Below are 57,671 nucleotides of genomic sequence, written 5' to 3'. Positions count from 1 at the left end.
CTCAATGTCCCAGGATCAGGTCCGCGATGATGCCGGTGGTGATAGCCACCAGCAGGAAATCGCCAGCGTCGCTACGCCGCCAGTAGTATCCGCGCGGCGGCGCGCGCAGGCCGTAATCGTAGTAGTCGCGCACTACATAGGTGGGGCCGTAGCCACGGTCGTAGTAGCGCCCGCCCCTGGCCCAGCGCGGGGGGCCATAGCCGGGGTGGTACGAAGGCCGGTAGGCAGGGCGATAGACCACGCGCGGCGCCGGGCGGTAATACGGACGGTAATAGCGGTCGCCGCGGCGGTCGTCGCGGTAATAACCGTAGTCGCGGTCACGGCGGTGCTTGCGGTCGTCGTAACGGTCGTCGTAACGGTTATGGTCGCGGTCGCCGCGATCCTGGTAGCCGTAGCGATCATCGTCGCGATCATGGCCACGGCCGTGATCCCGTGCCATCGCGGGAGCGGCGGCCAAGGCCGTCATGACGAACAAAAGCGACAGGCCTGTCTTGATAGCGTGACGCATGGTGCATACCTCTGGTGCGTGGGAACTTAAGGCGAATATCGTCCTACCGCACTGAATGGAATCTTGCCAAACCGGCGCCGTAGAAAACCGTTAAGACGCCAGCCAGCCGGTATAATTCGCCCATTCCCTATTTTCCCCCACCGTGCAGCCCTGTGCGGGCACGGCAGCGTCACTCGGAGATTCCATGTCGCAATACATCTACACCATGAACGGCGTCAGCAAGACCGTGCCGCCGAAACGCCAAATCATCAAGGACATCTCCCTGTCCTTCTTCCCTGGCGCCAAAATCGGCCTGCTGGGCCTGAACGGCGCCGGTAAGTCCACCGTGCTGAAGATCATGGCCGGCGTGGACAAGGACTTCGTCGGCGAGGCGCGGCCCCAGCCGGGCATCAAGGTCGGCTATCTGGCCCAGGAGCCGCAACTCAACCCAGAACACACGGTGCGCGAGGCCGTGGAGGAAGGCGTGGGCGAAGTGCTGAAGGCCCAGGCCGCGCTGGACAAGATTTATGAAGCCTATGCCGAAGAAGACGCCGACTTCGACAAGCTGGCCGCCGAACAACAGCGCCTGGAAGCCATCCTGGCCAACAACGATGCCCATACCCTGGAACATCAGCTGGACGTGGCCGCCGACGCGCTGCGCCTGCCGCCGTGGGACGCGGTCATCGGCAAGCTCTCCGGTGGCGAGAAGCGCCGCGTAGCCTTGTGCCAGCTGCTGCTGCAGAAGCCGGACATGCTGCTGCTGGACGAACCGACCAATCACCTGGACGCTGAGTCGGTGGAATGGCTGGAGCAGTTCCTGACCCGTTACACCGGCACCGTGGTGGCGGTGACCCATGACCGCTATTTCCTTGAGAACGCGGCCGAATGGATCCTGGAACTGGATCGCGGCAAGGGCATTCCGTGGAAAGGCAACTACACGGCCTGGCTGGAACAGAAGAGCGAGCGCCTGAAACAGGAAGAAAACCAGGAGAAGTCGCGCCAGAAGGCGCTGGCCAAGGAACTGGAATGGGTGCGCAGCAACGCCAAGGGCGGCCGCAGCAAGGGCAAGGCGCGCCTGGCGCGCTTCGAGGAACTGAACTCGGTCGAATACCAGAAGCGCAACGAGACCAACGAGATCTTCATCCCGCCGGGCGAGCGCCTGGGCCAGTCGGTGATCGAGTTCAAGAACGTGTCCAAGAGCTTCGGTGACCGTCTGCTGATCGACGACCTGAGCTTCATCATTCCGCCCGGCGCCATTGTCGGCATCATCGGCCCCAACGGCGCGGGCAAGTCCACGCTGTTCAAGATGATCACCGGGCAGGAAGTGCCGGACAAGGGCGAGATCATCAAGGGTCCCAGCACCAAGATCGCCTATGTCGACCAGAGCCGCGACGCGCTCACCGGCAACCACAACGTGTTCCAGGAAGTCAGCGGCGGCGCCGACATCCTCAACATCAACGGCATCGAGATCCAGTCGCGCGCCTATATCGGCCGCTTCAACTTCAAGGGCCAGGACCAGCAGAAGATGGTGGGCACGCTGTCCGGCGGCGAGCGCGGCCGTCTGCACTTGGCCAAGACCCTGCTGCAGGGTGGCAATGTGCTGCTGCTGGACGAACCGTCCAACGACCTGGATGTGGAAACCCTGCGCGCGCTTGAAGACGCGTTGCTGGAATATCCGGGCTGCGCGGTGGTCATTTCCCATGACCGCTGGTTCCTGGACCGCATCGCCACCCACATCCTCGCCTTCGAAGGCGACTCACATGTGGAATATTTCCAAGGCAACTACCGCGAGTACGAAGACGACAAGAAACGTCGCATGGGCGCAGAAGGCGCGCAGCCGAAGCGGTTGAGGTTCAAGGCTCTGAAGTGACGCATTGGCCCGCGCGCCAGCGCGGCTTTGCCAATGCGTCATCCCCGCGAAGGCGGGGATCCAGCGACTTTCGCTTCAGCAGTTAGCTCGCGCGTTAACGCGGCTTTGCCAATGCGTCATCCCGGCGAAGGCGGAGATCCAGCGATGCGGCTTGGCTGCCGAGATTCCCGCGAAGATCAAAATGGATCCCAGCTTCCGCTGGGATGACGATCCTTTGTTGAGGTTATCTGACTTCCCTCACGCCACCACGTCAATGAAGGTATTGATCGACAACCGACCCGTCAGCGGATCGGCGGGCGGGATGCTGGTGTTGTCGATGCGACCCGAATGCAGCGAGTTGCGACGGTAGACCACCATGCGGTTGAACACACCCTCCACATGGGCGACCCGTTCGAATAGCGCCGTGTCGTCGTCGATATAGCCTTCACCGGTCGCTTCGCTGTCGCGGCTCTCCTGTTCAAGACAACGGAAATACGAATCTTTGCGCCGTTCGTCGATGTATTCGAAACCGCTGCGCCGGTGCCGGTAGAAAGCGGTTCCTCTCCAATCGCCCTGGAACAGGTAATGCACGGTGGCCAAGCCATCGCTGCGCACCGAGTCGATGTGCGGCACGCGCTGCAGGAACGACAGCTTCTGCGGCGGCAGCGTTACCAAGGAAAAGTGGCACATCGGGAACACGAACCTGCCCGGCTCCATGGCGAAGCAATCGGACAGCAACGGATTCAGGGTTTCTTGCAGGAAATGTTCGTAAGACAGCGGCGCGCGCGCGCGGATGCCGGGAAACATCGACGTCTGCCCGACGAAGTGGCTGCGCGCGGCTTTGCGCACCAGCCGGCCGGGATCGGAGACCAGGTTATCGATGACCAGCAACGGCGCTCCCTCCGCGCCGATCGACAGCTTGCTGATGCGTAGGCCGGGATGTCGGTGCAGGAGCATCGATCTTCCTAGGTCGTCGTCGCCGGCCTCGTTCCCCACACCTCGGGCGACGCTTTGCAATAACTGTTTATGAATTCCTGTTGCGAAGGCATCTGCGCGACCGCGCGGTCGATAGGCTGCCGGATCGAATCCAACAGCTTGCGCATGTCCTGATCCGGCAACCCCCTCGTCAGCGGGTGGTGCTGCTCGGGCTGGACGCCCTGCCCCAGCAGGACATGCGTCCAAGAATCCACGCGGAACAATTCGTCCGCGCCCTGCCATGCGTGCGCGCGCTCGCGCCAGGCGCGCAGGCGCATCGCCAGCGATTCGGGCAATTCCATCTCGCGGCATTCTTTCCACATCGGTTCGTCGCGCTGGGTGGCGTGGTAATGCAGGATGATGAAATCGCGCACGTGTTCCATTTCCGCGCGGCTGACGTCGTTGTAGAGATCGACCAGCGATGGAGCCATGCCGTCGAAAGGAAACAATTGGATCAGGCGCACCACGGCGCTGATGGTCAGGTGGATGCTAGTCGATTCCAGCGGCTCGATGAAACCGCTGGCCAGACCCAGCGACACTACGTTCTTGTTCCAAGCTTTCAGCCTGCGGCCGGTGCGGAACGGCACCAGCCACGGATCCTTGATCGGCTTCGCGCCCACTTCGCGCAGCAGCTTGGCTCGCGCCTCGTCGTCGGACATGTGGCGACTGGAGAAAACCAGCCCGCAACCGACGCGGTGCTGCAGCGCGATGTGCCAGCGCCAGCCGGCTTCGTGCGCGATAGCGCGCGTATACGGCACCGGCGGGCCGATCGATTCGGTCTGCACCGCCACGGCGCGGTCGCTGGGCAACCAGTGGTTCCAATCTTCGTAACCGGTCTTCAAGGTCTGCTCGATCAGCAGCCCGCGGAAGCCCGTGCAGTCGATAAACAAGTCGCCTTCGATGACCTGCCCGTCTTCCAGCACCAGCGCTTCGACGAACCCGTTTTCCGCGTGCTGCCTGACCTCGTGGATCTTGCCCTCGACGCGTTTAACCCCGTAGCCCTCCGAAATGCGGCGCAGGAAGCGCGCATACAGGCTCGCATCGAAATGGTAGGCGTAGTTGACCTGTGGCTGTGTTTGAAGCGAGAGCTGATCGCCGCGCGAAGCGACGGTTTCCAGACAAAAATCGCCCAGTTCCGACTGCATGCCGCGGCGCAAACTATCGAGCCAGAAGTGATGGAAGCCGCAGGCCAGCGTGCTCTGCCCGGTGGTTCCGAAAGGATGGATATAACGTTCGCCCGGCCGGCGCCAGTTCTCGAAGGAGATGGAAAGCTTGAAGGTGCCGGCGACGGCGCGCAGGAACTCCTGCTCGTCGATCTGCAGGAAACGATGGAAGGTGCGGATCGGCGGCACAGTCGATTCGCCGACGCCGACAGTGCCGATCTGTTCCGACTCGATCAAGGTGATTTCCAGCCGGTCCCGGAACTGGTGCGACAGCGCGCAAGCGGCGATCCAACCCGCGGTGCCGCCGCCGGCGATCACTACCTTGCGTATTTGTCCTTTCTCGAACTTGTCCAAATCACCTTCCCCTTTTTGATTAGGATGCCGGCACGACGCATTCATCCGCGTCCTCAGCGATTGAGCTTTCCAATCAGCATCGCGCGGATCTGCCGCGCGAGCGTTTCGTCGATCGGTCCCAGCACGTTACGCGCGGCTTCCGGCAAATGCTCGCCCGCACGCTCGGCCGGGCCGAACACGTAGTACTCGAAGATTTCGCGCCAGGCTTGCTTCTCCCTTTCCGGCCGGTCGCGAATCGTCCATAGCGCGTGGTAAACCGCGTGCATCGGCGTGGGGAGGTAAGCAGGCGAACTGCTCCACCAGTAATTGACCAGTACGTTGAACGCATCCAGCGCCTGCACATGGTGCCACCACATGCTGGGAATGAAGATGGCATCACCCGGCTCCAAGAGTGCGCTTTGCCCGCATGCCAGCGCTTCGCGGAAGCGCGGATAACGTTCGAAGTCGGGAGCGGAGAAATTCACTATGCTGACCGCTTGCCCGCCGGGTGTCGGTTCCAGCGGCCCCGGATAAAGATTGGCGATCTGCTCCGGCGGAAATACCGTGAAGCGCCGCCGCCCGACCGTGCAGCAGGCGATGTTGTTCGGCGCGTCGTAATGGCAAGACGCGGTAACGCGGTTGCCGATCCAGATGCTCGGCGGCGCCTGCACGCCGTGCGCGGCGAAATCGAGATCGTTGGCGGCCCGAAAGCCCGGCAGGCAACCCTCAATCGGCAGAGATGCCATGTAGTAGGTGGGCGGATGCACGTCGTCAGCGTGCGCAGCGATTTCATCCAGTACCTGATTGAGCCCACCGCGCCTTACTTCGCAATTCAAGTCGGTGAAGTCGTCGTTGTAGAACGGACGCCCGGCCACTTCCGGACCACCGTAGGAATACTGCACCGGCCTGCCGTTATAGAAACCGCGCAAGTAGGCCATCGCCACCTGCGTGGATTCCTGCCCGCTCCGTACCAGCCCCCAGCCACGCGCGATGCCTTTCAGCACTGCCGGCTGCCCCGCCGCCAGCAATTCGTCTAACGGCAGCGCATCGGGCAGGCAACCTTCGATCACGCGGATGTCGCCTGCCGCCTCTACCATGGCTGTCACGCTGCGTGTTCGGGCGTCGCAGCGTCCTGCTCTCGCAAGCGGCGCTGTTTTTCCGCCATCAATCGGCGCATGTTGTGCAGCGAAGCCAGCACCAGATAAGCGCCTTCGAGGAAGCCGGCCTGGTTCAGGCGCAGCAGCGATTCGGCGTCGAGCGCGGCCAGTTTTTCGCGGTCGATGCCGTACAGGCCGTTCACATTGACGCGGTGTTTGTCGTCGAGTTGCACGTCCAGATTAACCGGCTGAATCAGCGCCATCGAATCGAACGCGGCGAACATGGCGGTGCCGAACTCAACCCCGTCGCGAATGCCGCGCAGCACGTCGGCGATATGCTGCAGGTAGGGGCTGTTGCCGCCGTGCGGCAGGAATACCGGCTCGCCTTCGCTGGAACTGACGCGCGGATGTTCCAGATCGACATGCATGACGGGCTCTTTGCGCAATTCGCCATTGATGCGCTGCTCCTGGAAACCGATCAGGAACGGTCCCTTGGCGACGGCGCCCGGCAGATAGGCGGCATTCCAGCGGCCGTCTTGTAAAAACAAGTTCTCATGCTGTTCGAACCCAAGCAGCGCCACCGATTGCCATTGGCCGGTGTCGCCGTCCTTGCGGAAGAAAATCGGATATTCCCTTTGCAGCTCGGCGTATTCGCTCGGAAACGCCAGCACCATGCCGATGTCGTCGCCGAATTGACGGCCGAAGCCGGTGATCACGCGCAGGTCCTTGTGCGTCACGTTGTTGAGCAGTTCGTAGCGTGCCATCTCGGTTCCAGCGATTGAACGTATGCGACTTGTGAACGTATGCGACTTGAGCCACGGCGACGATTGCAGAAAAACCTCACGCCGGCAAGCGGAAACCTTTTGCGCCGCGGCCCTCAATAAAAGGGACCGCTGCTTTCGCAGCGGTCCCGCTTTTGGCGACGTCCGGAGGGGGATGTCGCTGAACTCAGAACTTGTAGCGCACCCCGAGCATGTACCGCGGGCTCTGGTCGGCCAGTTTGACGATCTGCTTGTCGGTGCGGGCGTGCCAGCGCACGTCTTCGCCGGTCAGGTTGATCCCTTCCAAGCCGAACGACCAGTGATCGTTGAGCGCGTAGTTCACGCTCAGGTCCCACTGCTCATACTCTTCGACGTAGTAAGGGTTGCGGCTACCGCCCTGGTTGGACAGGATCAGGTACTCGTCGCGCCAGTTCCAGGCCAGGCGCACGGACCAGCCGTATTTCTCGTACATGAATATGGCGTTGGCGGTATCGCTCAGTCCTGTCAGTGAGAACTGGTCGATGGCAGGGTCACCCCCGTTGTCGAAGCCCACGTCACCCATGACGCTGGTGTAGTTGGCGAGGACGCCAAAACCGCTGTCGCCGAAGAAGTACTGGCCGCCCAGTTCCAAGCCGTGCAGCTTGGCCTGATTCTGGTTGACCGGACGGTTGACGTTGAACATGTACAGCGGATCGTCGGCTTCGCCGACTAGGTTGTACGCGTTTTCCGTCGCCAGTTGCTGCGCACCGGTACCGTTGAAGGCCGCCAACCCGGCGGGATCGTTGCGCAATAGCGCCAGCGCGGTGAACAACGAAGTGTCGTTGGCTGAACAGGCCGCGGCGTTGGCCGCACCGACCTGGGTGACGCAGGCCGCGCTTGTCAGGAAGGCCAAAGCGGTCTGCGCATCCGGGCCACTGGTCGGATCGGTTAGTCCGTACAACGGTTCCTGGACCACGGTATTGCCGATGAAGTTGGCCACCGACTTGTTCCAATAAGTCAGCGAGACATAACTGGCATCGGCGAAGTACCACTCCAAAGCCAAGTCGAGGTTGTCCGATTCCAGCGGTTTCAAGCCCGGGTTCTGCGCGTTGCCGCTGGCGCGGGTGGACGGGTCGATAAGAATCGAACCGCTCGGTTGCTGCGCGCCAGGACCGGCGTATAGATTGCCGAAAGGTGCGCGGGCGATGGTCTTGCCGAACGAAGCGCGGCCTTTCAGTTGGTCGGTGAAGTCGATGCTGAAGTCCAGGTTGGGCAGAATGTAGCTGTAGCTGGACTTTTCGCTGAACGGCTGCTGCTCATCGGACAGGACGATACGGAAATCGTTGTTGGCCTGCCACTCGATGGCTTCGGGGATGGCAATGACCGAGGTCGAAACCACCTTGGTCGTTTCATAGCGCACGCCTATGCGGGTATTGGTCCGCATGCCGCCCAGCTCGCCCTCCAACTGCACCTGCATGTAGGCCGATTTGGTGTTTTCCTCGACGCGGTTGTCGGCCGCGTTCTGCGCACTCACGCCGATGCCGGCACCGTAGTTGTCGGCGGCCCATTGCGCCAACTCGCCGGCATCACCGCGCCACGCGCCATTGCTGCTGCTGACGTTGTAATCATTGAACAGACCCGCGATGTTGTACGGCTTGATCAGATCCATCAGGCCATTGGCAACGTCGCTATCCACGTTGGCAACGCTCCAGTCGCCCAGAGTCGAATAGTTCTCCGCAGCCTGCAGCCGGTGGGTCGAAGACTTCGAGCTGTCAACGCCGAACTGGAAACGGCCACTGTCGAAAGTCCATTCGCCGTCGATACGGCCCTGCTTGATCTCGCTGACCTGGGTCTGTGCGTTGATTCGCAGCACCTGCGAGCCGATTTCGCCCTCGACAAAGCCAGGGTTCACGACACCGTTGGTACCGGCCACCGCGTCCGCGGTGCTCGGATACCAGGTCTGCGAGCCCCGTGGCAGTCCGTCGTTGAAGAACAGCTCCTGTACCCATGACCCACCGCAGTGCGGGCCGGTGGTGCAATTGTTGGTGCCCGCGATACTCGCGAAGATCGAGCCACCGCCGGTCAGCGGATCATTCGGCCGGCTCTCGTTCTTGGAGTTATGCGCATCGAAGCTCAAGCGGAAGTCGTCGCTGACATCCCACACCGCATTGAAGCCCAGCGAGCCCAGCTTGTACTTCTGCATGCTGCGTTGCTGTTCCAGGCCGAAGTCCTTGGTGCCGGCGACTTCGCGGATGTAGACCGGGGTGGCCACCGCGCCGCCGGTGTCGAACTCGATGTTGGTGTATTGGCTGTTCTGCAACCACATACTTTGCTCGCCACGATTCTCGGTGATTTCGTTGGTCGAGTAGGTGTAGTCCAGGGTCAGGGTCAGGCTGTCGGTCGGCGCGAACTGCACCACCGCCTGTCCGTTGACCCGCTCGCGCTCGAACTCGGAGAAGGCGTAGCGCAAGTCGTTGGGACGGGCGTAGAGAGCGCCGATGGCGGGCGCGTTCACTACGGTCGGGTTGCCGGGCATGGTTCCGGTCCACGGCTGGACGTTCCAGTAGTTCTCGGTCGCCTGCACCGAGCCGCCCTTGCGCTTCTGCGAACTGGCGCTGACGCCGATGCCGAAGGTCTTGTCGGCATTGGTGAAGCTGAAGATACCGGACACTTCCGGGGTGATGTCGTTCTCGAACGGCTGCGACCGGTCGGAGACCGCCTTGACGCCGGCACTGGCGACAATGCCCTCATGGTTGAAGGGCTTGTCGGTCAGGATGTTGATGGTCGCGCCGATGCCGCCGCTTGGAACCTGCGCCTGGCCGGTCTTGTAGACCTCGATGCCGCTGATCGCTTCGGCTGCAAGCTGGGCGAAGTTGAACGCGCGGGTACCGCCATCCACGCCGCCGATCGCTACCTGACCGGCCGCACCAAAGGCGTCTGCGCCCGGCATCTGGCGGCCATTGAGGGTGACCATGTTGAACTGCGGGCCGAAACCACGCGCGGTGACCTGCGCGCCTTCGCCATCGCGGCGCTCGATCGAGATACCGGTGATGCGCTGCAAAGACTCGGCCAGGTTGGTGTCAGGGAACTTGCCGATGTCCTCGGCGCTGATCGCATCGACCACGCCGGCGGAATCGCGCTTGACTCCCATCGCCTGATTGAGGCTGCTGCGGATGCCGGTGACGACAATCGTATCGAGCGTGGTCGCCTCGTCCGGCGCTTGCTGCTGCGTTTCCTGCGCCGGCGTGCTTTGCGCCGTTGCGTCTTGCGCAGGTTTGTCCTGGGCGAAAGCTGGGTTGATGATCAGCACGCCGCCAACGAAGGTGAACATGGCCTTCGACTTGAATCGCTTCGACTTCATGAATTATGTCCTCAGCACTGTAGTGGAGCGGCCAAATGGCAAGTCTTTCACGGCATGTGATGCGGCTTTGGCCTTTACCGCGGTTGTCGTCAGCGCGAGGCACCGACATTGCAATTTCCGATCTGAGTACCCCTCCCTATTGCTTCAGTCGATGAATGTCATCGCTCCCCCTGAGCACATACCAGCCACAACCTGTTTCTTCCGAATCGGTATATGCAACGCCCGTTTAAGTCGACTACGAATCTATCCCCGGCGAATCAATGAGCCCATGCGACTGCGGCGCTGCTAGCGACCTTCCACACTATCGACGCAGTGGATGGCTCGTGTCGTTGCGACGCAAAGTGATAGCGCTAACATATCGCGGAGCCAGAGATAACATGGCCGTTCTGAAGTGTCACCGTGCAGTGCAGCACGAAAATTTAACCTTCGCCGTTTCGGTCGTACGCGGTGATTTGTGAAAGCGTTTTCAGGCGCATGGCCACTGCGATTCTCGACAGCGCTGACGTCGACCAATGATTACTTGCAACCGTAACGGTTTCGGCTCACGACGCTAGGCGGTCGCCAAACTGCGCTTTGCGAGGAGCTTCAGCCCGAGGCGATCAGTTTTTTGTAAAGCGCGATCGGAAAATGCGCCCAGATCGCGCACCACACGCCTAGGCGTGTCAGCGCGTTTCGTCGCGGCGATTCGAACTTGCGGAAGTAGCGCCACAAACCGCGATGTTTGTGCCACTCGACGAATGCCGGACGCGAGCGGCTGGAGACGCCGCGCACGTGCACCACACGGATATCGTTGGCCACCGCCACGACTGCGCCGGCCGCGCGCGCGCGTCGACAGAGATCGAGATCTTCGGCATGCAGGCGATAACCCTCATCGAAACCGCCGAGCAGATCGAACAAGGCGCGCGGCATCAGCATCAACGCTCCCGATACGGCATCCACTGGTTGCAGGCTTACCGCTCCGTCGCATGGCAACCCGAGTTTTGCCGCTTGTCCGGGCGAGGACAGCATCGCCCCGAAATCAGGATCGCGCCGTCGCGCCGCTTCGTCGTGGACTCCCGCTTCGTCCACTAGGTCCACGCCGAGCAGCGAATCGCCGCTTACCGCTTCGGCGTGTGTGCGCAGGCGCAACAGCGTGTCCGGTTCGACCAGCAGATCGGGATTGACGAAGGCCAGCCACGGCGCGGTCGATTCCTTCGCGCCTTGATTGCAGCCGACCGCGAACCCAGGATTGTCGGGATTGCCGACAAAGCGCACGCGCGCGTCCTTCGTCGCATGGCGCTGGATGATGTCCAGCGTGCCGTCGAGCGAGGCATTGTCGATCACCCGGATTTCCACCACGTCTCGCGCGGCGCGCAAGCGCAGCAGACAGTCTTCCAGCGTGCTCGCGCTTTCGTGGCTGACCACGATGGCCGCGATGCCGTCGCGGTCAGGAGAAGAGTTCACGTTGCGGCTCCGGCGATCCGGTTTCTGCGTACAGCGCGGCCAATCTTTCGCGTGGTTCGCGCAACGGATCCTGCATCAGGAAGTTCGCCAGCCGTGCGTGCCAGGCCGGCCAGCGCGCGTTGAGCGCCTCCATGTCGCCATCGGCGGGCAAGCCTTCGCCGCCACGTGCGACGAAGGCGGTTTCGCACAATGCATTTCGCCAGCCGAGGCCGGACATGCGCAACGACAGGTCGATCAACGCCGCGTACCAAGAGGCGTAGCTGCTCATGTCGAGACCGCCCGCGCGCTGACGCGCGCTTCCGCGCAGCGCGACCGCGTGATTGACCGCAGAAGGCAGCTCAGGATGCAGCGGCGGCATGGCCGCGCAGGCGGCGGCGGTGCGTTCGAGATCGCGCGGTGCCTCGGCGATCTCGCCCAGGCGCGGCCACGATGCGGCTTCGCCCGCGTTGCACCAGGGAGTGGCGCTGGCGATGGAGGCGTCGCGGGAAAAACAGGCCGACAGTTGCTGCAGCCAACCGGGTAACGGTTGCGCATCGGGCGCTAGCACCACTACGTCGGCGCCGGCGCAGACGTTGAGCATTTCGTCCAGATGCGCGACTTCGCCGATCATGCTCTGACGGCGCGTGTAATCGGCTTGCAATGGCGTGCGTTTCAACCATCTTTCGATAATGGCGGTGCCGCGAGGGCCCGCCTGCGCGTCATCGGCCAGCCAGATGCACGTTCCTTTTGGCGTGCCGGCATCCAGTGCGCCGAGGCAAGCGTCAAGGGCATCATCGTCAACGCCGACTGGCAACAAAATAATCAATCTTATAAGGCTCTCTACAACATTTGGAGGTGCCGCCATCAGAACAGGTGGCGGCACCCATGCACTCACTCAAACCTTAGATTGTCTATCCATGCAGGCGTTGGCTCGATAGTCATCTGTCCGAACTGGTTATTCGCTCCACTTGTCGCCCCCCTTACCGTGAGCTTGATGTTTTTGCCGCCATACTGACTCACACCTACGGAGCGAGACACAAATACCGGGCAACTGGAGTTAACAACACAGCGACTCGTTTTCCCGGTCTCTGAGTAAATTGTGATTTCAGAGCCTGTGCTCGCATCAAAAGCAATTATGGAAACCGTCATGTCGTTAAAAGACCATGGCACTGTATAAGTAAGCTCTGCACCAATTCTAATGTCGAACTTTAGATTCTTGTTCGGTGGAACAAAGACTGTTTGCTCAATCTTGCGACAAACATACCAACTACCTGCTCCGTAAGGCATGGAGTCATTCAATCTAGCAATCCGCCCTGATGCAGGCGAAGATCCAGAATTGGGAGTATCGCTTGAAGTGCTTGGACTAAAGCTTGCATAGGTAGCCGTGGAGCAATCCGGGCCAAAAAGTGCTCCCGCAAACACAGCTTTATTCCAGCTCCATGATGCAGGCCCGCTAGCAAAGTCACCGTTCGCAACCTGCGCAAAAGATGTCAGAGGTGCAACGAGAATCGCGAGAAAAAAAATAGAGCGCCTAACAATGTTCATGTTCGATCATCCTTATTCGAAATGTGTAAAAGTAATTTTAGAGAGACTCCAGGAAGGTTAGTCCATAACACTTCTCCTATTTCTTATTCAGCGGCTCCAAGGCACGAAACTTCTGTCCGTATTCGTCGGTGAGGTCGCGTGCTTCCTGCGGGTTGCGCACGATAGTGGGCGTCAGCAGGATAATCACTTCGCTGCGGCCAGTATTCTGTGTTTTCCGGCCAAACAACGAACCAATGAGGGGAATGCGGCTAAGCCCTGGTACGCCGGAAGAGCCATGCGATGTCGAATCGCTGATCAATCCCGCCAACATTACCGTATCACCGGCCTGTACGGCGGCTTCGGTCTTGAGGCGACGCGTGTTGATGCGGACGTTGCCGTTATCGTCGGGAATGTCGCCCGGCGTGCTCACTTCCTGCACGATATCCAGGAAGACCATGCCGTCCTTTGTGACGCGCGGCCGCACCTTCAAGATGATGCCGGTATCCAGGTATTGCACCTGGCTATAGGTACTGTCGCCGCCGACGCCGGGGTTGACCGTAACCGAGGAAATCGGAATCCGGCTGCCTACATTGAGCGTGGCTTCGGCATTGTTGCGGACGAAGACAGAAGGCGTCTGCAACAACCGCAAATCGGTGATTTCGTCGAGTGCGGTGATGATCGCCGCCGCGTTCTTGCCCAAGAAGGTCCAACCCAGGCCGGCGCTGCCGGTGATGCTGCCGGAAATGTCGCCCCAGATGCCCCGACCCAAAGCACTTGGCAAACCCGCGCCGCCGGGCGCAGCCGCATTGACCGCATTCTCGAAATACCAGTTAACGCCGTAACTGAGGTCGCCAGTCAGGTTGACCTCTGCTATCTGCGCTTCGATATGCACCTGCATGGGCATCACATCGAGCTTCTCTATTACGTCGCGGATCGATTTCCAGGCCGAGCTGCTGGAACGAACCAATAGCGTATTGGTTTCCTCGACGGCGGAAACGCCGACGCGGTCGCCTTCGACCTCCAGGGTGACGCTGCCATTGCCGCCGCTGCGCTGGTTGAGCGACAGCGAGCCGCTTCCCAGACCGCCACCCGATGAGGAGGAAGAGGCATCGCCAGTGGAATTGTTGCCTCCAAAATCGACACTGCCGCCATTGTCACCATCCTTGATGGAGACCGGGTCGGTGCCAGGCATCAGCGAGGCCGGCGAGTTGCCGCCGGTTTCCTGACCATTGCCGCTGCGGCCGGCGCCGAAGACTTCGGCCAGGCGATCGGCCAGATCCTTGGCTTTGATGTATTTCAGCTCATACGAGAACAGACGCGAGCTTTCTCCGGCACCATCGATGCGTTCCAGCCAGTCCTGGATTTGATCCAGATAAGAGGCCTGCGGAGTGATGACCAGCACCGCGTTGGCGCCTTCCAGCGGCATGAAGCGGAACATGCCGGCGCTGGGCGTCTTGCTGCTTTCGCCGAACACCTTCTCAAGATCGGCTACCACCTTGCTGGCGCGCCCGGATTCGAGCGGGAACACGCCCACTGACATGCCCGATAGCCAGTCGACGTCGAAGATCTCGACCGTGCGTAGATAGTTTTCAAGTTCGCTACGCGTGCCCGACAGGGTGATGACGTTGCGGGTGGAATCGATGCCGACGATGGCGTTGGGACGCGCGTAGGGCTCCAGCACCTTCTTCATTTCGCCTGCGGAAATGAAACGCAGTGGCACGACGCGCACTTCGAAACCGCGCGCGTTGGAAGCAGGGCCGGTGCGCGGCGCGAGCGTTCCGGCCAAAGCCTGATCGGCCGGCATGATGTTGTAGCGGCCGTCGCTGTAGACCATGCGCGCGTTGTTCTGCGCCAGCACCTGCTCCAGCAAGGTCATCGCCTGCGCGGGGGAAACCGGCTTGGGCGTGCCGAGGGTGACGGTGCCCTGTACGCCGGGCGCGATCACGTAGTTCTGGCCCAGCATGTCGCCCAGGATGGCCTTGACCACCGCGTGCACGGACTCCCCTTCGAAATTGAAGCTGGCCCCGCCGCCGCTCATCCCCGCCAACGAAGGCGGCGGCGCGGACGCGGCGCTGCGGTTGATCATCTGGCCATTGCCGCGGCGGATTACGGCCTGCGGGCCGGTCTCGGGTTCTTCGACCGAGTTCAAGGGCGAGGTCTGCGCCTCTCCTACGCCAGCGGCGCGGTTGAGATCGGCCTGACGCCGCACCTCGGGGGTGGGCACGCTGGCGCATGCAGCCAACAGGCCGGTCAAAAGGGATACCAGGATCAAACGTGACTTCATGCCGGCACTCTACTTGGTCTTGTTCGGGGGAGGCGGGGCTTGGCCCTGCTGGCGCAGTTGCGCGCGCCGCGCTTCGATGCGCTTGCGGATCGCTTCCATCTGTTGTTCGGTGGTCATTGGGGCTTCGGCCTGGGGCGCGTTCTCACCGCCCGGCTGGGGTGCCGGACTGGCGTTGCCCGCAGGCGGCACCGGCATGGGCCGCGTGGGTGTGGCCATGATCGGCGAGCCAGGCGGAGGCGCGGCGGTACCCGGCCCCGGAGGTTGAATCGGTGCGCCCGATCCGGGCGAAGCGGGCGTCGCGCTGGGAGGTTGACCGCTTAGTCCGTCGAATACCCGCAGTTCCAACGTGCGCGGTCCCTCCGGTCCTTCGATCACCACGCTGCGCGGATGAATCTCGGACACACGCCAGCCTTGCGCGCTTTCAGGCGCGTCTCCGATCTTCAGCCGCACCCCTTCTCCGCCGCCTGTTGGTTGCAGGATCGCCATCTGCAGCTGCGGCGTAATCAGCACGCTGGTCAGGACGAAATCGAAGGTCTGCGGCTGTTCGCCGCCTTCCTGACCTGAGATGAAAAAAGCTTGCGGCTTGCGGTTCTGGGAAAGCAAAGGACGCGCGGCGATTTCGGAATATTGCGCCAACGGTCCGAGACGTTCCGGCACCTGCTGCGGAAGCTTCGGCAACGCGCTGAGCAGGCTTGGATCATCCGGCAGCGGACGGATCTGTCCGCCCAGACCGAACAGGGCCAGCACCCACACCAACAATGCCCAGCCGGCCAGCGCGGCCAGCAACCAGCTGCGCGGTCCGAAAGAGTCAATTCGCATCGATTGCTCCCGGCAGGGCGGGCGCAGGCGCATTGGCTGGTGGTGCTGGTGGTGCTGGTGGTGGTGCTGGTGGCGACGGCGACGGCGACGGCGACGGCGACGGCGACGGCGATACAGGCAATACGGACGCGCCGGGCGGACGCAAGTAACCGTACAGATCGAAACTGACATCCAACCCAGCGCTGGACTGCCCCGGCATGAACGAATAGCCCATGCTCAGCACATTCAGATTTTCCACGAACAGGCGCGGCGTCCCGCTTTCCAGGGCATACAGGACGGAGGCCAGCTCCGGCGTGCCGCAACTCAGACGTACCTGCACCACCACCGCCGCGAAGCGCTCGCTACCGGGTTGCGCGAGCGGAGAACGATTGGTGATCGCGCAGCTGCGATTGCCGGGGCTGGCTTCCAGCACCACTGTCTCCAAGCGTTTCACCAATCCTGCGGTGGCCAGTTCCGACGTGGCTTCGGGCAGAAAGCCCGGTCGTTGCGATTGCTGGGCCATCGCGGCGGCCAACCCCTTTTTTATCTCGGGTGCCTGCTGCAGTTGGGTGCGCACGCGTAGTTCGCGCTCGCGCGCGCCATCGATGCGGTCCTGGACTTCCAGCATCGGCGCCGTCCACAGCGGATGCACCAGCAGCAGATAGGCAAGCACAAGCGCCGCTAGCAGCAATCCCAGCGCCAGCCAGCGGTCGCGATCAGGTCTGCGGCTGTGATCAGGGCTGGCGAGCGCCATTGGCGGCTCCCGTGCTGGCAGCCGGCTTCGGTGCGGTGGCAAGGTCGGCAGTCAGGCTGAAACGGTCGAGCCGGGTCCGCGGATCCGGCTGCAGGGCGCCGCTGAGGGCGGGTGCGCGCCACAACCGCGATCCTTCCATTCGCCCGACCAACGCCGAGGCCTCAGGGCTCAGGCCGATCAGAAGCAGGCGGTCGCCTTCTATTCCGACTTTCTCCAGATAGGTATTGTCCGGCAGCCGGCGGCTGAGTTCGTCCAGGATCTCCACGGTGGTGGGACGCGCCGCACGGGCGCGGTCCAGGAAGGCGGCGCCTTCCACGATATCGACCAGCTGCTGGCGCTCGGCGGCCACGGCCCGGGCCTGGGTGGCACGGGCTTCGACCTGCTTGGTGAAGGCTTCCGCGGCATCCCGCCGGTTATCCAGAACCTGCCAGAACGCAGTGGCTATCCCGAGCAGCGCGATCGCTCCCAGCGCCCAGTTCCAGGTCCGCATCGCATCGCGGCTGCCGCGGCGTATTTCCGTCGGAAGCAGGTTGACGCCCAACGGCCGGCCGCTTGCGTCGCTGGCGTCCACGCCCGCCAGCGATCCTGCCAAGCCACCCAGTTCCGCCAGCGCCACGTCGAAGCGCGCGCGCGGAACGGCGATCAGTTCGGTATCCAGTTGACCGTCGGCGCGGCGTTCCAGCACGCGCGCATCGAAACGCACGCCGTCGGCGGTAAAGGGAGTCTGGCGGTCGACCTCGAAGCCGACCACGTCGCGCAGGCGCTCGGCCGCCGCGGCGGGCAACAACAGGCGGCGCTGCAGGGCGCTGGCCGCCGGCAGCAGCAGCCAGCGCGGTAGTTTGCCGGTGCGGTTGCCGAGCACGGCATCCAGTTCGGCCGTTGTCAGCGGCAACGGCAGCCAGGCGATCTCATGCAGGCCTTCGGCGTCCTGGACCTGCAAGCGCAACTGGTCACCGACCTGGGAAAACAGCAGGCGATTGCTGGCCAGTCCGAATAACACGCGCCAGCGCAAAGGCAGCCACGACAGCAGCGCCTGCTTCCACCAGCGGAAAAAGCCGCCCGCTCCGGCTCCGTAACGACGGATGCCCTGCATCAGCGACGGATTTTCCTGCGTGGTCGTCATTGGGGTGCCGTTCCTTCCTGCCAGCGCAACGCGGTATACACCGAACCCGGTACCGAGCCGCTACCCGCACGCACCACTGTCCGTAATACCGCAACCCGGCCATCGTCCAGCCGTGCGCGGCTGTCGATACTATACGTGCCGCTGCCTCCGCCCACGAGCTGCGCTGCGCCAGTACCGGGCGTGGGAGCCTTGCGTTGCGCCAGATAGGCAGTCGGATCCAACCCCATCGCCGCCAGCACTGGCGCCTGCGCGTAAGTGGGATCGGGTTCGCCGCGACCGCTGAAGAGAGTCAAAGAAGGCTCCAGCCGGGCATACAGTTCGGGAGTCATGCCCAAGACCTGCTCGACCTCGGCCACGGTTTCGAAGGGCGCATCCTTCGCCCCATAAGGCCGCCCCGCCGCCGCATAGTCCGGATCTTCCGCGCCACCGTTGACCTGGGTAAGCGGATCGGGATCGCGCCAGTCGAGAATGGCGGCAGCGATACGCTCGGCCTGTTCACGTTCCGCTCCCACGGCCTGCATCAGCGCAGTGAGCAAGGGCGCCCCGGCCTGGTTAAGATCCACCTTGCCGGTTTCATCGACGATCTGAAGTTCGACCTCGCCGCCCGCATAGCTCCATCGATAGCTACGCCCGTCCGGCAACCAGCGGGTGGTAGGTTCGGTGTCGGCCAGCCGCACCAACGAATACTCCACTCCCGCCCGCGCCAGCTCCTGGGCTCTGGCGCCGCCGCTCAATATCTTTCCCTGCAGGGCCTCCACCCGGGCGGTCAGGGCAAACGCGCCGATCAAGGCCGTAAGCAGGGCGATCAGCCACAACACCAGTAACAAGGCGGCTCCGCGTTCGCGTTTCATGGGGGCGGCTCCAGGCCCTCGCCGAGTCCATTGTCCAGGCCGCTGCCCTGGGCGAGCGAGACGATCAGGCCAGGCCAGCGCTGGCCATCGGCTGACTCGATATCGATCGACACCTGCAGCGGCAGGGATTCGGCGGCAGTCCAGCGGTCCTGCCATTCGCCCAGTTTGCTTTCCTGGTCCAGTCCGCGATAACGGAAGCGCACGGCGCGCAGATCATCGGCCAGGATTTCCGGTGGCCGCGGCTGCGCCTCGCGCACCGCCTGTCCGGATTGGACCATGGCGAATGAAGCCAGCAGCCGGCTGCCCCCGTCGGCCGCGACCAGATCGTGCAAATAGGGTCCACCACGACCCAGATAGTCCGGCAGATCGGCCACGAAACGCATGCGCTGCGCTTCGCCGACGAAGCGATATTGCCTCTGCGTGTTGGGATCGACGGCGAAAGCGATGGCCTGCGCCGAAGATATGCGTCGGCGCAAGAAACCCTCGACCGCGCGGATGCGTTCGTTGCGCTGGGCGATGGTTTCGCCACGCTGCACCATGGCCGTGGCCGAACGCAAAGTGGCGAAGGCCAGCGCCAGTCCCGCAGCGAGCAGCACCGTCGCCAGCAGCACTTCGATCAAGGTGAAGCCGCGGACATTGCGGTTCATGGCACGAGCGCCGAAGCATTGATGTCCGCAGGCGCCAGGCGCAGGGTCTGCCATCGCAGCCGCTGGCCCGGGGTATCGCCCCATTCCACTTCCAGCTGCACCTGCAGCAAACGCGGCGCTGAAGAGACGGCCTGCGGAGAACGCCGCTTCACAGGATCGATATAAGGCTCCATTTCCAGCGTCCAGCGATAGCGTCCTTCCTCGAAAACGCCTTGCTTCCGGCCTGGTTGCAGGATTCCACCGACGCCCAACTGGGCCAGTAGCGATTGCGCATGCAAGGTCGCGCGCCCGCTGTCGTCGGCCGTGCGTATCTGCCGCGCTGCGCCGGACAGCGAACCGAGCAGCAAAGTCAGCGCAAGCGCCAGCAGAGCGAAGGCGATGATCACTTCGATCAGGGTGAACCCGCGCTGGCGACGGGAACGCATGGATTTCATGGCGGCGATTTCATGGAGGGGACCCGGCACCAGGCGCGCGCGCCAGCCTTACTTCGCCGGTCAGCCAGGCCACATCGATGCGCCACACCGCTTTCTTGGCGCTTAGCTGCACCCGGCCGCCGGTGGAGGCGCCGTCGGGAAAGAACAGAATGCCGCCTTCGCCCGCGCGCGCCTGGGCTTCGCGCGCTCCGGTGAATTCCACGCCCAGCGATGGCGGAATATTTCCCTGCCTCTGGTTCGGCCCTTGCCACTGGTGTCGGACCGGATCGATCACGAAACGCTGCGACTGGCCGGTGGCGATGGCCTGCGCACGCGCGTAGCGCAATTGCGCGGCGATTTCCTTGGAACTCGAACGCAAGCGCATGCCGTCCAGGCCGCCGGTCAGCACCATAGCCGCCAGCATGCCGGCAATGGCGATCAACGCCACCACCAGCAGCATCTCCAGCAAGGAAACGCCCCGCGATCTGCGCAGGCTGCCGGCCGGGGGTTGGCGCAGGCAGGTGCGCTTGATGCGGGCCCGCTCCATATAGGCGTTTTATTCGAACTTGATGTCGGCGTTGTAGCTGTCGCCACCGACTTGGCCGTCCTTGCCCAGGCTGATCAGATCGAACGGCTGCGCCTCACCCGGCGCGCGGTATTCGATGGCATGGCCCCAGGGATCCTTGAGCTCGGCCGCCTTGGCGTACGGACCCAGCCAGCCGTTCGCGTTGCCAGGCTGGGTGACCAGATCTTCCAGGCGCGAAGGCAGACTGCCGGTATCCAGCTGATAGTTCTCCACCTTGCCGGCCAGGGTCTGGATCTGCGACTTGGCCAGGTTGGCCTTGCCGCGATCGGCGCCGCCCAGCACACGGCTGCCGACTAGGGTGAGCACCGCGCCGATCAGCACGATGACGATGATGATTTCCAACAGGCTCATGCCGCTCTGCGCGGCCGGCGAGGGAGAACGGGTGATCGAGCGTGAAACTCGCATTACAAAATCCTTGTAATCATGAAGCGGGTAGTGTGGGCGTGAATCTCTGAACGGGTCGTTTCCTGAATCGCTTGCCGTCCCTTCAGCCGATCGAATTGGTCAGATCGTACAACGGCACCAGCACGGCGATGATGACCATGCCGACCACCGCAGCCAATACCAACGTGATCACCGGCACCAGTGCGGCCAGCATGCGATCCATAGCCTGCGCGGTTTCCAGCTCGAAAGTGTCGGCGGTCTTCAACAACATGCCATCCAGCGCGCCGGACTCCTCGCCCACCTGGATCATCTGCAGCGCCAGCCGCGGGAAGCGCTTGCCTTTGGCCAGCGAGGCGGAGAGGCCGTGGCCATTCTTCACGTCTTCGGCGGCTTGCTCGACATCGGCGGACAAGGCTCGGTTGCCGAGCACGTTGCGGGAGATGCCGAGCGCAGCGAGCAGCGGCACTCCGTTCTTCAGCAAGGTACCCAGGGTGCGCGCCAGGCGCGCGGTTTCCATCTTCGCCACCAACGGACCGACCAGTTTCTTCTGCAGCAGCCAGGCATCGAAACGATCGCGGAACACCGGATCGCGACGCTTGCGGTCGAACCACCACAGCAAGGCCGCCGGTACCGCGACCAACACGAACCACCAGTCGCGTACGAACAGGCCGATGGCCAATACGCCGCGCGTGAACCACGGCAGGGTCACGTCCAGGCTTTCGTACATCAGCGCGAACTGCGGCACCACGTAACCCATCAGGAACAGCAATGCGAAACCCACCACCACTACCAGGATCGCCGGATAGATCATCGCGTTGACCACGCGGCCGCGCATGGCCCGGCTGCGCTCCAGATAGTCGGCCAGACGCTGCAGGGTTTCGTGCATGCTGCCGCCGGCTTCGCCCGCGCGCACCATGTTGATGTACAGACGCGAGAATGTGCCGTGCTGCCGTTCCAGCGCCGTGGACAAGGGCGCGCCACCGCGCACCGCATCGCGGATGTCGGCGATGGTGCGTCGCGCTTTGTCGTCTTCCGGTAACTCCAACAAGATGGTCAGCGAACGATCCAGCGGCTGCCCTGCGCCCAGCAGCGTCGCCAGTTGCTGGGTGAACTGCACTAGCCGGTCGCCGGCGAACGGTTTGGCCTGCAACAGCGAACGCAACGAGGTGCCGCTGCCCTCGGAGGCGAGCTTGGCCTCGACCGGCAAATGCCCCTGTTCCTGCAGGCGTGCCACCACCTCGCCGTCGTTGGCGGCTTCCATCTGGCCGTCGAGGACTTCGCCGCGGGTGTTGAGGGCTTTGTAGCGATAGAGGGGCATAAGTGGTCGGCTACGATTACTCGCAGATCATTTTTCCTTTAGGCAGGACACGCGGATTGCCGAGCGCGAACTCGCGCACCGGGTATTCCCACATCTCGAAACCGGATATGCCGGGAGTAACCGCGCAGGTACTGGCGTACTCGAACGTCGTGCCGTCGCGCGAAATGTAGAGATCGAATTTCAAGGCAACGTCCAAACCGGTGCGCAGGTTCAGCATGGTCTGCCCTTCGCCCCGGCTGCGCTCGGCGAAGACATTGGCCGAAGCAGCGTCGGCCAGAGCAACCGAAGCGATCACGCCGTCAAGAATATCGACCTTCAACGCCAGCGCCGGGTCGCCGCTGCCGATGGCGAAGCCCTGCCCCAGGTCCTCCCGCGATAGCTTCTTCTTCGCGCGGTCGGAAGCCGCTCCCTCAGAGACGAAGAAACCCATCAACAGCAGCACAGTCATCGCCGTCGCCGACCAAGAGGATGGGTTCATGGCGGACGAGCGATGTCGAAGCACGTCATGCATCCTCGGTAACCCGCAACACTTCCTCTATCGTCGTCTCGCCGCTCAACGCCTTGACGATGCCGTCCTCGTACATGGTGCGCATGCCCGCATCGCGCGCGAGCTGCTCCAGTTCGCCCATTCCCGCATGACGCATGACCGCACGCCGCAGCTCATCGTTCATGACCAGGAATTCCATGATGGTGGTGCGGCCAAGGTAACCGGTCGGTGCGATGGCGGAAGCGCGCGGTCGATAGAGGAATATGTCGCCCTGCGGCTGATAACGGCGCAGGGCGAATTTTTCGATTTCCTCGGGCGATGCCAAGTATTTCTCCGCATGCGCCGGCTCCAGGCGTCGCACCAGCCGCTGGGCCAAGATGCCGTTGATGGTGGAAGTCAGCAGGTAGTCCTCCACGCCCATGTCCAGCATGCGGGTGATGCCGCCGGCTGCGTTATTGGTATGCAGCGTGGACAGCACCAAGTGGCCGGTGAGCGCCGACTGGATGGCGATGCGCGCGGTTTCCAGATCGCGCATTTCGCCGATCATGATGATGTCCGGATCCTGGCGCACGATGCTGCGCAGCGCATGCGCGAAATCCAGCCCGATCTGCGGCTTGGCCTGGATCTGGTTGATGCCCTCGATCTGGTATTCGACCGGATCTTCGACGGTGATGATCTTCACGTCGGCGGTGTTGAGTTTGCTCAGCGCGGTATACAGCGTGGTGGTCTTGCCCGAACCCGTGGGACCGGTGACCAACAAGATGCCATGCGGTTGTTCCAGCACTTTCTGGAACTGCGGCAGGAAGTGGTCGGTGAAGCCGAGCTTATGGAAATCGAACACCACTGTTTCGCGGTCCAGCAAACGCATCACCACCGATTCGCCATGCGCGGTGGGCACGGTGCTCACGCGCAGATCCAGCTCCTTGCCCTGCACGCGCAGCATGATGCGGCCGTCCTGCGGCAGGCGGCGCTCGGCGATGTTGAGCTTGGCCATGATCTTGACGCGGCTGATCACCGCCGCGGTCAGGTTGGCCGGCGGGCTTTCGCCCTCCTCCAGCACGCCGTCGACGCGATAACGTACTTTTAGACGATTCTCGAAAGGCTCGATGTGGATGTCGGAAGCGCGCAGTTCGACCGCGCGCTGGATGACCAGATTCACCAACCGTATCACCGGCGCCTCGGAGGCCAGATCGCGCAGGTGCTCCACGTCGTCGAGATTGCCGGTGCTCTCGCCGTCGGCATCTTCCACTATCGTTCCCATCGCACTGCGGCCCTGCCCGTGCCAGCGCTCGATCAGATCGTCGATTTCCGAACGCAGGCCGACCCACGGCCGCACCGGGTATCCGGTCGCCAATTGCACCGCTTCCAGCGCGTAGGATTCGTACGGGTCTGCCATCCACAGGTCTAACCGGCCCTGGTTCTCGCCCAGCGGGCAGACATGGAACTGGCGTAGGAAGCGTGGCGACAGCGGCTGCATGTCGGCCGAGAATTCGGGCGGCAGTTCAGGCACCTGCTTCAGGTTGAGCAGCGGTAGGTCCAGCACTTCGGCGCAGGTTTCGGCGTGGTCGCGCTCGGACACCAGTCCCAGCCGGGTCAGCAACGACAGCAGACTGCTACCGGTTTCTTCCTGCAGGCGCCGCGCCCGCACCAAGTCCGGGTCTTTCAACCGGCCTTTCTCCAGCAAAGCCGCGACGATCCGTTCGTCCGCGCTGCCGGGAGCCGGATCCAAGGGCTGCATGTCGGGGGAACCCACCACTGCGTTCACGCGGTACTCCATAAGGAACCGGGCCCCACTCTAGCAGCCCTTAGCGGTTCCGAATGACCCATGGCTGGCGCTCAAGCCACCCACACCCGCGCATTGCGGAACATCCGCAGCCACGGCGAATCGTCTTTCCATTCTTGCGGATGCCAACTGAGGTTAACGCTGCGCAAGGTCCGCTCCGGATGCGGCATCAGGATGGTGGAACGACCGTCGTCGCTGGTCAGGCCGGTGATGCCTTCAGGCGAGCCGTTGGGGTTGAGCGGGTATTGCGCAGCCACATGACCCTCGCCGTCGATATAGCGCAACGCCACCCTGGCCGCGCTCTGATCGGCGGCGCTATCGAACTCGGCGCGGCCTTCGCCATGCGCGACCGCCACCGGGATGCGCGAACCGGCCATGCCCTGCAGGAACAGCGACGGCGATTCCATCACTTCCAATAGGGAAGAACGCGCCTCGAACTGTTCGCTGCGGTTGCGCAGGAAGCGCGGCCAATGCGTGGCCCCGGGAATGATGTCCTTCAGCTGGCTCAGCATCTGGCAGCCGTTGCAGACACCGAGCGAGAATGTATCGTCGCGCTCGAAGAACGCCGCGAACGCGTCGCGCAATGCGCTGCGCTCCAGGACCGAGGTGGCCCAGCCGCGCCCCGCGCCCAGCACGTCGCCATAGCTGAAGCCGCCACAGGCGGCGAAGCCCTTGAATTCCTCCAGCTTCACGCGGCCGCCGATCAGGTCGCTCATGTGCACATCGAAAGCGTCGAAGCCGGCCCGGTCGAAGGCGGCTGCCATTTCGATCTGACCGTTGACGCCTTGCTCGCGCAGAATCGCGACCTTCGGCCGGACGCCCTTTGCGATGTAGGGCGCTGCGACATCTTCAGCCGGATCGAAACCCAGTTTAGGACGCAAACCGGGCGCCGAGAAATCGCGTGCTAGCTGGCGCTCTTCGTCGGCCGTCTCCGGGTTGTCGCGCAACTTCTGCATGGCGTGGGTAACCGACCACCATGCGTCGAACAATTCGTCCCAGCGCCACTGCGACAGCACTTCGCCCTCTTGCTCGATGCGGATCACCGGCGCAGTGGTCGGCCTGGCGATGCGTTGCGCGCATTCGGTCAAGGCATGGCGTTCGACCAGGTCCGCGAAGGCGGCGCGGTCTTCGGCCGACACCTGCACGACGGCGCCCAACTCTTCTGCGAACAGGGTGCGGAACGGATCGTCGCCCCATCCGTCCAATTGGATGTCGAGACCGCAATGCGCGGCGAACGCCATTTCGCACAACGCGGCGAATGCGCCGCCGTCGCTGCGGTCGTGGTAGGCCAGCAATACGCCGGCTTCGCGCGCGTCGCGGATCAGTTCGAAGAAGTCCCGCAGCCGTTGCGGATCGTCGAGGTCGGGCACGCTGTCGTCCGCATCGCTGCCGCCGAACGCCGGCAACGCGCCCGCGCCCGCCTCGGGATGGCACTGCGCCAGCACCGAACCGCCAAGGCGCTGCTTGCCCGCACCCAGGCCGATCAGCCACAGGTCGCTGTCTTCTTCGCGGGCGAGCAACGGCGTGAGCTGCTCGCGCGCGTCGGTGACCGGGGCGAAAGCGGTGATGATGAGCGAGACCGGCGAAACCGATTTCTGCGCCGTGTCGTCCACCTGCCACTGCGCCTGCATCGACAGAGAATCCTTGCCGACCGGGATGCTCAGGTCGATTTCGGGACACAACTGCATGCCCACCGCTTTCACCGCGTCGAACAGCAAGGCGTCTTCGCCGGCATGGTTGGCCGCGGCCATCCAGTTGGCGGAGAGTTTGATTCGCTCGAGAGATTCCACCGGCGCCGCGCACAGATTGGTGATCGCTTCGCCGACGGCCATGCGCGCCGATGCGGCGGCGTTGAGCAGCGCCAGCGGCGTGCGTTCGCCGATGGCCATGGCTTCGCCGACGTAACCATCGAAACCCGACAAGGTGATGGCGCAGTCCGCCAACGGCAACTGCCACGGACCGATCATCTGGTCGCGCGCGGTCAAGCCGCCGACGCTGCGATCGCCGATGGTGATCAGGAACTGCTTGGAAGCCACCGACGGATGCGCAAGCACGCGCAGACCGGCGTCATGCAGATCCAGACCCGCCGTTTCCATCGCCGGCCAGCGCGGCGCGGGCGGGTGCGCGGTGTTCCGGTGCATCTTCGGCGCCTTGCCGAACAACACGTCCATGGGAAGGTCTATCGGCAATTCCCGCGGAAGCGATCCAACCGTCGCGCCATAGCCCACGACTAGACGTTCCTCTGCCGTCGCCGTGCCGACCGCCGCGAACGGACAACGCTCGCGTTCGCACAAGGCCGCGAATTCGGCCAAACGCTCCTGGGCCACGCCCAGCACGTAACGCTCCTGCGATTCGTTGCTCCAGAGCTGCATCGGCGACAGCGAGGGATCGTCGCTCGGTACCTTGTCCAGGTCGATCACGCCGCCCACGCCCGAGTCATGCAGCAATTCGGGAATCGCGTTGGACAGGCCGCCAGCGCCGACATCGTGGAACCAGCGGATCGGATTGTTTGCACCCATCGCCACGCAACGGTCGATCACTTCCTGACAGCGGCGCTCCATTTCCGGGTTGTCGCGCTGCACGCTGGCGAAATCGAGGTCTTCGGCGGTATCGCCCGATGCTACCGAGCTGGCGGCGCCGCCGCCCAGGCCGATCAGCATGGCCGGGCCGCCCAGCACGATCACCGCGTCGCCCGGCTGCAGGCGGATCTTCTCGACCTGCACGCGATCGATGGCGCCCAGACCACCGGCGAGCATGATCGGCTTGTCATAGCCACGGGTCAGCGTGGCGGATTCCGGCAGTTCGAAACTGCGGAAGTAGCCGACCAGGTTCGGGCGTCCGAATTCGTTGTTGAAGGCGGCCGCGCCTAGCGGGCCGTCCAGCATGATTTCCAGCGCCGGCGCCATTCGCGGATTCAGCGAGCGCGGCCCGCTGTCGCCGAAGTTTTCCCACTTTTGCGGCAGGGTCGGAATGCGCAGGTGCGAGACGCTGAAACCGCTTAGCCCCGCCTTGGGCTTGCCGCCACGGCCCGTTGCTCCTTCATCACGAATTTCGCCGCCGGCGCCGGTGCTGGCGCCGGGAAAGGGCGCGATGGCGGTCGGATGGTTATGGGTTTCCACCTTGATACAGAACGCCGAATCCAGCTTCGCTTCGCTGCGGTAGTGGCCGATGGCATCGGGGCGGAAACGCGAGGACGCATAACCTTCCACCACCGCCGCGTTGTCGCTGTAGGCGGAAAGCGTGTGCTGAGGCGTGTGCGCATGAGTGTGCTTGATCATGCGGAACAGGGATTGCGGCTGGTCCTTGCCTTCGATGGTCCAGGTCGCGTTGAAGATCTTGTGGCGGCAGTGCTCGGAATTGGCCTGCGCGAACATCATCAGCTCGACATCGGAAGGATCGCGGCCCAGTTCGCCGTAGCGCAGACGCAGGTAGTCGATCTCGTCCTCGGCCAGGGCCAGGCCCAGGCGCTTGTTGGCCGCTTCCAGCGCACCCAGCGGGATGCGTTCCAGGGCGCCGCGCGGCAGCGCGGTGAATAGCGCGGCGGCCTGTTCGCGCGCCGACAGCAGAGACTGGGTCATCGGATCGTGCAGCAGCTTCGCCAGTGCGGCGGAGTCTTCCCAACCCTGCAGATCGATGCGGGTGCCGCGCTCCACGCGCTTGACCGGAAGGCCAGCGCCGCGCAGCAGTTCGGTAGCTTTGCTGGCCCAGGGCGACAAGGTGCCCAGGCGCGGCACGATGAACCGGGACCGGGTGTCTTCGGCGGCGGCGACAGGATCGGACGACGCCTGCAGAATGCGGCCCAGTGTGTCGATGTCCACCTCGGCGCCCGCTTCGGGTTCGACGAAATAGACGTGCCACGCGCCGCGTACCAGCACGGACGGCGAGACGGACTGCAATCGGGATTCAAGCCGCGCGCGGCGGAACTGCGACAGGGCCGACTGGCCCTCGAGGACGATCATGTCCGGCAAACCGTAAGGAACGGGGCTCTCTATTGTAGCGAAGCCGGCGCAAGGCCGGCTTCGTCGTGTCGCATTTCCCCGTCCGGCTTACAACATGCCGGCCGGTTTGTTCGCCTGGGCATCACCGGCCAGCTTGTCCAGGGCTTCGCGCATCTGGTCTGGCGGCAGGTAACCGCCCAACTGAGTCCCGTCCGGGGCGAATATGGCCGGCGTGCCGGAAATGCCGAGGCGCTGTCCCACGTTGTATTCCATGTCCACCGGCGTGCTTTTGCAGGTCCGCGCGGGGACGGGCTTGCCGCCCTTGGCGTCGGTCAGGGCCTGCTTGCGGTCGGTCGCGCACCAGACCGAGATCATGTCGCGGTGGTCCTGGCTGCCCAGGCCCATGCGCGGAAAGGCTAAGTATTCGATGGCGATGCCCCGCTTGTTGTATTCGGCGATCTCGCTGTGCAGCTTGCGGCAGTAGCCGCACTCGATATCGGTGAACACGCTGAGCGTGTATTTCGGGTTGGGCGGCGCGAATACGATGCGCTCGCTGGTCTTGATGCTCTTGAGCAAGTCCTGGCGGTATTTGGACAGCGCCGGGCTCGATTGAGTCAGTTCTTTTTTCGCGCCGATATCCAGCACGCTCCCCTGCACCAGGTACTTGCCGTCATCGCTGACCAACACCACCTGCCCGCCGACGATGGCTTCACGGAAACCGGGCAATGCCGCGGCGCCGATGTAGTCGATCTGGATCTTCGGATTCAGGGTCATCAGCGCCTGGCGCGCGCGTTCGTCCCGAGTATTTCCTTTGGCCGCCACGGCTGCCGCAGGCGAAGCCGGCGCCGCCGCCTGTCCGGGCTGCGGGGCCTGGGCGCAAGCGCAAAGGCTGGCCGGACCCAGCAACACGGCGATGCAGAACAGCAGATGCTTCATGAAGCGGTCCTTTGAAGGGTGCGGGGTGCGCGGCAGGTGATTCGACCGCTGTTGTGATTCATAGGTTCAGGCGATTTTCGCATATCCCACGGGCGGCTGTTTTTTCACTTCGGTGCGGCGGCATCAGTGCAACGATGTCCCCCAGGCACAACGATCCGGGCGTCGGATACACCTGCCCGGCCATCCCTGGCCGGGCGTTCGCCAGGGCTGCGCGGCAGTGCCGCGCCATATCGCCAATTGCAACGATGCCGTCCTTGGCGCAAGGATTCGGGCTTCGGATACACCTGCCCGGCCATCCCTGGCCGGGCGTTCGCCAGGGCTGTGCGGCAGTGCCGCGCCATATCGCCAATTGCAACGATGCCGTCCTTGGCGCAAGGATTCGGGCTTCGGATACACCTGCCCGGCCATCCCTGGCCGGGCGTTCGCCAGGGCTGCGCGGCAGTGCCGCGCAAAGCGTGCCCTGGCTCACCCACGCGGATGGTGTTTCGTATGCAGCTGTTGCAGGTGCTCGCGCGCCACCAGCGTGTAGATCTGGGTGGTGGAAAGCGAACTATGGCCCAGCAGCATTTGCAGCGCGCGCAGATCCGCCCCGTGGTTGAGCAGGTGCGTGGCGAAGCTGTGGCGAAGCCCATGCGGACTGACTTTGCCGGGATCGATGCCGGCCACTGCGGCATAGCGTTTCACCAGTCCCCAGAATTGCTGGCGGCTGGGCGGCTCACCGTCGCCGCCAATGAACAGCGCCGTACGGCTGGCCTTGCCCGCCAGTTTCGGCCTGGCCTCGGCCAAGTACTTCTCCAGCCAGTGCTGCGACTCTTCGCCCAGCGGGACGAGCCGCTCCTTGCTGCCCTTGCCGGTCACCCGCACCACACCCTGGCGCAGGTTCACGGCATTGGCGGGCAGGTTCACCAATTCGCTGACGCGCAGGCCGGCGGCATACATCAGTTCGAACATGGCGCGGTCGCGCAATCCCAGCGGCGTGTCGGTCTGCGGTGCGGCCAACAGGGCGTCGATCTGGCTTTCGGCCAGGGCTTTGGGCAGCGACCGCGGCAGCTTCGGCGGATCGAGCAAGGCGGTAGGATCGTCGCTGCGCAGGCCGCGACGCAGCAGCCAGGCGTAGAAGGCGCGCAACGACGACAACAGGCGTGCATTGCTGCGTGGGGAATAGTCCTGCGCGGTACGCGCGGCGAAATAATCGAACAACCCCGCGCGATCGGCCTGCACCAGCCCACCCTGCCGTCCCTTGCGCCAGCGTGCCAAGCCCTCCAGATCGCGCCGGTAACTGTCCAAAGTAGGCTGGGCTAATCCGTTCTCCGCCCAGATCGCGTCGAGGAAGGCGGTGATTTCCGCAGCATCGGAGTCGGGCACGGGCGGCAAAGCCATGGCCTGGATGCGGCGGTCGGCAGGAGTAGTCGAAGTCATCTACCAAGCATAGAGTGCGCGCTCGATCGGCGCCTCCCGCTATCCTGTGCACATGAACGATCCACGCGCCGCCACGCCGAAACCCCGCGCCCATATCGGCTGGCGCCTGCTCGCATTGCTCTACGATTTCTGGCCCGTGCTGGCGCTGTGGATGCTGATCGCCATTCCTTTCGTGCTGGGCTACACGTTCGTTGGTGGCCACGATCCGCACCAGAACATCGCTCCCTTCTCGTTGCTTTGGTGGGCGCTGTGGTTGACCTGCGTCGTCGCGACCGGCCTCTACGCTGTGATCAGCTGGCGCCGCGGCGGCCAGACCCTGGGCATGCGTCCGTGGCGCCTCAAGGTGGTCGCGCAAGATGGCCAGGCGCCGCGCTGGAGCGCCCTGTGGCTGCGCTATGCGGTCGCCGTGGTGTCGGTGCTGATGGGCGGGCTAGGGTTTTGGTGGGCCTGGATTGATCGAGGGAGGCTCACTTGGCACGACCGCGCAAGTCGTACACGCATGGTCCGCGTGCCGAAAAAATAGAGCCCGATTCGGCAGGTCATGGGCGCGCTGCGGCGCGTTCGACTCCGCTGTTACTTGAAGTCCATCGTGGCGCGGCACGACCGCGCAAGCGATACACGCATGGTCCGCCTGCCGAAGCGGTAGGGCGGGCCTTGGCCCGCCATTGCCATCTCTTCGGTGGCGATGGCAAACCACGACAGGCTGTACCGCTTGTCGTCGCGAGCATTCCGCATGGCAATGGCGGGCCAAGGCCCGCCCTACGAGTCATTTAGCTGCTGCGCCGTTTAAACAACCAGGCCGACACCGTCAGCATCACCAGGGGCGGTAGCAGGTAGGCGATCCAGTAGTCGAACTTGAACGCGCCTGCCAGGCGACTGAACAAGGTCTGCATCAGCCAGAAACTCAGGGCGAACAGGATGCCCAGGAACAGCTGTTTCCCCAGCCCGCCGCTGCGCAGGCTGCCGAAAGCGAACGGGATAGCGGCCAGGCATAGCGCCAACACATTCAAGGGGTAGAACCAGCGGCCCCAGTAGACCTCCTCGTACTCGCGCGCATCCAGCCCATTGCGCTGACGGTATTCGATACTGCGCGCCAGATCGGTGGCGGCCATGTAGCGTGGTTTGGCGATGGTATCGGCCAGCGCGGCCGGGTCCAGGTCCGATTCCCAACGCATGCCCAGCAACTGCTGCTGGGTGATCGAACGCGCGTCGAAAGTGGTGCGCAACACATTTTTCAGCACCCACTTGTCGTCGAAGTTCTCGGCGGTGGTGGCATGGGAAATCGCGGCCAGCCTGCCGTCGTCGGCCAGTTCGTACAGGCGTACGTCGCGCAGTTGCAGCCACTCGCGGCCGTCCTGCACCTTCTTTTCGCCGCTCTGCGCATTGAGGAAAACATTGCCCTCGCGCGCCCAGAGTCCCGAGTAGGTCGCCGCCGCCGCGTTATTGGTGATCGCCGAGGTCCTGACCCGATCGGCCTGGGTCTGGCCCCAGCTACCCACCGTTTCCATGCCGAACACCATTAGCCCAGTCAGCAGGGCCAGGGTGATGGCGACCGACAGGCTCAAGCGCCGGCGGGAGAGCCCTACCGCCCGCAGTGCAATCAGCTCCGAACTGGCGGCCAGTTGGCCCAGCCCCATCAATACACCGATCACCGCCGCGGTGGGAAACATCATGTAGGCGCGACGGGGAATGGTGTAGGCCACGAAAGCCACCGCATGGCCGAAGGTATAGCTGCCCTTGCCCAGGTCGTTGAGCTCGCTGGAAATCGCGTTGATCACGTCCAGCCCCACCAACACCGACCACACCAGCAACACGGTGACCAGAACCACCCGGCCTACATAGAGGTCGTGGAGATTGGGCCGCAGCCTCATGCCGATTTCATCCGCGAACGCGCCATGCGCCCGTCGCGCAAATAGGACCATAGGCCGAACGCCAGCAGCGGCACAGTCAGCCACCAGAGCCCCAGCATTCCCGGAACCTTATCTTCGGACAAGGCCTGGGTGCCGACGTACATCAGGTTGGTGCCCACCAAATAAGCCAGGAAACCGAGCATGATGCGTCCATAGCGCGCCTGTCGCGGCGAGCTGCGCGCCAGCGGCAACGCAATCAGCGCGAACGCCAACGCCAGCAACGGCGGGGTGAGCCGGTAGTGCAGCTGCGCATTGGCGTCGGCGCGCTTGTCGCTGAACAAGGCCAGGGTGGGCAGCAGTTCTGGATCGGTTTCGGCGCGCACATCGGCCCGGTCCGGCAGCGCGAACTCATTGCTGGCGAAGCGCATCAGGTTGAAATCGCGACCCGAGTCCAGCGGCCCTTCCACCCGAAAACCCTCGTTCAGCCGCATGTAGCGATCGCGCTGGCCTTCAAAAAACATCTCGCCGGTACGCGCAGTCACCACGTCCAGCCGCTCGCCTTCCTGGCGCTGCACGAACACCCGTTGCAACTTGGTTCCGTCGGCCGAAATCCCGCCGATGTAAATGACGCTGCCGTTGGGCAGCATGGTGAACCGGCCGGCGTCCAGGCCGGCCACGACCAGGCTGCGGTTGGCGTGTTCGATCATGCGTTCGCTGGTCCGGTCGGCCCAGGGTCCCAGCCACAGCGACAGCGCGCCGATCAACCCCACCACCGGCACCACCAGCATCAGGAAGGGCTTTAGCATCCGTCTCGGTCCGACCCCGATCCCGGTCAGCACGGGCATTTCCGAGTCGCGGTACAGGCGTGCGAAGGCCAGCAGAAGCCCCAGCATCAGCGCCAGCGGCAGGATCACGGGCAGGTAGTTGAGCAACTGCAGGCCCATCTGCGAGATCAACAGGTTCGCCGGAATCCGGCCCTCGGCGATATTGCCCAGCAAATCCGCCATCACCCCGCCCAGGCTCACTACCAGCAGCACGATCAGCGTGGCCAGGAAGCTCTGGGTGAATTCGCGGAAGAGGTAGCGGTCCAGCTTCGCCATGGGGTTGGTTTACAATCTCGGGTTCGTTCGCTGGGATTGGCCGCGGTCTTTTAGGATCGGATAGCCAGATTGGATCGGCACGGCCTGGCGCGGTCTTGCCGCAGCCTGAGAACCCGCAATTGTACGTAACTCGTCACCTAATGATCTGGGAATCTGCTCAATGGCACTGGAATTCACCCTGAACCACGACGCGCCGGCCAGCGCTGGCTTCGACTGCATCGTGGTAGGCGCCTATGGCGACAAGACCCTGACGCCGGCGGGGCGCGCGCTGGATGCGGCCAGTGGCGGCAAGCTCAATACGCTGGTCCAGCGCGGTGATGTGAGCGGCAAAACCGGCAAAACCACCCTGCTCCACGATCTTCCCGGCATCACCGCGCCGCGGGTGCTGGTGATCGGCCTGGGCGAAGCTGCCAAGTTCGGCGTGCCGCAATACCTGAAGGCCGTCGGCGACGCGACGCGCGCGTTGAAGGTCGGTCCTTCGAGCAATGCGCTGTTCACGCTCTCCGAAGTGGAAGTGAAAGAGCGCGACAGCGCCTGGAACATCCGCCAGGCCGTTATCGCCTCGGACCATGCCTGCTATCGCTACACCGCAACACTGGGCAAGAAGAAGAACGACGATGCCGGCCTGGCCACGCTTTCGATCAGCGGCGGCGACGAACAGGCGCTTGCGCAGGGCGTAGCCATCGCCACCGGCGTGGCTTTCGCGCGCGAACTCGGCAACCTGCCGCCGAATATCTGCACTCCGGCTTATCTGGCCGAACAGGCGCAGAATTTCGCCGCGGAGAACGAAGGCGCGGAATCCGAAATCCTGGACGAAACCCAGATGGAAGCGCTGGGCATGGGTTCGCTGCTGGCGGTGGCTCGAGGATCGACCCACCGCCCACACCTGATCGTACTCAAGTGGAATGGCGGCGGAGATGCCAAACCGTTGGTACTGGTTGGCAAGGGCATCACCTTCGACACCGGCGGCGTCAACCTGAAGACCCAGGGCGGCATCGAGGAAATGAAGTACGACATGTGCGGCGCCGCCAACGTAATCGGCACCTTCGTGGCCGCGGTGAAGATGAAGCTGCCGTTGAATGTAGTGGTGGTGGTGCCGGCGGTGGAGAACGCGATCGATGGCAATGCCTATCGCCCGTCCGACGTCATCACCAGCATGTCCGGCAAGACCATCGAAGTCGGCAACACCGACGCCGAAGGCCGTCTGATCCTGTGCGATGCGCTGACCTACGCGCAGCGCTTTGAACCCGAAGCGCTACTGGACGTGGCCACCCTGACCGGCGCCTGCATCGTGGCCTTGGGTCGCTACGCCACCGGCCTGATGAGTAAGCACGACGATCTGTCCAACGAACTGCTGGCTGCGGGCGAAACGGTATTCGACCGCGCCTGGCGCCTGCCGCTGTGGGACGAATACCAGACCCAACTAGATTCCACCTTCGCCGACGTCTACAACATTGGCGGTCGCTGGGCCGGCGCCATCACCGCCGGTTGCTTTCTGGCGCGATTCACCGAGAACCAGCGCTGGGCGCACCTGGATATCGCCGGCGTCGCCAACGACGAAGGCAAGCGCGGCATGGCGACCGGCCGTCCGGTCGGCTTGTTGACGCAGTGGTTGCTGGATCGCGCGGCGTAAACCGTGCCGCGCGCCGACTTCTACCTAATCGCGAAGCCCCGCTTCCTGGAAGAACCGCTCAAGCTGGTCTGCGAACTCGCGCGTAAGTCCTACGACGCCAACCTGTGGACGCTGGTCCTGGCGCGCGACGCCGAACAGGCGGAACAGATCGATGCGTTGTTGTGGGAGATGGACGACGATGCCTACATCCCGCATCAGATCGCCGGCGACGAGGAAGACGAACTAACCCCGGTGCTGATCGCCACGCCGGATGTCGACACGCCCGCGCGCGCGCTGGTAATTAATCTGCGCGACGCGGCCTTCGACGGCCCCTGCGAACGCATCCTGGAAGTCGTGCCCGCCGACGAATCCGCGCGCGAACCGCTGCGCGAACGCTGGAAACAATACAAGGCGCGCGGGTACGACGTCACCAAACACGATATGTAATGGTTCCAACCCTTCTCCCGCTTGCGGGAGAAGGTGCCCGCAGGGCGGATGAGGGCGTTCTTAGCCATATGTCGCCGAAGAGAGCCCCTCACCCAGCCCTCTCCCGTAAACGAGAGAAGGGTTAACAAACGGATCCTGGCTCCTGCTGGGATGACGATAGAAACAGAACGCGGACCCCATGACCGACCTCGCCCCCAGCTACGACCCCAAATCCTTCGAATCCCGCCTCTATGCCGAGTGGGAAAACGCCGGCTATTTCAAGCCGAGCGGGAAAGGCGAGCCGTACACCATCCTGCTGCCGCCGCCCAACGTCACCGGCACGCTGCACATGGGCCATGCCTTCCAGCAGACGCTGATGGACGCGCTGATCCGCTACCACCGCATGCGTGGCTACGACACTCTGTGGCAGGTGGGCACCGACCACGCCGGCATCGCCACCGAGATGGTGGTCTCGCGCAACCTGGCGCTGGAAGGCAAGGGCGAAACCCGCGACTCGCTGGGCCGCGACGGCTTCATCGAAAAAGTCTGGGAATGGAAGGCGCAGTCCGGCGACACCATCGAGCGCCAGATGCGTCGCTTGGGCACCTCGAGCGACTGGTCGCGCAGCACATTCACCATGGACCCGATGGCGTCCCAGGCAGTGATCGAAGCCTTCGTCAAATTGCATGAAGAAGGCCTGATCTACCGCGGCCAGCGTCTGGTCAACTGGGATCCGGTACTGAAGACCGCGATTTCCGACCTTGAAGTGGAGAATGTGGAGCAGGACGGCTTCCTGTGGTCCATCGCCTATCCGCTTAGCGATGGCAGCGGTTCGCTCACCGTGGCCACCACGCGCCCGGAAACCATGCTTGGCGATTCCGCGCTGGCCGTGCACCCGGAAGACGAGCGCTACGCGCATCTAGTCGGCAAGATGGTGAAGCTGCCGCTGACCGGACGCGAGATTTCGATCATCGCCGACACCTATGTCGAGCGCGAATTCGGCACCGGCGTGGTCAAGATCACGCCGGCGCACGATTTCAACGACTACCAGGTGGGCCAACGCCACGACCTGCCGCTGATCAACATCCTCACCCCGAACGCAGCGATCAACGATGCCGCGCCGGAGAAGTACCGTGGCCTGGATCGCTACGAGGCACGCAAGCGGATTCTCGCCGATCTTGAGGACGAGGGCCTGTTGGTCGAAACCAAGCCGCACAAATTGCAGGTGCCAAAAGGCGACCGCACTGGCCAGGTGATCGAGCCGTACCTGACCGACCAGTGGTTCGTGAAGATGGATGCTCTGGCGGCTCGTGGCCTCGAACTGGTCGAAGGCGTCGATGGAAAGCCGGGCGCGGTCAAGTTCGTGCCAGCGAACTGGATCAACACTTATCGCCACTGGATGGAAAATATCCAGGACTGGTGCATCAGCCGCCAGCTCTGGTGGGGCCATCGCATTCCTGCGTGGTTCGACGAGAGCGGAAAAATCTACGTTGGCCGCGACGAAGCCGAAGTGCGCGCCAAGAACTCACTCAGCGCTGAGGTGGTGCTTTCGCAAGACAACGACGTGCTGGAAACCTGGTTCAGCTCGCAGCTGTGGCCGTTCAGCACGATGGGCTGGCCCGATGAAGCGGCGATGGCCGAGCGCGGCTTCGATCGCTATCTGCCCAGCTCAGTGCTGGTCACCGGTTTCGACATCATCTTCTTCTGGGTCGCGCGCATGATCATGGCGACCGATCATTTCACCGGCGAAGTTCCGTTCAAGGACGTCTATATCACCGGCCTGATCCGCGACAAGGACGGACAGAAGATGTCCAAGTCCAAGGGCAACGTGCTGGACCCGCTGGACATCATCGACGGCATAGACCTGGAAGATCTGGTCGCCAAACGCACCACCGGCCTGATGAAGCCCACCGATGCGCCGAAGATCGAGAGGGCCACACGCAAGGAATTCCCCGAAGGCATCGCCGCTCACGGTGCCGACGCACTGCGCTTCACCATCGCCGCGCTGGCTAACCACGGTCGCGACATCAAGTTCGACATGGGCCGCGCGGAGGGCTACAAGAATTTTTGCAACAAGCTGTGGAATGCGACGCGTTTCGTGCTGATGAATACCGAGACGTTCACCCTTCCCCTGCTTGCGGGGGAAGGCGCCCGCAGGGCGGATGGGGGCGCTCTTGATTTTGCTCCTGCCACCGATGCCGAGAAGTGGATTCTCTCGCGCCTGGCGAAAGTCTCCTCCGAAGCCGAAACCCACTACGCCAGCTATCGCTTCGACTTGCTCGCACAGGCGCTGTACGAATTCGCCTGGAACGAGTTCTGCGACTGGTTCCTGGAACTAGCCAAGCCTGCGTTGAACGGCGACAACGCGGCCGCCGCCGACAGCACCCGACACACCTTGCTGTACGTGTTGGAAGCGCTGCTGCGCCTGCTGCATCCGCTGACGCCTTTCGTCACCGAAGAGCTGTGGCAGCAGGTTGCGCCGCGCCTGGGCATTAAGGGCGGCACCATTTCGCTGCAGTCCTATCCGGCCGCAGCCGACTACGCCGGCAACGATTTCGCGCAAGCGGGTACCGACGTAGAGTGGCTCAAGGACATGGTTTCGGCGCTGCGTCGCGTGCGCAGCGAGCTGGGCGTGTCGCCAGGTAAGCAGGTTCGCCTGCTGCTGCAAGGCGGCAACGCCAACGACCGCAAGCTGTCGGATCGCTACGCCTCACAACTTTCGTTCCTGCTCAAGCTCGAAACGATCGAATGGTTGCAGGCGAACGAGCAAGCACCGGCCTCGGCGCCTGCCATCGTCGGCGAGCTGAAGTTGCTGGTTCCACTGGAAGGCCTTGTGGACTTGGAAGCCGAGCGCAGCCGCCTGGACAAGGAAACCAAGCGCGTGAGAAGTGAGATCGCCAAGTGCGAAGCAAAGCTTGCCAGCGAAACCTTCGTGCAGAACGCCCCTGCTGCCGTGGTGGAGCAAGAGCGCAAGCGCCTGATCGATTGGAACAATCAATTAGTCGGCCTGCTCGAGCAACGCACCAAGCTTTAAATCCCGACATAACACCGTGGGAGCGGCGTCTCGCCGCGAGCTTTAGCCAAGATGCAAAATCAAGAGCTCGCGGCGAGACGCCGCTCCCACGGTCTCTACAGCGCGGGCATCTTGTCGGTATCTTCGCCCAGCAATTCCATCGCCATTACCAGCGCATCCTCCCGCCCATCACGCGCGGGGTAGTAACGCGGACGCCGCCCGATTTCGTTGAAACCTTCGTCGTGATACAGCGCGATCGCATTGGGATTGGAAGGGCGCACTTCCAGGAAGACGCGCGCAGCGCCCAGGTCGATCGCCAGTTTGACCAGTGACCGCAATAGCTGGCGGCCGTGGCCGCGGCCCTGTCGCTCCGGCGCGACGCAGATATTGAGGATGTGCGCCTCATCCGCCGCCACGCTGATCACGGCGTAGCCGATGGGCAGGCCGTGTTCCTGCAAAACCCAAGCAGGGTAAGCCGCGGCCAGGCAATCGCGGAAGATGCCGCGTGTCCACGGGAAAGGGTACGCGCGTTGTTCGATCGCCAAAATGGCGTCCAAGTCGGACTCGCGCATCGCGCGCAAGCTCGCATCGGCGGGGCCGGCGTCGACCGCGACCGCGCTCACGGCGACCGCTGCCTGCGCAAGGCGCGCAACTGCGGCCACAAGGCGCGCTTGGCCGCGGCATTGCCGCGCAATTCGGAAGAAGGCGGCCAGCCGGCGATGATCGCGGCCGCGTCCTCGGCGTTCGGATTGCAACCGGAAGCGCGGATTAGCGCGAAATGCAATTTGTCCGGCAGGCGGGAAGCGGCGCGTCGGGGCGAGTCGGCGACGCGCACGGGAGGCGCCGTTTCGGGTTCGGGCCGGCGGCGCGCCGGGACAGCCGCCTGGACAGGTTCGTGCTGCGGTTTGGCGGGTTCTACAACGACCGACGGGGGCGCCTCCGCCGCACCCTGCACGTACAGGGTGTGGCCCAACGCAGTCAGCCATTCATGCTGTTGCGATGACCACAACTCGCTCATGGCGTGGCCTCCGGCACTTTGCGCCACCGCCTCCACAACCAGAACCCCGGTCCCGAGAACGCATAGATCACGCCAATGGCCAGCAGCGCGCGCGGCAGATCCATCGCCAGCACCGCGATCACGACGGGAACCAGGAACAGTACGTAGAAAGGAATCCGGTCGGCCTTCGCCCCGCCTTCCCCGGTGCCCTTGAAACTCCAGAAACGGATGCGGCTGACCATCAGCAGCGCGGAGACAATCGTCACGCCAAGCGCCACGTAGCGCAGTTGCTCGCCGCTCCAGCCCAGATCGCCGTCGGCGAACGCCCAGACGAAGGACATCATCAATCCTGCCGCCGCCGGACTGGCAAGGCCGATGAACCAACGCTTGTCCACCGTGCCGACTTGCGTGTTGAAACGCGCCAGCCGCAGCGCGGCGCAGGCCGCGTACAGGAAGGCGACCGCCCAACCCAATCGGCCCATCACGCTGCCGTCGAATTTCAGCGACGACAGCGACCAGTGGTACATCACCAGCGCCGGCGCCATACCGAAACTGACCAGATCGGCCAGCGAGTCGTACTGCACGCCGAATTCGCTGCTGGTACCGGTCAACCGCGCCACCCGTCCATCTATGCCATCCATCACCGCCGCGATGAACACCGCCACCGACGCATGCACGAACTGGCCGTTGGCCGCCGCGATGATGGCGTAGAACCCGGCGAACAGGCCCGCCGTGGTGAACAGGTTAGGGAGCAGATAGATGGTGCGCGAACGCGGTGCTTGCTTGTTTTCGTCCATGCGTCGCAGTTTAGCCCAAGCCGGCGGCTTGCCAGCCCGGCCCGGCAGTGCTGCAATCGCACCCTTCCCCTGATCCTCCCCCGGAGGCCGCCATGCCTGCCCTGCCCAAACGCTCGCGCCTGATGATCCGAGCCCTTGCGTTGCTGCTGATCGCCAGCGCCTGCGTGCCCGCCTTCGCACAGAAGGTTTACCAGTGGAAGGACGCACAGGGCGTCAGCCACTATTCCGACAGCCCCCCACCGAACCAGCAGGCCAAGGACCGCCGCATCGACAACCGCGGGGAACCGGTCGTACAGGCTGCTGCGGCCGGCAAGTCTGTTGAAAACCCGCAGTGCGCCACCGCCAAGCTGAACCTGCAGCTGTTGGCGGGCAAGAACGCTGTGCAGCAGGACACCGACGGCGACGGCAAGCCCGACAAGACCCTGGGCGACGACGACCGCGCCAACCAGCGCGAACTCGCTACCGCTGCGGTCAAGGCCTACTGCAAGCCCGCAGCCTGATCCATGCGCCTGGCCTGGGCCATCGTCGCCGGCCTGGTGCTGGGCATCGGCGTGGCCTGGTGGCTGTCGCGCGAAGCGCCCGGCAAGAGCCAGGCCCGAGAACAACGCGCGCAACGCGCAGCGGCGGCCCAAGCCCATGATGCGCGGCCCTCGCTTTATCGCTGGCGCGATGACGCCGGCGTGCTCCAGATCACCGACAAGCCCCCCAAAAATAGACGCTACGAGCGCATAGATCGCGAGCCCGACCGCGGCATCGAAGTGAAGGGCCGCAGGCGGGAATAGCTGAAAAGCCGCACTGTCGGGCCGTAGCTGGCAAAATGCCGGTTCCCCTTCGTAATGAAACGCCTGCCGATGCGCCTGTCGCAATTCCATCTCCGCACCACCAAGGAAACCCCCGCCGACGCCGAAGTCATCAGTCACCAGCTGATGCTGCGGGCCGGCATGATTCGCAAGCTGGCCTCAGGGCTCTATACCTGGTCGCCGCTGGGATTGCGGGTGCTTCGCAAAGTGGAGAACGTAGTGCGGGAAGAAATGAACCGCGCAGGCGCCATCGAGATGTTGATGCCCACGGTGCAGCCGAGGGAACTGTGGGAGGAAACCGGCCGCTGGGAAAAGTTCGGCGGCCAGCTGCTGAAAATCCGCGACCGCAAGGACGCCGAATACTGCTTCGCGCCGACCGCCGAAGAGGTTATTACCGATTTCGCCCGCAACGAACTGGCTAGCTACAAGCAGCTGCCGGTGAATTTCTACCAGATCCAGACCAAGTTCCGCGACGAGATCCGCCCACGTTTCGGGGTGATGCGCGCGCGCGAATTCCTGATGAAGGACGGATACTCGTTCCACCTGACCGAAGCGGACCTGGTTCGCGAATACAACAACATGCACGCTGCCTACAGCCGCGTGTTCACCCGCCTGGGCCTGAAGTTCCGTGCGGTGCAGGCCGACTCCGGCGCCATCGGCGGCGATGCCTCGCAGGAATTCCATGTGCTGGCCGATTCCGGTGAGGACGCCATCGCCTTCTCCACCGGCTCGGACTACGCCGCCAACGTCGAGGCCGCGCAGGCCGCCGATCCCGCACCGCGTCCGGCCGCTGCCGAGGCGATGCGCAAGGTGGAGACCCCAACGCAGAAGACCTGCGAGGAAGTCGCCGAATTGCTCGCCATCCCGCTGCAACGCACGGTCAAGTCGGTGGCCGTGATGAGCATGGATCTGATCGAAGGAAAAACCACGGAACGGTTCACGCTGGCGCTGGTTCGCGGCGATCACGTAGTCAACGAGATCAAACTTGCGAAGGTTGCGGGCCTTGCCGACTACCGCATGGCGACGGAGGCGGAGATCCGCGAACACCTGGGCAGCGAACCGGGCTTCCTTGGTCCGATCACGCCGGCCAAATCAATACGCATCGTCGCCGACCGCGAAGTGGAGGCGATGGCCGACATGGTGGTCGGCGCCAACGAAACCGGCTTCCACATCGCTGGCGTCAACTGGGGCCGCGACCTGCCCGAACCCGACACCGTCGCCGATTTGCGCAATGTGGTGCATGGCGACCGTGCGCGCGATGGCGGCGAACTGCAGATCGCGCGCGGCATCGAAGTGGGCCATGTGTTCCAGTTGGGCCGCAAGTACACTGAAGCCCTGAAGGCCACGGTGCTGGACGAATCTGGCAAGGCCGCCACCATGCTCATGGGCACCTACGGCATCGGCGTGTCGCGGATAGTGGCAGCGGCGATCGAACAGAATCACGATGCCGCCGGCATCATCTGGCCCGAACCCATGGCGCCGTGGACGGTGGCGATCTGCACCATCAATCCGAAGAACGATGCGGCGGTTAGCGATGCAGCCCAGCAGCTGTTCGATGAATTGCATGCAGCGGGCGTCGATGCGGTGATGGACGATCGCGGCCTGCGCCCCGGTCAGATGTTCGCTGACATCGAACTGATCGGAATCCCACACCGTGTAGTGATTTCCGAACGTGGCCTGGCCGCCGGCACCTTCGAATACCGCGCACGGCGCGCCAGCGAAGCGGAGAACCTTGGGCGCGAAGAACTGCTGGCCAAGTTGATCGGCTGAATCAAGCACCGACTCCCCGATTGAACCCTTCCCCTGCCTGCGGGGGAAGGTGCCGAAGGCGGATGGGGGCGCTCTTGGCGAGGTCCTTCCGAACAGAGCACGAGCGTTTCGCACGTTGACTTGTCTTGGCATTTGGCTTTTAGCACTTGATTCTCGTCCCCGTGAGTCGCGGCAAGCCGGTCGAGATAAACCCCGCAGGGGCGGCGCACAGGGATGTGCGCCGTTTCCGGAGGCGCAGGAGGCGCCTTACGGAAATTCCCGACCGGCTTGCGAACCCGGCGGCTTCATCGCCGGGCGCGACGTTAGGGTGTGTTTCTTTGGTTACTTTCTTTGCACAAGCAAAGAAAGTGACTCGCGCAACGCGCGAAACGCTTTTGCTTCGAAGCTAAGGCAAGGATCAAGAGTCCTCCTCGCCTCACCTGCGCTGCGAGCAAAAGAGGAGGCACAAGCAGAGACAAGTGCAGAAGCAAGATCAAAATGGATCCCAGCGTTCGCTGGGATGACGATTCTGGGAACTTATTTTTCACGCAACAGGAAATTTGCAGCGAATTCCCAAAGAGTCATGGAATGGCGATTCTGAGCGCAAACAACAATACTGCCTCAGAGATTCTTCCGCGCCGGCAACAACAGATTCCCGAACAGCAGGCCCGCGACCAAGGCCATCACGATATTGATCACCGTCATCAACGCCGAATTGCCGACCGCCAAATCCTGCTGCTGCACCAGACTCAGGACGCCGCGCAGGCTGTTGCTGCCCGGTACCAGCATGATGATGCCGGGCACCCGGATGATTGCCCCGGGCTTGTTGGCCCAGCGCGCGAACGCGTTGCCGGCGGCCGTCAGCACCAGCGCCGACAGGAATATCCCGACCTGGGTTCCCCAGGCCTCTCCCGCATACCGGGAAATCAGATAACCGCAGATCGCCGCCGCCATCACCCAGCCATAGTCGCGGCGGTGCGCCTTGAATAGCACGGCGAATGCGTAGGCCACCAGTACCAGCGACACCCATTCCACCCACTCCGGTTGAGGACGCAGCGCGCGCACTTCGGGATAGATGCCCAGCAGTTGCGCCAGCGTCAACGCGATCAGCGTGCCCACCGTCAGCTTGAGAATGGTGGCGACCGCGCCGGCCAGACGCGCGGTGCCGGAGACGAGATGCTGGCTGGTCAATTCGTTGACCGCATTGGTCAGGGTCATGCCGGGCAGCAGCACCACCAGCGAGGCGATGATCACGCTGTTGAGGTTCAGCGGCTGAATGAAGGTCGACACCAGCACCGCCACCATGCCGGCCATCAGCGCCGACACCGCATCGCTGGCTTCCTTCAGCCGCGGGCGCCGTTCGTTGAGCTGCGATTGCACGCCGATCAAAGTCCCGATCAGGGTGGCGGTGGCGATATCCAGCCATGGCAACCGCCACAAGCCGGCTACTGCGCCGGAGGCGAGCGCGAACGCCAGGAGTTGCGTCGCGCGCCAGCGCAGATTGGCTTTGCGATCCAGCGCGCGCAAAGCGGTATGGCCCTGCGCAATGCTCATCGCCCCTCCCGCCACCGCCTCGGCGATGCGGTCGGATTCGCCCAGCTTGTAGAGATCGTTTTCCCCGGGCGCCAGACGGATCACCCGGGTCGTATCACTGGCCCCTAGCGGTCGGGATGGATCGCTGAAACTGAGGATCAGGCCGGTCGGATTCGACCAGGGTTCGCAGTCCAGTCCCAGGCGGGTCGATAGCGCCACCACCGCGCCCTCCAGCCGCTGCGCCGTGGTGCCATAGGTATGCAACCGGGCGGCCGTTTCGCACACGAAAGCGATGCGCTGGGCATAAGTTGCGGTGCTTGTAGCGGTGTTAGTTGTGGTTTGCGACATGCCGCTAGTCTAGGGCCTGAACCGGAGCCACGTGGATGATGCCCGGGTAACCGCGACCGTGTCACGATCCCGGCTCACGGCTTGCATTCGACTCCTCACTCTCAGGGCATAGGTAGACTGTATGCTCACCCGACGAGCGATATGACCCAGACCGACGCCCGCCCCCGTTTCGAAACCGACGACGCCGATCCCTCACGGGTACGGCTGGTGGGACAGTGGACGATCGCGACCGCGCTGCAAGTCGCCGATCGCCTGCGCGAAATGCCAGCCAGCGCCAAGAACATCGATGCGACCGGCATTTCGCGCATCGACTCGGCCGGCGTGTTGCAACTGCTGCGCCACGCCGCGCGCAACGATATTCCGTTGGACGACCTGCAGTTCCGCAAGGAACACCAGGCGCTGGTTTCCACCATCGAAGACGTGGCCGACGATCGCCCGAAGAAGAAGCGCGACTACGGTTTCGTGGCCGCACTGGCGCGCCTGGGCTACCAGGTGCAGGACAACGGCAAGGAAATCGTGGCCCTGGTCAGTTTCACCGGCGAGAATCTGGTGAAGATGCTGCGCACCTTGAAGGAACCCAAGCGCCTGCGCGTCACCGCCACCGTCTTCCATATGGAACAGGTGGGTTTGGATGCGGTGCCGCTGGTGATCCTGCTGTCCTATCTGGTCGGCGCGGTCATCGCCTTTCTGGGTTCGACGATCCTGCGCGACTTCGGCGCGGAGATTTACGTGGTGGAGCTGGTCAGCATCGCTTTCCTGCGCGAGTTCGCCGTGCTGCTCACCGCCATCGTGCTGGCCGGACGCACCGCCAGTGCCTTTACCGCGCAGATCGGCGCGATGCAGAGCCGTGAGGAAATCGATGCGATCCGCACGCTCGGCCTTGATCCCATCGACCTGCTGGTGATCCCGCGCCTGCTGGCCCTGCTGATCACCCTGCCGCTGCTGACCTTCATCTCGATGATGGCCGGCCTGGCCGGCGGCATCACCGTCGGTGCCTTCGATCTGGGCATTCCCCCGCAGATGTACCTGGCACGCATGCACGAAACCCTGGAAGTGCGGCACTTCCTGGTCGGCATGTCCAAGGCGCCGATCTTCGCCCTGATCATCGGCTTGATCGGCTGCCTGGAAGGGCTGCAGGTAGAAGGCACCGCGCAATCGGTGGGCGAACGCACTACTTCGAGCGTAGTGCAGGCCATTTCGCTGGTGATCATCGTCGATGCGTTGGCGGCGCTGTGGTTCATGAGCATGGATTGGTAAGCATGGCTTCTCCATCTGCCGATCGCCGCGAAGAAAGCGACAATGCGACTCCGGTCATCCGCGTGCGTGGGCTGAGCAACAAGTTCGGCGAGCAAACCGTGCACGAGGGTCTGGACCTGGATGTGCGTCCCGGCGAAATCCTGGGCGTGGTTGGCGGTTCGGGCACGGGCAAGTCGGTGCTGATGCGTTCCATTCTGGGGCTGCGCATTCCCGACGCCGGCGAGATCGAAGTACTGGGCACCGATGCGCGATCGAGCAGGCTGAAGGACCGCCAGCACATAGAACGCAACACCGGCGTCCTGTTCCAGGACGGTGCCCTGTTCTCTTCACTGACCGTGGGCGAAAACGTGCAGGTGCCGCTGAAGGAGCACCACGGTGAATTACCAGACAGCTGGCGCTACGAACTGGCGCTGCTGAAGGTGAAGCTGGCCGGGCTGCCGGCCGATGCGTTGAACAAACTGCCGTCGCAACTCTCCGGCGGCATGCGCAAGCGCGCCGGCCTGGCGCGGGCGCTTGCACTGGATCCGCCACTGCTTTTCCTGGACGAACCCACCGCCGGGCTGGACCCGATCGGTGCGGCCGCCTTCGACCGGCTGATCAGGACTCTGCAGCAGGCGCTGGGCCTTACCGTCTTTCTTATCACCCACGACCTGGACACCCTGTACGCTATCTGCGATCGGGTTGCGGTACTGGCCGACAGCAAAGTGGTGATCAATGCACCGATCGCCGAAGTGGAGAAACTCGACCACCCGTGGGTGCAGGAATATTTCCACGGCCCCCGCGCACGTGCCGCGCGCGATGGCCGCGATGCCTATCAAGAACGAACCAAGCAAGAGGCGTCCTGAACCATGGAAACCAAAGCCAATTACGTCCTCATCGGCGCTTTCACCATCATCATCGCGGCTGCTTTGCTGCTGTTCGGACTATGGGCGGCGAAGTACTCCTCCGAACGCAGCTGGCAGGAATATCAAGTGGTGTTCCGCGAAGCCGTGACCGGCTTGTCGGTGGGCAGCCCCGTGCAATACAACGGCATCGCGGTGGGCTCCATCACCAAGCTGTCGCTAGCGCCCAACGACCCGCGCCAGGTGATTGCCAGGATCCGGCTCGAGAACACTACCCCGGTCAAGACCGACACTCGCGCCAAATTGGCCATCACCAGTCTGACCGGTCCGTCCATCATCCAACTGAGCGGCGGCACTCCGCAGGCCCCAGCGCTTACCTCCGTCGACACGCGCGAAGCGCCGGTCATCCAGACCGCGCCCTCGGCGTTGCAGAACATCACCGACACCGCCAATCGCATCGTCGAACGCCTGGACCAGGTGCTGAGCGACCAGAATGTGGCGCGCATCGCCAGCACCTTGCAGAACCTGGAAACCATCAGCGGCGATATGGCCAATCGCGAAGAAGGCCTGCAGGCGCTGATCGCCAGCGCACGCGATGCGGCCAACAACTTGGACCGTACCCTGGACACCACCAACGGCACAATCCAGCGCCTGGATCAGAACCTGGTGAAAAAGCTTCCGCCGATCCTCGAGAAACTCGAAAGTACATTGGCGCAGCTGGATTCGGCCGCAGGCAACGCCGATGCGATCCTCGGTGAGAATCGCGCGGCCATCAACAGCTTCGCCAGCGACGGGTTGGGACAACTGGGTCCCACCCTTTCCGAACTGCGCAGCCTGATCCGCGATCTGCGCCAGGTCAGCGACCGGCTTGAAGGCAATCCCGCGCGCTATCTGCTGGGTCGCGACGCACCCAAGGAGTTCGAACCGAAATGAAATCGATGCGACTCGCCTCTCTTCGTCTTCTTCCTGTCACCGCGTCGTTGGCGCTATTGGCCGGCTGCTCGGTGCTGGGCGGCAAACAGCGCGACCCGGTGACGATCTACGCGCCGCAGGTAAGCGTCGCGCCTGATCCCTCCTGGCCTTCGGTGAACTGGCAGCTGGCTGTCTCCAAGCCTACCGCCGCCCGCGTGGTCGACAGCCCGCGCATCGCGGTGCGTCCGGTGCCCGGCGAGTTGCAGGTCTACCGGGGCGTGACCTGGTCGCAGCCTTCCACCGATCTGATCGAAACCACCGTGCTGCGCGCGCTGGAAGACTCCGGCAAGATTCCGGCCGTCGCTCGCGCCGGCAGCGGCATGCGCGCCGACTACAGGCTGATCATGGACCTGCGCCGCTACGAATCCGACTACGCGGGCAACGCGCTCCCTTCTGCCACCATCGAACTCACCGCCAAACTTATGCACAACAGCGAACAGCGCATCGTCGCCTCGCGCACGTTCCTGCAAGTGGAGCCGTCGGCTGGGGTCGAAGTGCCACAGGTGGCGACCGCTTTCGACACGGCGCTGGAGAAATTGGGAAGCGAAGTCGTCGGCTGGGTATTGACGACGGGCGAGGCGGACGCCAAGAGCAAGCGCTGAAGCTCGTTCATATGTTGTGGCTATAGCGGAGAGCGTATATCTCGAATCCGTTCGTGGTGATCGCCCTTCATCGGCTCATGGCAGGATTTGGCGAAAGGTCAGATTGATGCGCTCCCCCACCGGTCTGGCCGTACGCGGCAGCGAGTGCTTGTAGTTCGCCTGCGTATTCCCGCGCATCACCAGCAGACTGCCATGCGCCAACGGCAACTCGAGCTTCTGCGAGCTCTGCTGGCGACCCTTCAATACGAAGCGCCGTGTCGCCCCCAGGCTCAGCGAGGCGATGATCGGCTGCGGACCCAGCGCGGATTCGTTGTCGCTATGCCAACCCATGTAGTCGCGTCCATTGCGATAGCGGTTGGCCAAAACGCTGTTGAATTCGCAATCCAGTTCGCGCGCAAGCCGGCGACGGATGTCTACTAGCGCGTGCGGCCAGGGATGCGGCTGGAAGCGCGTACCGGAGTACGTGTAGGACGCGTCTTCATCGCCTATCCAGCTGCTCAGCCTGGGGGAATCCACTTCCCGGCCGAACAGGCGGATACGGTGCGTTTGCCATTCGATCGAATCCCGCAACTCCGCAAACAGCGCGTCGGCCTGCTCGGCCTGCAGCCAGTCCGGCGCGAACCAGAGTTCCGCGCCCGGCAGGGCGTTATCGCTACCATTCGTTGCAAGGGTATGCAGTACGGACATGAGCCCATGCTGGCGGATTTGCCCCTTCTTCCGCAAACACCGAAAATAGGCGCAGCCGCAAGCCAGCCATGGAAACCCCGATGACCGATGTAGAACGCGCTGACGTAGAGCGGGATGTGATGGAGTACGACGTCGTCACCGTCGGCGCAGGCCCCGCGGGCCTGTCCTTCGCGATCCGGCTCAAGCAGATCAATCCGGACATCAGCGTCTGCGTGATCGAGAAATCCAGCACTATCGGCGCGCATATCCTATCGGGCGCGGTGATCGAACCCGGCCCGCTGGATGCGTTGCTACCCGGCTGGCGCGACGCGCCGCCACCCATCTGCGTGGCGGTCAAGGAAGACGAGTTCTGGTACTTGACCAAGAGCGGTGGCTACAAGTCCCCACTGGTGCCGCCCGGCATGCACAACCACGGCAATTTCATCGTCAGTCTCGGCGCGATGTGCGCCTGGCTGGCGCCGCAGGCCGAGGCACTGGGTGTGGAGATCTATCCCGGTTTCGCCGCTTCCGAGACCCTCCATGATGAGAGCGGAAAGGTCGTCGGTGTGCGCGTAGGCGACATGGGCGTGGCCCGCGATGGTTCGCACAAGCCTGGCTACACCGCCGGTATCGACATCCGTGCCAAGGTGACCGTGCTGGCCGAAGGCGCGCGGGGCCATCTGACCAAACGCTTGGTCAAGCAGTTCGCACTGGACAAGGACAGCGACCCCCAGGGTTATTCCATAGGCATCAAGGAGCTCTGGCAGGTATCGGAAGGTCGCGTTTCGCCTGGCAAGGTCGTGCACACGCTGGGCTGGCCTGCCGACAATCAGACTTATGGCGGCAGCTTCCTATATCACCTGGAAAACAACCAACTAGCTTTGGGCTATGTCAGCGGACTGGATTACAAGGATCCCGAATACAAGCCCTGGGAAGCTTTCCAGCAATGGAAGAACCATCCGCTGATCGCGCCGCTGCTGGAAGGCGGCACCATTCTTTCCGCTGGCGCCCGCGCCATCGTCACCGGCGGCTGGCAATCGCTGCCCAAGGTCGAAATGCCCGGTGCGCTGCTGATCGGCGACACCGCCGGCCTGCTCAACGTGCCCAAGATCAAGGGCACGCACCAGGCGATCCGCAGCGGCATGCTCGCCGCCGAGCATCTGGCGCAATCGATGGATCCGGCGGGCTTCGACGCCAAGCTGCGCGCTTCGGATGCGATGAAGGAACTGAAGCAGGTGCGCAACATCAAGCCCGGCTTCAAGAAAGGCCTGTGGTTCGGCCTGTTGAACGCAGGATGGGAAACCGTCACCCGCGGCCTATCGCCCTGGACGCTGAAGGTGAAGCCCGACTGGTCGTCGCTGGACAAGGTCGGCGCGCATGAGGAACCCAAACGCGACTACGTGCAACGCACCCTCGCCCCCCGCGACCGCCTGCAAGGCGTCTACTACGCCGCCACCGAGCACGACGAAGACCAGCCCGTGCATCTCAAGGTCGTCGACACCTCCATCTGCATCACCCGCTGCGCGGAAGAGTACGACAACCCCTGCACCCGCTTCTGCCCCGCCAGCGTGTACGAGATCGTCGACGACGCTGCAGGCAAGCGCCTGCAGATCAACGCCGCCAACTGCGTGCACTGCAAGACCTGCGACATCAAGGATCCGTACGAGATCATCACCTGGGTGACGCCAGAGGGTGGGTCGGGTCCGAATTACCAGAACCTTTAGTGTTGCGCCGACCGAAAGCTTCCGTAAAAACGGAAGCTTTCGGCTCCATGCTTAGAAGGTTCCGACTGCCCAACCGGCCGGCAGATCCGCCACGAGGGAATTGGTGAAATCACCATCGGTGCGTCCCACCAGCATACGTACCGAGACGCCATTCGAATAAACGATATCCGCGCGCCCATCGGCGTTGTAGTCGCCCGCTCCACGCAGCGTGTAACCAGGCAAAACCACAGTGCTGGCGCGGCCCGAACGCTGTCCCGCACCGTCCATCAGCCAGTAGTACACCGAACCGGTTGCCGCATGGGTCAGGATAATGTCCGACTTCCGGTCCGCATCGATATCGCCTACTCCGCCTATCGTCCAGCCCGGAGGCAATTCTGCGACGACCGCATTGGTGAAATCGCCATCAGTACGTCCGACAAGCATGCGTACGGTGGCCGCATTGGAGTAGACCAAGTCGGCGCGCCCATCCGCATTGAAGTCGCCCGCACTACGCAAGGTGTATCCCGGCAACACGACCGTGCTGGCTCGACCGGAGCGTTGGCCCGCTCCGTCCATCAGCCAGTAGTACACCGACCCGGTTGCAGCATGGCTTAGGACGATGTCGGACTTCCCATCTGCGTCGATATCGCCAATACCTCCGACGGTCCAGCCAGAAGGCAATTCGGCTACTACTGCGCTGGTGAAGTCGCCATCAGCACGGCCCAACAGCATGCGCACGGTGGTTGCATTGGAGTAGACGAAGTCCGCACGCCCGTCAGCATTGAAATCCCCGGCACCACGCAACGTGAATCCGGGAAGAACTACTGTGCTGGCGCGACCAGAACGCTGACCGGCTCCATCCATCAGCCAGTAATAGGAAGACCCGGTACTGGCATGGGTCAACAAGATGTCGGACTTGCCATCAGCATCGATGTCGGCCTTAACACCGCTTCGCCTATTGGTAACGTCGGCCAAAATCCAGCCGGGCGGCAAATCCGCGACCAGCGAGTTGGTGAAATCGCCATCCTCCCGGCCAAGCAACAAGCGCACAGTGGTCGCATTGGAAAACAGCAAATCCGCCCGACCATCGCCGTTGTAATCACCAGTCCCGCGCAACAAATAACCAGGCAGCGTTACTGCGCTGGCCCGTCCGGATCTCAGGCCCGCTCCGTCCATCAACCAGTAGTAGACAGAACCCGTGCCCGCATGGGTCAGGACCACATCCGACTTGCCGTCGGCATCGATATCGCCAATGGCCCCTACCACCCAGCCCGGCGGTAGTTCGGCCACGGCGGTGTTGGTGAAATCGCCGTCAGCGCGACCGACTAGCATGCGCACCGAGGTCGAGTTGGAAAAGAGCAGATCAGCGCGGTTGTCAGCATTGAAGTCGCCTACACCACGCAGTATGTAGCCAGGCAGGGTTGCGGTACTCGCACGACCCGAGCGCTGTGCGGCGCCATCCATCAGCCAGTAGAAGACCGAACCAGTCGCTGCATGAGTAAGCACGATGTCGGCTTTGCCGTCCCCATCGACATCACCTACTCCTCCGACCAACCAGCCCGCGGGAAGCTCCGCCACTAACGAGTTGGTGAAGTCCCCGTCCGCCCGACCCAACAGCATTCTTACCGTTGTCGCATTGGAGAACAGCAGGTCGGCTCTTCCATCGGCATTGAAATCACCGGTATTACGAACCGTATATCCAGGCAACGTTACGGTGCTCGCGCGGCCCGAACGCTGTGCCGCACCGTTCATCAGCCAATAGTAAATCGACCCTGTTCCTGCATGCGTGAGGACGATATCCGACCTACCGTCGGCGTCCAGATCGCTGTCTGCGCGACCCACGATGGGCACTACGGTAGCTCGGAAGGTGGCGACGACTGGAATCGTTTGATTCAGGCTGCGCGCGTTGTCGGTCTGATCGGTCACGCCGCAAGCCAGCGTGCCTGGCGGAGGACCGCACTTGAGTACCAGCGGATTGGAGAAGGTACGGTAGAAATTCTGGTTGTTATCCCCGTACGACATGATGGTGTAGAAGTTGCCATTGGCCGCGGTTGTCTTCATCCCAAAGGAATAGGGGTAACGTCCGTACAGCAGGTTGGTTCCGCCTGACGGTTTGGTGGGGTCGATTTTCGAATTATCGCGATCGTGGGCCGAACCCATTAAATGACCAAGCTCGTGAACAAGCGTTTCATCTGCGCAGAAATAACTGTTGGTGCCATCGCTATCATTACCGTCACTGATCACGGCAAAGCCAAAATCATCGTCCGTAGCGGGATCGATCGGTTTTCCACCGGATCCGTTCAACCAAGCGATACCGCACCCATCGTTTTCCGGGGTCTGGAACTTGCGGACCAAGACCGCCAAATCGGCGCCATATTGATCGCGAGCCGTTCGGATCGGAGCCAACGACGCCGGGACCTGCACAGTCGTTGTTCCGTTGTAACCGGTGAGCTCGCCGAGCGCAGCTTTGTTGGTGGTCGTATCCGCATAGTCGACCTGCACGGCATTCACTATGCGCAACGCGCCATTGATCAGGCTATTCGTGTACGCCTGATTACCTACATCGACCAGGAAGACCAGACGCGTCACCGCCGCCGATTGACTCCCCTGCGCGGTCGCGAAGCCAGCGGTATATCCAATAGCGACATCGACGGTACTGGCAGGTGTAGCAGCCTTGGTTTCAGCCGCCGACTGCGACATCTGTGCTTTCGGGGTTGATTTCAGCAGCGCGGAACGCAACGCCAGCGCCGGTGGCACCATCATGTCGGTCCGGCTGTTCGGATTCTTGACCTTGGAAAGGTCGGTCTGCACTGCGTACAGTTGGCCGCCGCGGGTCTGCAGACTGAGAGGCGCGCCTGTCTTCTGCGGAATCGAGCCATAGACCGCCTTTTCGCCGAAGGTCAGGATGGCTTCCTGTTTCTGGTCGCCGCCGATCACGCGACCGATCCAGGTCCAGTTACCGTCGGGATGTTCGACGTGGCGTTCGTAACGCACCTTTACCTGCGACCCGTCCGGGGACGGGATGGACATGACCCCGTCGACGACCCCCTTGAGCGCATGCGCCTCGCTGATAGCGATCGGGTACCACGTATAGGCGCCTTCGCGCTTGATTGCGGCGCCTTTGTTCTTGTAGCTGATCAGTTCGCCGCGATCCGGGGCATTGGCGACCGACTGGGAGGCTTGGCGGCCTGCCTGTACCGATGGGAGCCGCTGGGCGATCCGCGCGTTCGCAGAAGCCGCGCCTTTCTGATCGCCGAACTTCGTATCGGGAGTTTCGGCGGTGCAGCCGGCCAGACATACCAACAGAGCGCAAGCGCCTACGCGAAACTTCATGAGAATCCTCGACCCGACTGAATTTATAGCCCCTGATGGCAAACTATAACCTGCGACCCCAGTTAACAATAGTGAGACCGGTCGCGCTTACCCGGCGCATTTTGGCCTTATACAGGTTACCAAGACGGGGTCTATTCGTTCTTTCAGGTGAAACTGACGCCGGTTTTGGCCTCCAGATCGCCCCGCGTCACTCCCTCGGCAGATTCCATCAGGACCAACCCCTGAGGCGTCACATCGAACACCGCCAGATCGGTGATGATCCGGTTCACCACGCCCAAACCGGTCAATGGCAGATCGCATTCAGGAAGGATCTTGTGGCTTCCATCCTTCGCCACATGCTCCATCAGCACAACGATGCGCTTGACCCCGGCCACCAGATCCATGGCGCCCCCCATGCCTTTGACCATCTTGCCAGGGACCATCCAGTTGGCCAGGTCGCCCTTGTCGGTGACCTGCATGGCACCCAGCACAGCTAGGTCGATATGGCCGCCGCGGATCATGGCGAAGGAGTCATGGCTACCGAAATAGCTGGCGCCCTTACGCGCGGTGACGGTCTGCTTGCCGGCATTAATCAGGTCGGCATCTATTTCGTCTTCGGTCGGGAAGGGGCCGATGCCTAGCAAGCCGTTTTCGGACTGAAGCCAGACATCCATACCCTCAGGTATGTAATTGGCCACCAGAGTCGGCAGCCCAATGCCCAGATTCACGTAGGCTCCATCGGTCAGCTCCCGTGCGGCTCGCTGCGCCATTTCGTCGCGGGTCCAGGCCATCAGCGGGCTCCTCCAGTTACGGTACGGTTTTCTATGCGCTTTTCAGGGTGGGGGTTATGCACCAGCCGGTCCACGTAGATACCGGGCGTATGGATCTGGTCGGGGTCCAGTTCGCCTACTTCGACAATGATTTCCGCTTCGGCGATGCAGACCCTGCCTGCCGTAGCCACGGCCGGATTGAAGTTCCGCGCGGTCTTGCGGTAGACCAGGTTGCCGGCGGTATCGGCCTTCCAAGCCTTTACCAGCGACACGTCCGCTTTCAGCGCGGTTTCCATCACATATTGGAAGCCATCGAATTCGCGCGTTTCCTTGCCCTCGGCCACGATGGTGCCGTAGCCGGTGCGGGTGAAGAACGCGGGAATACCCGCCCCACCCGCCCGCAGGCGTTCGGCCAGGGTGCCCTGTGGATTGAATTCGAGTTCCAGCTCGCCGGAAAGATACTGACGCTCGAATTCCTTGTTCTCGCCGACGTACGAAGAAATCATTTTGCGTATCTGCCGCGTGGAGAGCAGCTGGCCCAGCCCGAAGCCATCGACACCCGCGTTATTGGAGATAGCGGTCAGACCTTTGACTCCGCTGTCGCGCAAGGCCAGGATCAAGGCCTCGGGAATGCCGCAAAGCCCGAATCCGCCCACCGCCATGACCTGGTCGTCGGCGACGACTCCCTTCAGGGCCGCGTCGGCGCTGGGATAAAGCTTGCTCTTGGCTCCGCTGCGCGAAGGCGAGGAGGCGACCGCTTCGACCATGACCTTATCCGTTCGGGAAATTGTCGGCCATTTTAACCGGCTGCCCGCAACGCACACAGGTACTTTCGGCCAATACCCACCGGCGGCCGCAACCGCCCTTAAACTGAAACCATGAAGACACTTGCCCTTGTCACTGCCATCACCGCCACCGGGCATGACGACGACCTTGCCCCGTTGCTCGAAGCCTGTACACGGGCCGGTCTGCACGTACGTGTCGTCGCCTGGGACGACGCGACCGTCAGTTGGCGCCGCTTCGATGCAGTCCTGCTGCGTTCTCCCTGGGACTACACCGAACGCCTGGTGGAATTCCTAGGTTGGTGTGATCGCGTGCAGCAATCCACACGACTGTTGAATCCGCTTCCCGTCGTTCGCTGGAATACGGACAAACACTATCTTGCCGAGTTGGAGGCCGCCGGAATGCCGGTCGTACCCACCGTGTTCGTCGAACCGGAGGCGGAGCCGCTCGAGGCTTTGCAGGCCTTCCTGGCAGGGGAAGTCGCTGAGGAATTCGTGGTCAAGCCCGCCGTCAGCGCGGGTTCGCGCGATACCCAGCGTTATTCGCGCGCCCAGGATTTCGCCGCCGGCAACCATATCGCCCGGCTGTTGGAGCAAGGGCGCAGCACGATGCTGCAGCCGTACCTACGCTCGGTCGACAGCGCTGGCGAAGCCGCCCTGATCTATTTCGACGGCCAGTTCAGCCATGCGATCGGCAAGGGAGCGTTGTTGCGTCCCGATGAGCCCGCCACCGCAACGCCCCATGCCAGCGGCGACATAACTCCGCGAGAAGCGGAGCCGGCCGAACGCCAACTGGCCGAAAACGTCTTGTCGGCAGTACAACAGCTGCTGAAGCTCGACCAGCCGCTGCCTTATGCCCGCATCGATCTCATCCGGGACGACGCCGGCAACCCGCGATTGCTGGAACTGGAATTGACCGAACCTTCGCTGTTCTTCGCCCAGGCACCCGGCAGCGTCGAGCGGTTTGCGGCCAACCTCGCCCGCCATTTGAGCGCTTGAATCCATACGCGCTCGCACGGCCTGCCCGTGACCGGTAAAATCCCTGGACTGCCCTCGGCCAGCCATCGCAACGCCGGCCCCCCCTCCAGCCCAGGAAATTCCCGCAGGATGAAGATTCTCGTCGCCTACAAGCGCGTGGTGGACTACAACGTCCGCGTCCAGGTCAAGCCGGACGGTTCCGGCGTGGTCACCGAAGGGGTCAAGCTTTCGGCCAACCCGTTCGACGAAATCGCTCTGGAAGAAGCCCTGCGCCTGCGCGACAAGGGCATCGCCACCGAAGTCATCGTGGCCTCTATCGCCCCGGCCGACGCCCAGGCGCATCTGCGCAACGGTCTGGCCATGGGCGCCAACCGCGCCATCCACGTGGTCGTCGACGGCCCGATCCAGCCGCTGACCGCCGCACGCACCCTGCTCAAACTGGTGGAAAAGGAGCAGCCCGACTTGGTGATCCTGGGCAAACAGGCCATCGATGACGACTCCAGCCAGACCGGCCAGATGTTGGCCACGTTGTGGGGCCGCCCGCAGGCCACGTTTGCCAGCAAGCTTGAGATAGCTGATGGCAAGGCCACCGTGACCCGCGAGGTGGACGCCGGCTTGGAAACCCTGGAAGTGGACCTGCCCGCGGTGGTGACCACCGACCTGCGCCTCAACGAGCCGCGCTTCATCAAATTGCCCGACATCATGAAAGCCAAGAGCAAACCGCTGGAAAGCATTCCTTTCGCCGATCTGGGCGTGGACAGCGGCGATACTCTCAAGACCACCCACTACGCTGCCCCCGCCAAGCGCGGCAAGGGCGTGATGGTCAAGGACGCGGCCGAACTGATCGCCGCACTCAAGCAGAAGGGGTTGCTGTAATGAGCAAGGTACTG

50 protein-coding genes (1 of these 50 running past the window's edge) are annotated in these 57,671 nt (G+C 63.1%); 16 read left to right on the top strand and 34 right to left on the bottom strand.

Features of this window, described 5'->3' with window-relative positions:
* Position 1 precedes the first annotated feature (1 nt).
* Complete coding sequence (locus AC1DTQ_RS11695; RefSeq protein ID WP_477849810.1) at positions 2-508, bottom strand: RcnB family protein; 507 nt, start codon at positions 506-508, stop codon at positions 2-4.
* 184 nt (positions 509-692) lie between these two features.
* Between AC1DTQ_RS11695 and ettA the strand changes: the two genes are divergently transcribed.
* Complete coding sequence (gene ettA, locus AC1DTQ_RS11690; protein ID WP_477849808.1) at positions 693-2,357, top strand: energy-dependent translational throttle protein EttA; 1,665 nt, start codon at positions 693-695, stop codon at positions 2,355-2,357.
* A gap of 237 nt (positions 2,358-2,594) precedes the next feature.
* Here the strand turns inward: ettA and AC1DTQ_RS11685 are convergent, their stop codons facing one another.
* The 23 genes from AC1DTQ_RS11685 to xerD form a co-directional block, all read right to left on the bottom strand.
* Complete coding sequence (locus AC1DTQ_RS11685) at positions 2,595-3,293, bottom strand: DUF6445 family protein (protein ID WP_477849807.1); 699 nt, start codon at positions 3,291-3,293, stop codon at positions 2,595-2,597.
* An 8-nt stretch (positions 3,294-3,301) separates the two neighbouring features.
* Positions 3,302-4,828, bottom strand: coding sequence for a tryptophan halogenase family protein (locus AC1DTQ_RS11680; protein WP_477849806.1), 1,527 nt, complete (start codon positions 4,826-4,828; stop codon positions 3,302-3,304).
* Positions 4,829-4,881: 53 nt separating this feature from the next.
* Positions 4,882-5,904, bottom strand: a complete 1,023-nt coding sequence (locus tag AC1DTQ_RS11675; RefSeq protein WP_477850072.1) for a cupin-like domain-containing protein — start codon at positions 5,902-5,904, stop codon at positions 4,882-4,884.
* A gap of 5 nt (positions 5,905-5,909) precedes the next feature.
* Complete coding sequence (locus AC1DTQ_RS11670; protein WP_477849805.1) at positions 5,910-6,668, bottom strand: SapC family protein; 759 nt, start codon at positions 6,666-6,668, stop codon at positions 5,910-5,912.
* Positions 6,669-6,852: 184 nt separating this feature from the next.
* Positions 6,853-10,005, bottom strand: coding sequence for a TonB-dependent receptor (locus AC1DTQ_RS11665; RefSeq protein ID WP_477849803.1), 3,153 nt, complete (start codon positions 10,003-10,005; stop codon positions 6,853-6,855).
* Positions 10,006-10,590: 585 nt separating this feature from the next.
* A complete protein-coding gene (locus tag AC1DTQ_RS11660) occupies positions 10,591-11,448 on the bottom strand; it encodes a glycosyltransferase family 2 protein (protein ID WP_477849801.1) in 858 nt (285 codons plus the stop codon).
* The gene (locus AC1DTQ_RS11655; RefSeq protein WP_477849800.1) at positions 11,432-12,292 is read right to left on the bottom strand and encodes a glycosyltransferase; all 861 of its coding nucleotides are present in this window, start codon (positions 12,290-12,292) and stop codon (positions 11,432-11,434) included. The genes AC1DTQ_RS11660 and AC1DTQ_RS11655 overlap by 17 nt, the downstream gene beginning before the upstream one ends.
* 26 nt (positions 12,293-12,318) lie before the next feature.
* On the bottom strand, positions 12,319-12,972 hold the full coding sequence (locus tag AC1DTQ_RS11650) for a hypothetical protein (RefSeq protein ID WP_477849798.1): 654 nt from the start codon (positions 12,970-12,972) through the stop codon (positions 12,319-12,321).
* A 76-nt stretch (positions 12,973-13,048) separates the two neighbouring features.
* Entirely contained in the window at positions 13,049-15,235 is a 2,187-nt protein-coding gene (gene gspD, locus AC1DTQ_RS11645; RefSeq protein ID WP_477849796.1) for a type II secretion system secretin GspD, read from the bottom strand.
* A gap of 9 nt (positions 15,236-15,244) precedes the next feature.
* Positions 15,245-16,054 carry a type II secretion system protein XpsN gene (locus tag AC1DTQ_RS11640; protein WP_477849794.1) on the bottom strand — a complete coding sequence of 270 codons (810 nt, stop codon included), beginning with the start codon at positions 16,052-16,054 and terminating at the stop codon, positions 15,245-15,247.
* A complete protein-coding gene (gene gspM, locus AC1DTQ_RS11635; protein WP_477849792.1) occupies positions 16,044-16,787 on the bottom strand; it encodes a type II secretion system protein GspM in 744 nt (247 codons plus the stop codon). Before gspM ends, AC1DTQ_RS11640 begins: the two co-directional genes overlap by 11 nt.
* On the bottom strand, positions 16,768-17,910 hold the full coding sequence (locus tag AC1DTQ_RS11630; protein WP_477849791.1) for a PilN domain-containing protein: 1,143 nt from the start codon (positions 17,908-17,910) through the stop codon (positions 16,768-16,770). Before AC1DTQ_RS11630 ends, gspM begins: the two co-directional genes overlap by 20 nt.
* Entirely contained in the window at positions 17,907-18,761 is an 855-nt protein-coding gene (locus AC1DTQ_RS11625; RefSeq protein ID WP_477849790.1) for a type II secretion system minor pseudopilin, read from the bottom strand. The genes AC1DTQ_RS11630 and AC1DTQ_RS11625 overlap by 4 nt, the downstream gene beginning before the upstream one ends.
* Positions 18,758-19,408, bottom strand: a complete 651-nt coding sequence (locus AC1DTQ_RS11620) for a prepilin-type N-terminal cleavage/methylation domain-containing protein (RefSeq protein ID WP_477849789.1) — start codon at positions 19,406-19,408, stop codon at positions 18,758-18,760. Before AC1DTQ_RS11620 ends, AC1DTQ_RS11625 begins: the two co-directional genes overlap by 4 nt.
* Entirely contained in the window at positions 19,405-19,833 is a 429-nt protein-coding gene (xpsI, locus tag AC1DTQ_RS11615; protein ID WP_477850071.1) for a type II secretion system protein XpsI, read from the bottom strand. Before xpsI ends, AC1DTQ_RS11620 begins: the two co-directional genes overlap by 4 nt.
* A 19-nt stretch (positions 19,834-19,852) precedes the next feature.
* Positions 19,853-20,368: a type II secretion system protein XpsH gene (gene xpsH / locus AC1DTQ_RS11610; RefSeq protein ID WP_477849787.1), complete on the bottom strand. Its 516-nt coding sequence runs from the start codon at positions 20,366-20,368 to the stop codon at positions 19,853-19,855.
* 9 nt (positions 20,369-20,377) lie between these two features.
* Positions 20,378-20,812, bottom strand: coding sequence for a type II secretion system major pseudopilin GspG (gene gspG / locus AC1DTQ_RS11605; protein WP_477849785.1), 435 nt, complete (start codon positions 20,810-20,812; stop codon positions 20,378-20,380).
* An 82-nt stretch (positions 20,813-20,894) separates the two neighbouring features.
* Positions 20,895-22,109, bottom strand: coding sequence for a type II secretion system protein XpsF (gene xpsF, locus AC1DTQ_RS11600; RefSeq protein ID WP_477849784.1), 1,215 nt, complete (start codon positions 22,107-22,109; stop codon positions 20,895-20,897).
* Between the two features lie 16 nt (positions 22,110-22,125).
* Entirely contained in the window at positions 22,126-22,587 is a 462-nt protein-coding gene (locus AC1DTQ_RS11595; protein WP_477849783.1) for a hypothetical protein, read from the bottom strand.
* 25 nt (positions 22,588-22,612) lie between these two features.
* Positions 22,613-24,334, bottom strand: a complete 1,722-nt coding sequence (gspE, locus tag AC1DTQ_RS11590; protein WP_477850070.1) for a type II secretion system ATPase GspE — start codon at positions 24,332-24,334, stop codon at positions 22,613-22,615.
* A 98-nt stretch (positions 24,335-24,432) separates the two neighbouring features.
* A complete protein-coding gene (purL, locus tag AC1DTQ_RS11585; RefSeq protein ID WP_477849782.1) occupies positions 24,433-28,338 on the bottom strand; it encodes a phosphoribosylformylglycinamidine synthase in 3,906 nt (1,301 codons plus the stop codon).
* 87 nt (positions 28,339-28,425) lie between these two features.
* On the bottom strand, positions 28,426-29,253 hold the full coding sequence (locus AC1DTQ_RS11580; protein WP_477849781.1) for a thioredoxin fold domain-containing protein: 828 nt from the start codon (positions 29,251-29,253) through the stop codon (positions 28,426-28,428).
* Positions 29,254-29,718: 465 nt separating this feature from the next.
* Positions 29,719-30,672 carry a site-specific tyrosine recombinase XerD gene (gene xerD, locus AC1DTQ_RS11575; protein WP_477849780.1) on the bottom strand — a complete coding sequence of 318 codons (954 nt, stop codon included), beginning with the start codon at positions 30,670-30,672 and terminating at the stop codon, positions 29,719-29,721.
* A 52-nt stretch (positions 30,673-30,724) separates the two neighbouring features.
* Here xerD and AC1DTQ_RS11570 point away from each other — a divergent pair, with 52 nt between their 5' ends.
* Entirely contained in the window at positions 30,725-31,195 is a 471-nt protein-coding gene (locus AC1DTQ_RS11570; RefSeq protein ID WP_477849779.1) for an RDD family protein, read from the top strand.
* A 247-nt stretch (positions 31,196-31,442) separates the two neighbouring features.
* On the opposite strand, the gene lptG is transcribed toward AC1DTQ_RS11570, so the two are convergent.
* Together lptG and lptF are read right to left on the bottom strand one after the other, a co-directional pair.
* Positions 31,443-32,543 (bottom strand): LPS export ABC transporter permease LptG, encoded by a 1,101-nt coding sequence (gene lptG, locus AC1DTQ_RS11565; protein ID WP_477849777.1) that lies wholly within the window; start codon positions 32,541-32,543, stop codon positions 31,443-31,445.
* The gene (lptF, locus tag AC1DTQ_RS11560; protein WP_477849776.1) at positions 32,540-33,622 is read right to left on the bottom strand and encodes an LPS export ABC transporter permease LptF; all 1,083 of its coding nucleotides are present in this window, start codon (positions 33,620-33,622) and stop codon (positions 32,540-32,542) included. The genes lptG and lptF overlap by 4 nt, the downstream gene beginning before the upstream one ends.
* A 160-nt stretch (positions 33,623-33,782) precedes the next feature.
* On the opposite strand from lptF, the gene AC1DTQ_RS11555 reads away from it, so the two are divergent.
* From AC1DTQ_RS11555 to AC1DTQ_RS11545, 3 genes are all read left to right on the top strand, one after another.
* Entirely contained in the window at positions 33,783-35,255 is a 1,473-nt protein-coding gene (locus tag AC1DTQ_RS11555; RefSeq protein ID WP_477849775.1) for a leucyl aminopeptidase, read from the top strand.
* A 3-nt stretch (positions 35,256-35,258) separates the two neighbouring features.
* Positions 35,259-35,681 carry a DNA polymerase III subunit chi gene (locus tag AC1DTQ_RS11550; RefSeq protein WP_310096115.1) on the top strand — a complete coding sequence of 141 codons (423 nt, stop codon included), beginning with the start codon at positions 35,259-35,261 and terminating at the stop codon, positions 35,679-35,681.
* A 178-nt stretch (positions 35,682-35,859) separates the two neighbouring features.
* On the top strand, positions 35,860-38,694 hold the full coding sequence (locus tag AC1DTQ_RS11545; RefSeq protein WP_477849774.1) for a valine--tRNA ligase: 2,835 nt from the start codon (positions 35,860-35,862) through the stop codon (positions 38,692-38,694).
* Positions 38,695-38,789: 95 nt separating this feature from the next.
* Here the strand turns inward: AC1DTQ_RS11545 and rimI are convergent, their stop codons facing one another.
* From rimI to pssA, 3 genes are read right to left on the bottom strand one after another with little or no spacing between them, the layout of a single operon-like run.
* Positions 38,790-39,245: a ribosomal protein S18-alanine N-acetyltransferase gene (gene rimI, locus AC1DTQ_RS11540; protein ID WP_477850068.1), complete on the bottom strand. Its 456-nt coding sequence runs from the start codon at positions 39,243-39,245 to the stop codon at positions 38,790-38,792.
* A gap of 47 nt (positions 39,246-39,292) precedes the next feature.
* Positions 39,293-39,691, bottom strand: a complete 399-nt coding sequence (locus AC1DTQ_RS11535) for an alanine acetyltransferase (RefSeq protein WP_477849773.1) — start codon at positions 39,689-39,691, stop codon at positions 39,293-39,295.
* Positions 39,688-40,467 (bottom strand): CDP-diacylglycerol--serine O-phosphatidyltransferase, encoded by a 780-nt coding sequence (gene pssA / locus AC1DTQ_RS11530; protein WP_477849772.1) that lies wholly within the window; start codon positions 40,465-40,467, stop codon positions 39,688-39,690. Before pssA ends, AC1DTQ_RS11535 begins: the two co-directional genes overlap by 4 nt.
* Positions 40,468-40,559: 92 nt before the next feature.
* On the opposite strand from pssA, the gene AC1DTQ_RS11525 reads away from it, so the two are divergent.
* The 3 genes from AC1DTQ_RS11525 to AC1DTQ_RS11515 all read left to right on the top strand — a co-directional run bounded on the left by AC1DTQ_RS11525 (position 40,560) and on the right by AC1DTQ_RS11515 (position 43,037).
* The gene (locus AC1DTQ_RS11525) at positions 40,560-40,967 is read left to right on the top strand and encodes a DUF4124 domain-containing protein (protein WP_477849771.1); all 408 of its coding nucleotides are present in this window, start codon (positions 40,560-40,562) and stop codon (positions 40,965-40,967) included.
* A gap of 3 nt (positions 40,968-40,970) precedes the next feature.
* Positions 40,971-41,249, top strand: coding sequence for a DUF4124 domain-containing protein (locus tag AC1DTQ_RS11520; protein WP_477849770.1), 279 nt, complete (start codon positions 40,971-40,973; stop codon positions 41,247-41,249).
* 69 nt (positions 41,250-41,318) lie between these two features.
* Positions 41,319-43,037 carry a proline--tRNA ligase gene (locus AC1DTQ_RS11515; protein ID WP_477850067.1) on the top strand — a complete coding sequence of 573 codons (1,719 nt, stop codon included), beginning with the start codon at positions 41,319-41,321 and terminating at the stop codon, positions 43,035-43,037.
* A 600-nt stretch (positions 43,038-43,637) separates the two neighbouring features.
* On the opposite strand, the gene AC1DTQ_RS11510 is transcribed toward AC1DTQ_RS11515, so the two are convergent.
* Positions 43,638-44,897: a threonine/serine exporter family protein gene (locus AC1DTQ_RS11510; RefSeq protein WP_477849769.1), complete on the bottom strand. Its 1,260-nt coding sequence runs from the start codon at positions 44,895-44,897 to the stop codon at positions 43,638-43,640.
* Between the two features lie 141 nt (positions 44,898-45,038).
* Between AC1DTQ_RS11510 and AC1DTQ_RS11505 the strand changes: the two genes are divergently transcribed.
* From AC1DTQ_RS11505 to AC1DTQ_RS11490, 4 genes are read left to right on the top strand one after another with little or no spacing between them, the layout of a single operon-like run.
* Entirely contained in the window at positions 45,039-46,154 is a 1,116-nt protein-coding gene (locus AC1DTQ_RS11505) for an MlaE family lipid ABC transporter permease subunit (protein ID WP_477849768.1), read from the top strand.
* Positions 46,155-46,156: 2 nt separating this feature from the next.
* Positions 46,157-46,999 carry an ABC transporter ATP-binding protein gene (locus AC1DTQ_RS11500; RefSeq protein ID WP_477849766.1) on the top strand — a complete coding sequence of 281 codons (843 nt, stop codon included), beginning with the start codon at positions 46,157-46,159 and terminating at the stop codon, positions 46,997-46,999.
* 3 nt (positions 47,000-47,002) lie between these two features.
* Positions 47,003-47,929 carry an MlaD family protein gene (locus AC1DTQ_RS11495; protein WP_477849765.1) on the top strand — a complete coding sequence of 309 codons (927 nt, stop codon included), beginning with the start codon at positions 47,003-47,005 and terminating at the stop codon, positions 47,927-47,929.
* On the top strand, positions 47,926-48,570 hold the full coding sequence (locus AC1DTQ_RS11490) for an ABC-type transport auxiliary lipoprotein family protein (RefSeq protein ID WP_477849764.1): 645 nt from the start codon (positions 47,926-47,928) through the stop codon (positions 48,568-48,570). The genes AC1DTQ_RS11495 and AC1DTQ_RS11490 overlap by 4 nt, the downstream gene beginning before the upstream one ends.
* Positions 48,571-48,645: 75 nt before the next feature.
* On the opposite strand, the gene AC1DTQ_RS11485 is transcribed toward AC1DTQ_RS11490, so the two are convergent.
* Positions 48,646-49,257 carry an alpha-ketoglutarate-dependent dioxygenase AlkB family protein gene (locus AC1DTQ_RS11485; protein WP_477849763.1) on the bottom strand — a complete coding sequence of 204 codons (612 nt, stop codon included), beginning with the start codon at positions 49,255-49,257 and terminating at the stop codon, positions 48,646-48,648.
* An 80-nt stretch (positions 49,258-49,337) separates the two neighbouring features.
* Here AC1DTQ_RS11485 and AC1DTQ_RS11480 point away from each other — a divergent pair, with 80 nt between their 5' ends.
* Positions 49,338-50,960: an electron transfer flavoprotein-ubiquinone oxidoreductase gene (locus tag AC1DTQ_RS11480; protein ID WP_477849762.1), complete on the top strand. Its 1,623-nt coding sequence runs from the start codon at positions 49,338-49,340 to the stop codon at positions 50,958-50,960.
* A 51-nt stretch (positions 50,961-51,011) separates the two neighbouring features.
* Here the strand turns inward: AC1DTQ_RS11480 and AC1DTQ_RS11475 are convergent, their stop codons facing one another.
* The 3 genes from AC1DTQ_RS11475 to AC1DTQ_RS11465 form a co-directional block, all read right to left on the bottom strand.
* Positions 51,012-54,341, bottom strand: coding sequence for an FG-GAP-like repeat-containing protein (locus AC1DTQ_RS11475; RefSeq protein WP_477849761.1), 3,330 nt, complete (start codon positions 54,339-54,341; stop codon positions 51,012-51,014).
* Positions 54,342-54,415: 74 nt separating this feature from the next.
* Positions 54,416-55,042, bottom strand: coding sequence for a CoA transferase subunit B (locus AC1DTQ_RS11470; protein ID WP_477849760.1), 627 nt, complete (start codon positions 55,040-55,042; stop codon positions 54,416-54,418).
* On the bottom strand, positions 55,042-55,788 hold the full coding sequence (locus AC1DTQ_RS11465; RefSeq protein ID WP_477849759.1) for a CoA transferase subunit A: 747 nt from the start codon (positions 55,786-55,788) through the stop codon (positions 55,042-55,044). The genes AC1DTQ_RS11470 and AC1DTQ_RS11465 overlap by 1 nt, the downstream gene beginning before the upstream one ends.
* Positions 55,789-55,899: 111 nt before the next feature.
* Between AC1DTQ_RS11465 and AC1DTQ_RS11460 the strand changes: the two genes are divergently transcribed.
* The 3 genes from AC1DTQ_RS11460 to AC1DTQ_RS11450 form a co-directional block, all read left to right on the top strand.
* Entirely contained in the window at positions 55,900-56,802 is a 903-nt protein-coding gene (locus tag AC1DTQ_RS11460; protein WP_477849758.1) for an ATP-grasp domain-containing protein, read from the top strand.
* Positions 56,803-56,910: 108 nt separating this feature from the next.
* Positions 56,911-57,657: an electron transfer flavoprotein subunit beta/FixA family protein gene (locus AC1DTQ_RS11455; protein ID WP_477849756.1), complete on the top strand. Its 747-nt coding sequence runs from the start codon at positions 56,911-56,913 to the stop codon at positions 57,655-57,657.
* A protein-coding gene (locus tag AC1DTQ_RS11450) for an electron transfer flavoprotein subunit alpha/FixB family protein (protein WP_477849755.1) crosses the window boundary here: on the top strand, positions 57,657-57,671 show its start. It continues 924 nt past the right edge of the window; the window shows 15 of its 939 coding nt (coding positions 1-15); the start codon lies at positions 57,657-57,659; the stop codon falls past the right edge of the window. The genes AC1DTQ_RS11455 and AC1DTQ_RS11450 overlap by 1 nt, the downstream gene beginning before the upstream one ends.

The sequence above is a fragment of the Pseudoxanthomonas sp. P4_B2 genome, from assembly GCF_056402315.1.
The sequence above is the reverse complement of the archived record's forward strand: the minus strand, read 5'-3'. Positions and strand labels throughout refer to the sequence as shown.

Bases quoted from the DNA above. Each gene is read 5' to 3' on its own strand.
- AC1DTQ_RS11695 (WP_477849810.1), bottom strand. From the start codon at position 508: ATGCGTCACGCTATCAAGACAGGCCTGTCGCTTTTGTTCGTCATGACG.
- ettA (WP_477849808.1), top strand. From the start codon at position 693: ATGTCGCAATACATCTACACCATGAACGGCGTCAGCAAGACCGTGCCG.
- AC1DTQ_RS11685 (WP_477849807.1), bottom strand. From the start codon at position 3,293: ATGCTCCTGCACCGACATCCCGGCCTACGCATCAGCAAGCTGTCGATC.
- AC1DTQ_RS11675 (WP_477850072.1), bottom strand. From the start codon at position 5,904: ATGGTAGAGGCGGCAGGCGACATCCGCGTGATCGAAGGTTGCCTGCCC.
- AC1DTQ_RS11670 (WP_477849805.1), bottom strand. From the start codon at position 6,668: ATGGCACGCTACGAACTGCTCAACAACGTGACGCACAAGGACCTGCGC.
- AC1DTQ_RS11665 (WP_477849803.1), bottom strand. From the start codon at position 10,005: ATGAAGTCGAAGCGATTCAAGTCGAAGGCCATGTTCACCTTCGTTGGC.
- AC1DTQ_RS11655 (WP_477849800.1), bottom strand. From the start codon at position 12,292: ATGGCGGCACCTCCAAATGTTGTAGAGAGCCTTATAAGATTGATTATT.
- AC1DTQ_RS11650 (WP_477849798.1), bottom strand. From the start codon at position 12,972: ATGAACATTGTTAGGCGCTCTATTTTTTTTCTCGCGATTCTCGTTGCA.
- gspD (WP_477849796.1), bottom strand. From the start codon at position 15,235: ATGAAGTCACGTTTGATCCTGGTATCCCTTTTGACCGGCCTGTTGGCT.
- AC1DTQ_RS11640 (WP_477849794.1), bottom strand. From the start codon at position 16,054: ATGCGAATTGACTCTTTCGGACCGCGCAGCTGGTTGCTGGCCGCGCTG.
- gspM (WP_477849792.1), bottom strand. From the start codon at position 16,787: ATGGCGCTCGCCAGCCCTGATCACAGCCGCAGACCTGATCGCGACCGC.
- AC1DTQ_RS11630 (WP_477849791.1), bottom strand. From the start codon at position 17,910: ATGACGACCACGCAGGAAAATCCGTCGCTGATGCAGGGCATCCGTCGT.
- AC1DTQ_RS11625 (WP_477849790.1), bottom strand. From the start codon at position 18,761: ATGAAACGCGAACGCGGAGCCGCCTTGTTACTGGTGTTGTGGCTGATC.
- AC1DTQ_RS11620 (WP_477849789.1), bottom strand. From the start codon at position 19,408: ATGAACCGCAATGTCCGCGGCTTCACCTTGATCGAAGTGCTGCTGGCG.
- xpsI (WP_477850071.1), bottom strand. From the start codon at position 19,833: ATGCGTTCCCGTCGCCAGCGCGGGTTCACCCTGATCGAAGTGATCATC.
- xpsH (WP_477849787.1), bottom strand. From the start codon at position 20,368: ATGGAGCGGGCCCGCATCAAGCGCACCTGCCTGCGCCAACCCCCGGCC.
- gspG (WP_477849785.1), bottom strand. From the start codon at position 20,812: ATGCGAGTTTCACGCTCGATCACCCGTTCTCCCTCGCCGGCCGCGCAG.
- xpsF (WP_477849784.1), bottom strand. From the start codon at position 22,109: ATGCCCCTCTATCGCTACAAAGCCCTCAACACCCGCGGCGAAGTCCTC.
- AC1DTQ_RS11595 (WP_477849783.1), bottom strand. From the start codon at position 22,587: ATGAACCCATCCTCTTGGTCGGCGACGGCGATGACTGTGCTGCTGTTG.
- gspE (WP_477850070.1), bottom strand. From the start codon at position 24,334: ATGCAGCCCTTGGATCCGGCTCCCGGCAGCGCGGACGAACGGATCGTC.
- purL (WP_477849782.1), bottom strand. From the start codon at position 28,338: ATGATCGTCCTCGAGGGCCAGTCGGCCCTGTCGCAGTTCCGCCGCGCG.
- AC1DTQ_RS11580 (WP_477849781.1), bottom strand. From the start codon at position 29,253: ATGAAGCATCTGCTGTTCTGCATCGCCGTGTTGCTGGGTCCGGCCAGC.
- xerD (WP_477849780.1), bottom strand. From the start codon at position 30,672: ATGACTTCGACTACTCCTGCCGACCGCCGCATCCAGGCCATGGCTTTG.
- AC1DTQ_RS11570 (WP_477849779.1), top strand. From the start codon at position 30,725: ATGAACGATCCACGCGCCGCCACGCCGAAACCCCGCGCCCATATCGGC.
- lptG (WP_477849777.1), bottom strand. From the start codon at position 32,543: ATGAGGCTGCGGCCCAATCTCCACGACCTCTATGTAGGCCGGGTGGTT.
- lptF (WP_477849776.1), bottom strand. From the start codon at position 33,622: ATGGCGAAGCTGGACCGCTACCTCTTCCGCGAATTCACCCAGAGCTTC.
- AC1DTQ_RS11555 (WP_477849775.1), top strand. From the start codon at position 33,783: ATGGCACTGGAATTCACCCTGAACCACGACGCGCCGGCCAGCGCTGGC.
- AC1DTQ_RS11545 (WP_477849774.1), top strand. From the start codon at position 35,860: ATGACCGACCTCGCCCCCAGCTACGACCCCAAATCCTTCGAATCCCGC.
- rimI (WP_477850068.1), bottom strand. From the start codon at position 39,245: ATGCGCGAGTCCGACTTGGACGCCATTTTGGCGATCGAACAACGCGCG.
- AC1DTQ_RS11535 (WP_477849773.1), bottom strand. From the start codon at position 39,691: ATGAGCGAGTTGTGGTCATCGCAACAGCATGAATGGCTGACTGCGTTG.
- pssA (WP_477849772.1), bottom strand. From the start codon at position 40,467: ATGGACGAAAACAAGCAAGCACCGCGTTCGCGCACCATCTATCTGCTC.
- AC1DTQ_RS11525 (WP_477849771.1), top strand. From the start codon at position 40,560: ATGCCTGCCCTGCCCAAACGCTCGCGCCTGATGATCCGAGCCCTTGCG.
- AC1DTQ_RS11520 (WP_477849770.1), top strand. From the start codon at position 40,971: ATGCGCCTGGCCTGGGCCATCGTCGCCGGCCTGGTGCTGGGCATCGGC.
- AC1DTQ_RS11515 (WP_477850067.1), top strand. From the start codon at position 41,319: ATGCGCCTGTCGCAATTCCATCTCCGCACCACCAAGGAAACCCCCGCC.
- AC1DTQ_RS11510 (WP_477849769.1), bottom strand. From the start codon at position 44,897: ATGTCGCAAACCACAACTAACACCGCTACAAGCACCGCAACTTATGCC.
- AC1DTQ_RS11505 (WP_477849768.1), top strand. From the start codon at position 45,039: ATGACCCAGACCGACGCCCGCCCCCGTTTCGAAACCGACGACGCCGAT.
- AC1DTQ_RS11500 (WP_477849766.1), top strand. From the start codon at position 46,157: ATGGCTTCTCCATCTGCCGATCGCCGCGAAGAAAGCGACAATGCGACT.
- AC1DTQ_RS11495 (WP_477849765.1), top strand. From the start codon at position 47,003: ATGGAAACCAAAGCCAATTACGTCCTCATCGGCGCTTTCACCATCATC.
- AC1DTQ_RS11490 (WP_477849764.1), top strand. From the start codon at position 47,926: ATGAAATCGATGCGACTCGCCTCTCTTCGTCTTCTTCCTGTCACCGCG.
- AC1DTQ_RS11485 (WP_477849763.1), bottom strand. From the start codon at position 49,257: ATGTCCGTACTGCATACCCTTGCAACGAATGGTAGCGATAACGCCCTG.
- AC1DTQ_RS11480 (WP_477849762.1), top strand. From the start codon at position 49,338: ATGACCGATGTAGAACGCGCTGACGTAGAGCGGGATGTGATGGAGTAC.
- AC1DTQ_RS11470 (WP_477849760.1), bottom strand. From the start codon at position 55,042: ATGGCCTGGACCCGCGACGAAATGGCGCAGCGAGCCGCACGGGAGCTG.
- AC1DTQ_RS11465 (WP_477849759.1), bottom strand. From the start codon at position 55,788: ATGGTCGAAGCGGTCGCCTCCTCGCCTTCGCGCAGCGGAGCCAAGAGC.
- AC1DTQ_RS11460 (WP_477849758.1), top strand. From the start codon at position 55,900: ATGAAGACACTTGCCCTTGTCACTGCCATCACCGCCACCGGGCATGAC.
- AC1DTQ_RS11455 (WP_477849756.1), top strand. From the start codon at position 56,911: ATGAAGATTCTCGTCGCCTACAAGCGCGTGGTGGACTACAACGTCCGC.